We start from the raw sequence: 57671 nt of genomic DNA, 5'->3' as shown, positions 1-57671 counted from the left end.
ATGATGTTCTTTACCCGCCAACGCGGATTAAGGGAGGCATAAGGATCCTGAAAGATCATCTGGGCAGACAGCGGCGCGCCGCTGCGCCCCAGCGCGAAACGGATTTCGCCGCCCGTTGGCGCGTAGAGTCCAGTCACCAACCGCGCGACCGTGGATTTGCCGCAACCGCTTTCGCCGACAATGCTCAGACAGCCGCCGGCAGGCACAGTGAAGCTGATGTCATTGACCGCCTGAAGAAACTGACGCGGCTTGCGCTCCACCACACGATTGAGCCATGGGACGGAAACATCGAACGTCTTGACGAGACCGTCGACGGTCAAAGCTGCGACGGTGCCAGAGGATGTCGTCATGCGGTGCCTCCCGCGTTGAGCCAACAGGCGCTCGCGCCATCACCGGCCGGGATCAGTTCTGGCCGTTCGCTTACACAGCGCGAGCCGGTGGATTTGCAGCGCGGATTGAAGGCGCAGCCTTGCGGAAGCGCGTCAAGCCGAGGCATCGAGCCGTCGATCTGGTTCAGCTTCTTCACCCGCGCACCGAGCGGGGGAATGGAAGCCATCAGCCCCTGCGTATAGGGATGGCGCGGCGCATGCAGCACCTGCTCCACCGGACCGATCTCGATCAGCCGGCCCGCATATAGGACGGCGACGCGGTCCGCCGCCTCGGCGATCACGCCCATATCGTGCGTCACCAGCATCACAGCCGCCTGCTTCTCCTTGCACAGCCGGCGAAGCAGCGAAATGATCTGCGCCTGGATCGAAACGTCGAGCGCCGTGGTCGGCTCGTCGGCGATGATCAGCTTCGGCGAGGCCGCCAGCGCCAGCGCGATCACTACGCGCTGGCGCATGCCGCCGGAAAACTGGTGGGGATAGTGATTGACCCGCTCCTCCGGCGAGGGAATGCCCACGTCGCGCAGGAGCTGCACAGCTCGCGTCCGTGCCTCCGCCCGGCCGAGCGACAGATGCTGCCGGATCGTTTCGGTCAGCTGTGCGCCCACCGTGAAAAGCGGGTTCAGCGAGGTCAGCGGATCCTGGAAGATCGCGCCGATCTCGCGGCCGCGAATGCGCTCCATCGCCCGGTCGTCGAGCGTGTCGATCCGCTGCTTGCCGAGCCAGATTTCGCCGCCGGCGATGCGGCCGGGACGTTCGAGCAACCCCTGAATGGCAAGCCCGGTCATGGATTTGCCCGCACCCGACTCCCCGACGACGCCAAGAACTTCGCCCGCACGGATGGACAGGCTGATATCCGAAAGCGCCGTAACCGTGCCGCGGCGGTTCGGAAATTCCACGTTCAGGTTGCGGACGTCGATAACCGGCTGTTGTGCCTCAAGCATGGCTCTCTCCACCTCGATCGGATAGCTTGGCGGGAAGATTTCCGAAACCGATGGATGGTTCCAACTCCGCTCGGGATATTTGGCAATCAGCCCGTCGTATTGCGCCTGTGCCTGATCGCGTGCCTTTTCCATGTCGAACCCGGCCAATTGCCGATCCAGCATCGAGACGCGGCCATCGACGAAGACCGCGCGCGTCACCTTGCCGGAGCCGCCGGTGACGATCGTCGTGATCGGATCGACGGACGGTGCCATGATGGTGTCATCCAGGCTGAAGACTGCGATATCGGCGCGGGCTCCCGGCGACAGATGGCCGAGATCGGAACGCCCAAGCGCCCGAGCGCCGCCTAGCGTCGCGGCATCGAAGAGATCGGCGGACCGCACCCGATCCGGTGCATGATCGCTGATACGGCAGGTGATGAGCCCCATCAGCAGGTTCATCAGCATGTCCGGCGGCGTCGTATCGGTGCCCATGGCAATGTTGATGCCGCGCTTGCGACAGCTGGAAAAGGAATTGAGAATCGAGCCGCTGCGGGCCGAGACCAGCGGGCAATGCACGATGGAAACACCATTTTCCGCATAGAGCCCGAGGTCTTCCTCAGTAGCATTCGTGGCATGAGGCGCGATCATCCGGTCACTCAACAGATCATGCTTGGCAAGCCAGACAGGCGCCGTCGCGCCATGCAGCGCCCGCACTGTATCGACCTCCATCGTGCCCTGAGCCATGTGCAGGCGGAATTTGCAGCCGAGATCACGCGCAGCAGCATCGGTGCGCTGCAGAAGCGCAAGCGTCGATGTCTCGACCCGGTCCGGCGCCAGCATGCCACGCACGAGATCGCCATGCCGGCCATTCTGCCGCTCGATATAGGCAATGGCGTCATTCAAGCCGCGAAGCCCGCGCTCTTCATCGAAAACGGGCACCATCTTGCCCGGCGCTTCCAGCACCATGCCGCCCGAACGATAGGCGGGGCTGAGATAGACGCGCAGGCCAAGATCGCCGGCCGCATCGGCAGCGGCATCGAATTCGACGTCGGTCTCGCCCCATTCACGATAGAACAGCGATGCGATGGGGGCGGCTGTCGTAATGCCATTCAGCAGGAGCTGACCGAAGGCAAAGCGCTTCTGGAAAGCAAGCTCTTCCTGAGAATACATCTCGTAAGGACCGGCTTCCACATAGCTGCGAGGCCAGACCCGCCCCTTGGCCCAGCCGGGATGGTTGTCGATGCCGAGGATGGTCGTGTCGAGATCAGACAGGGCGTCGAGATCGATCAGTCCAGGGCTGATCAGCGCATTGCCGAAATCGATGCGACGCGCGACTTCGCCGGGGAAATTATGGCCGACGAAGAGAATGGCGCCATTTTCGAACACGACCTGACCGTTGCGGAGCAGCCGGTGGCCACCGTCCCTGTGGCCGACCACCCAGCTTGCGGTGATCAGCGTGCGCCCTTCCGGCCGGCGACCGAGCGGAAGATTATCCGTTTCCTGCACCATTAGGGCACCTCCACCACGGCTTGGCCCTGGCGTGCCGTCACGCGGCCACCCTTGACGACAAGCGGGCGTGGCGCGATGTCGACGACGGCGTGGGCGAGCGTTTCGCCGGCCAGCAGGGTAAAATCGGCGTCGCAGCCGACCTTCAGACCGTAGTTCTCGATGCGCATGACATCGGCGCCGCCCTGCGACACGATATGCAGCACATGCTCCAGATCGCGATCCGAGCGCAATCCGTTCTTCATGCCGATCACCTGCGCGCGATCGAGCATATCCGGGTGGCCCCATGGCCCCCAGGTATCGCGGATGCCGTCACAGCCGCCGCCGACACGCACGCCTGCTTCCTTGAGGCGCATGATGGATGGCACGGCTGCCGAAGGTGCGCCGGTCGTGAGGATTGCCACATCGAGCTTGGCGATCTCGTCAATCAGTTTCCCGACACGGAGATAATCGTTCATGCCCAGCGCGAAAGCGTGGCTGATCGCCACCTTGCCCTGCATGCCGTTAGCCCGGATGCGCTCGAACATCAGCTCCATGGTGAAGGCACCGAGCTCGCCGGCCTCGTGCAGATGAATGTCGATCGGAACGCCGTGCTTGGTGGCAAGGGCGAAGAGGATATCGAGCTGGCCCTTCGGATCGCGATCGATGCCGCAAGGGTCGATGCCGCCGAGTACCTCGCAGCCCTGGCGCAGCGCTTCGTCGAGCAGCTCCACCGTGCCCGGCATGACCATCACGCCGGACTGCGGGAAGGCGACGATCTCGATATCGATGATGCCCTTGAGCTTCTCACGGGTTTCCCACACGCCCTCGACCAGACGCAGACCATGGGTCGGATCGATATCGACATGGCTGCGGATATGCGTGCCGCCATGCGCCGCCAGACCGATGGCGTGGCGCATGGACTGGCGATGCGGATCGATGCCGATCTCCAGACGGTGCTCTCGCTCGAAATCGATACGTTCGCGCAGGATCGCCGCACGGTTGTTGACATGCCACGGCATGCCCCAGGTGGTCTTGTCGAGATGGGTGTGAGCGTCGATCAAACCGGGTGCGGCGATTGCGTTGCCACCATCCTCGACGGCCATGCCCGGCTCGGCTTCAAACCTCCCGAAACCGGCAATCTTTCCGTCGCGGATCAGGATGTCGCAGGTTTCGCCGGCCATGGGCCTGACATTGCGGAGCAGAAAATTGGTCATGATCTACCTCAGTTTGGGATTAAGGGCGTCGCGCAGCCAGTCGCCGAGCAAATTGACGGCCACGACCAGCAGGCAAAGCTGAATGACGGGGAACAGCACGATCCACCAGGCACCCGAAAACAGGAACTGATTGCCGATGCGGATAAGCGTGCCGAGCGAAGGCTGGCTTGGCGGCATGCCGATGCCGAGGAAGGACAGCGTCGCCTCGGTGAGGATCGCCATGCCGAAATTGAGCGTCGCCGCCACCATGATCGGCGTCAGCGTATTGGGCAGAATGTGCTTTGCCATGATGCGCCGTGCGGGCACGCCGATCAGCCTTGCCGCCTGCACATAGTCCTTGCCGGTCTCGACGATCGCCTGCGCACGCACCGTGCGGGCATATTGCACCCAGCTTGAGAGCGCGATGGCGAAGACGAGCACGGCTGAAGCACCGATTTCCCGCAGACTTTCCGGTAGCATCTGCCGCACGACCGTGGACACCAGGATCGCAACGAGAATGGTGGGAATGGACAACATGACATCGCCGATGCGCATCAGCAGATTGTCGATTAAGCCACCGAAAAAGCCGGCGACGAGACCAGCTATCAGGCCGATCACCAACGACAGCACGACGGAGGCAATGCCGATGACGATAGAGATGCGCGTGCCATAAAGGATGGCCGACAGCATGTCGCGACCTTGGGTATCCGTGCCGAGGAGATAGGGCATCTCGCCGCCTTCGTGCCAGATCGGCGGCAATTCCGCCTTCCACATGTCGAGCTGCGCGCCGTCATAGGGGTTCTGCGGCGCGATCAGCGGCGCCAGCAGCGCCGTGAGGATCAGTATGGCGAGAATGGTCGCGCCGATGACCGCCGCCTTGCTATGGGTGAAGGACCACCAGAGGTCGCTGTTGCGAAGGCGCTTGAACAGCGACGGGCGCAAGGGCTTTTCCAGTTGCGACGTTTCCGACAGTTCCATGGTCATCGAGCGGGCTCCTGGCTTCGATCAGCGTGCGGTGCGCAGGCGGGGATCGATCACCGCATAGGCGATGTCCACCAACGTGTTGAGGACAACAAAGATAAAGGAGATGATGCAGAGATAGGCCGCCATGACCGGAATATCGAGGAAGGTGACGGCCTGAATGAAGAGCATGCCCATGCCCGGCCATTGGAACACTGTCTCGGTAATCAGCGCGAAGGCGATCAACGAGCCGACATTCATCGCCGTCATGGTGACCACGGGCATAAGACAGTTGCGCAACGCGTGGCGAAAATAGATCCGCCAGCGCGGAATGCCGCGGGCACGCGCGAACTTGATATAGTCCGAGCGCAGCACTTCCAGCATTTCGGCGCGCACCAGCCGCATGACCAGCGTGATCTGATAGAGCGAAAGTGCGATCGACGGCAGGATAAGTGCGGCCCGGCCCGTCGGCGTCAGAAATCCCGTCGACCACCAGCCGATCTGCACCACGTCGCCGCGCCCGAAGGCGGGCAGCAGGCCCATGCTGACGGAAAAGGCGAGGATGAGCAGAATGCCGACGACGAAGCTCGGCAGTGATACGCCGATGATGGAGAGGAATTGCAGCCCCTCCGTATACCATTTTCCGCGCTTGATCGCCGTCAGCACGCCAAGGGGAATGCCGAGGAGCAGCGAGATCAGCGTCGCGACGAAAACGAGCTCCAGCGTGGCAGGGAAGCGTTCGGCGATCAACGGCAAGACTTTCTGGCCGTTACGATAGGAGACGCCGAAATCCCCCTCCACCGCATTGACGACAAAGCGGATGTACTGCGTCGGCAGGCTGTCATTGAGGCCCAGCCGCTCGCGAAGTGCAGCGCGGTCCGCCTGAGACGTCTGCTCGCCGACCATCAGTTCGACGGGATCGCCGGCAAGCCGGAAGATCAGAAATGCCAGGAGAGCAACAGCAAGCATGACGAGGATCGCATTGCCGAGACGCTTGATGATGAAAACCAGCATGGGAACCTCTAGGCTTCGCTTCGGTCTCCGGCACACCTGCCCGGTCGACCCTCACGGAATTCTCGTTCGGCAATGGGGAAAGATTGGCGGCAGTAAACGTACGCGAACGCATGCCACTTGTAGCGCCATCATTACTGACAGCCACATCGCAACACGAACATGCGCGCCGCGATCTCCTCCCTCACTCCCTTTGGCAGCCATTAACGCAGATATTCTGAAGTTGTCAACGTGATTGTAGACAATATTGACTACCAATGTTGAAGCCATTGCGCATTCGGCGGCCTCAGCGCGCTCCCGGATGGCGAATAACCAAAGACAGCACCCGCAGAACAATCCCGAGCAGCACAGCTCCGGCCGATAGAGAATATCCATGAAAGAAGAGAGCGCCTCACGGGACCGCGAGACGCTCTCTTTTGCTTTGATATAATGACCTGTCAGCTGTCACTCAGCCATCTGCGTCAGCCAGAGGCGCGGCTTGTTGTCGGCGCGGAAATCGATGCTCTTGACCTTCTTCAGCGTCGCCCAGGCGATCGGTTGCTGATGGAGCGGTATGAGCATGGTCTGATCCTTGGCAATCTTCAGTGCCTGCGCTTCGAGAGCGAGGCGCTTGTCATTGTCCGGCTCTTGCGCCGCCTGCGTCACCAGTTTGTCGAGATCGGGATTGGACCAACCGCCATAGTTGGAGACGCCCATGGCGCCATTGCGGGTGGAAAGAACCTGCGACAGCAGCGAATAGGCATCCAGTGTCGGCTCGTTCGCCCAGCTCAGATTGAAGACATCGGTCTTGCCGTTGCTGCGCTTGGATGTCTGGACCGCGCGCGGACCGATATCGATGCTCGGCTGAAAGCCGCTGCGCTTCAGCATGTTGGCAATGCCGGAGCAAATATCCTCTTCATTGATGCTCTCGTCGTTCATGCAGGTATAGGTGAAGGCGAGGTTCTTCTGTCCGGCTTCGTCCAGGAGCTTCTGCGCAAGCTTGGGATCGGCCGGCTGGTAGGTATCGAGGTCCTTCACGTAACCTGAGATTTCCGGGGCGATCAGCGAGCCGGACGGACGAGCCAGACCGCGCATGACCTTCTTGTTGATCAGCTCGCGGTCGATGGAGGCCTCAAACGCCTGACGGACGCGTAAGTCATTGAATGGATTGGATCGACCGTCTTCCAGCTTTTCCTTGCGATTGAAGGCGACGAAGACCGTGCGCAGTTCCGTGCGCTTCTGCACGCTGATATCGGGCGTCGATTCCAGACGGGGCAAATCCTGAATGGGAGCGGAGTCGATGAAGTCGATTTCGCCGGAGAGTAGTGCAGCGACACGCGTGGCGGCCGAGGAGATCGGCACGAACTCGATGCGATCGAGATTGTGCTTCTTCTGATCCCACCAACTGCCATTGGCAACCAGGACCGTCTTGCTGTCAGGCACGCGGCTTTCGAGCTTGAACGGCCCGGTGCCGTTGGTGTGCATGGTCGTGTAGCCTTCGACCTTCGACGCGAAATCGGTGGGCTTCTCGCTGTTATTGTCCTTCAGCCACTTGGCATTGAAGACGAAGATATTGGTGATGTCGTTGAGGAACAGCGAGGTGGGCGCGGAAACCTCGATATCGACGGTGTGGTCGTCGACCTTCTGAATGCCGACATAGAGCGGAATATTGCCGCGCAGCGGCGAGGCCGGGTCCGAAGCGCGCTTGAACGATGCGACGACGTCATCGGCGGTGAAATCCGCGCCATCGTGGAACTTCACGCCTTGGCGCAGGGTGAAGCGCCAGTGCTTGTTGTCGATCAGCTTCCAGTCCGTGGCAAGTGCCGACTCGACCTTGAAGTTCGCGTCATAGCGGACCAGCCCCTCGTAAATATGGTTGAGAAAGGCAAGGTTCGAGGTGGACGGAACCGAATCCGGATCCAGCGAGTAGATATCTGCTCTGCTGCCCCAGCGCAGCGTGGCGGCATCGACCGGCGCGGTCAGTGCGGCCGTAGCCACTGCGGCGAGAATGAGCTTTTTCCAACGAAACATTGTTTCCTCCCTCTGTTATTTGCAGAGCCCAGATTTAAAGGCCCCTCCCCAATTTGGGCCGGAGTATCGGTGTGACATTCGCTATTGTCAATTAAATTGTTGACAATTATCGTATCCAAAAATCATGCCGATCGGCGCCAAGCCAAACGCTTGGGGATATGGGAGGAAGATATGAACGGCCTGCTTCTGCTGCATGGAACCATCGTGACCGTCGACAAAGAGCGCCGGATCATCGAGGATGGCGGCCTGGCGATTTCCGGAGATCGGATTGTCGAGATCGGAACAGCCGCAGAGCTGATATCCAGGCACAGCGAGAAGAGGGTGATCGATTGCCGCGGCAAGATGATCATCCCCGGCCTGATCGACGCCCATGGCCATGCCGGGCATGCGCTGATCCGCAGCATCGCCGCCGACACCAACGCCATGTGGATGCGGGTGGTGACGCCAGCCTATTATCACTACGTCACCCGCGACTTCTGGTATGCGGACGGGCTCGTTTCGGGTCTGGAGCGGCTTCGCGCCGGCGTGACGACGGGAGCAAGTATCATCACCTCGATGCCGCGCAGCGACGACCCTGTTTTCGCCATTAACCACGCGCGCGCCTATAGCGAAATCGGCCTGCGCGAGATCATTTGTGTCGGGCCTTCGGGCCTTCCCTGGCCGCACCCTGTGACCCGTTGGGAAAGTGGCAAGCCGGAGCGGCGCGAGATTGCCTTCGAGCAGATGATCGAAGGTTCGGAAGCGGTGATAGAAACGCTTGATGGCAGCGCGGACGGACGCATCAGCGTATTCCTGACGCCGTTCACCATCGTACCGTCCGTGGAGCCCTCGAACGCATCCACGCCGGATCAGGCCGTCAATCTCACGGACAGCGATCGCATGCAGGCGCGCAGGGTTCGCGAAACCGCCCGCAAATGGGGCGTGCGTATTCATTCCGATGCCTTTGCCGGACAGATCCGCATGGCGTTTCAGGATAAGGAAAACGCCATGCTCGGACCCGACGTTCACCTGCAGCATTGCTGGGGCATTTCGCATGAGGAGATGGACATTCTGGCCGAGACCGGCACCAACGTCACCCACGCACCGCCCGGCCGTGCAACGCCGGTTATGGAGATGATGGCACGGGGCATTCCTCTCGCCATCACCTCGGATGGCGCCGCCCCCAGCCGGCACTTCGACATGTTCCAGACAGCAAGACTGGCCCAGTCCACGCAACATATCCTGCATAATCACGACCGATACCTGCTGCCACCCGGCAAGGTCTTCGAGATGATCACCATCGATGCCGCCAGGGTCATCGGCATGGACCATGAGATCGGATCGCTGGAGGTCGGCAAGAAGGCGGATATTGCCATCATCGACATGCGCAAGCCGCATCTGATGCCCAACTGGATGCCGGTCCACCGCCTCGTCCATCAGGTTCTCGGAAGCGACGTCGACACCGTGATCGTCGATGGCAAAGTGCTGATGGAGGCCGGCAAGGTGCTGACGACGGATGTCGAGGCCGCGCTTGATTTCGGCCAGCAGGAGGCACTTGCCCTTGTCGAGCGGGCCGGTCTGCAGGCCCATATGCACGATCCCGGCTGGGGAAAGCTGCAGCGAACTTTTGCAGAGCCGATACGGCCCCCACAAGCCCCGGACTGCTGAACTGCCTATTCGACAGAGGATCGATCGCTGATCCCTCGGGCTTCAGCGATCGACGGATACCAATGTGGACGCTGGATTTGAGGAAACGAGCCACCTTTCGATAACCTCGACAAGCAGTGTCGGGCATTCCTTGTGCGGCGTGTGCCCGACGCCCGGCAGGATGCGGCATTCCCCACGCGTCCCGGCTATCCGGCGGGGATGCGCAAGCGATCCGAATTCATCGTGCTCGCCATGGATCACAAGCTGTGGGCAACGAATTGCCTGAAGCGCGGCATCGAGGCTCCAATCGGCAAACTCCGGACGCTGCCACGTGTCGATCCAGGCATGGAGCACCCATTCGGCCTTGTCGCCATGATACTTGGCCAGGCGGCTCATGCTCTCGGGCGACTCGAAGTCTTTTTCCGCTGCTCTGATCCCCGCTAGAGTCCGGTCTTCGACAAAGGCCTGAGCGGCTATGGTGATCACGCCCCTGCACTGCCGTAGCAACCGCGCTCCCGCCCAAACCGCCATGCCGCCGCCGACGCTATGCCCGCAGGCGATGAACTCATCGATCGAGAGAGCCTCACAAAGGAGCGGCACATACTGCTCCGCTTCCGTCGCGACGAAATTGTTGCTCAGCACATCCGTCCGGCGGTCGGACCGACCAAAGCCCAGGCGGTCATAGGCGATGACCCGCCGATTGAGGGTTTGGGCCAGCAACTGCGGAAATTGCCGCCAGAGTGCGACGCATCCGAGCGAGTCATGAAACAGGATCAGCGGCGTACCCGACACTGGATCACGCGGCGCCCAGGACTTGGCGAAAAGCCGGCCACCCGGGCTCTCGATCCAGTGTTCGCTCTCGTTGATCTCACTCACGTCAATTCTCCAGGCCTATGCGTCGTCTCCACCCTATATCCAGCAAGGCCGATCGGAACCACCCCGATGGCTATCAGAGAAGCCGGGTATAGGTGGAAAATTCGTAGCCATCATTGCCGAGCAAGCTTGCCCAACGCGACACCTGACTGCATTAGGTAGAAGACTATTTTGAATAGGAAATCCGGACAAATGCTGCGAGCCGGTTTAACGCGTGAACGAGTCCATGAACGCTACGTCCATAGTAACATCAATCACTCCTGAGCTCCTGTTCGGCGCACTCGAGTTGGAACGCACCGATGTCGGCCTCCTTCCGCATCGCCTGCCATTTCGCGCCCGCACCCAATGCGACGATCCTCAACTATTGATGGCGGAGGCGCAGCCGTCCGGTGTTCGGTTAGTGTTCCAGACATCGGCGACGGCAATGGAACTCGAGGTCCTCCCCACCAGGCGAGACTATGTCGGCATGCCCCCTCGCCCAGCCGGCGTGTATGACTTGCGCGTGGATGGCCGACTGGAGAGGCAGGAGAGTGCTTCAGGCGGCAAGGTTCTCAGGATCGATATGGAGAAGGGCTCATCTACGCTTGAGCCAGGCCAGTCGCAAACGCTGCGCTTCTCCGACCTTTCGGAAGGCGTGAAGACCGTGGAAATCTGGCTGCCACACAATGAGGCCACCGAGCTGATCGCTCTACGCTCGGATGCGCCCATCGTCTCGATCGGAGCGTCCGGCAAACAGATCTGGCTTCACCATGGCAGCTCGATCAGCCAGGGCTCGAATGCGGCATCGCCGACCGGCATCTGGCCGGTGGTCGCAGCCGATCAGGCGGGAGTGGAACTTGTCAATCTCGGCTTTGGCGGCAGCGCGTTGCTGGACCCTTTCGTCGCGCGCACGATCCGCGACACGCCGGCGGATGTCATCAGCCTCAAGATCGGCATCAATCTGGTCAATACCGACCTTATGCGGCTGCGTGCATTTGGCCCGGCCATGCATGGATTTCTCGATACGATCAGAGAAGGGCATCCAACGACGCCTCTCTTCGTCGTGTCGCCGATATTGTGCCCGATCCATGAAACGGTGCCGGGACCGAGCCAGGCTGACCTCGTCTCGCTGAGGAGAGGACAATTGCTGTTTCAAGCCGGGGGCAATGCCGAGGAGGTGAGGCAGGGCAAGCTGACGCTCACCCTCATCCGCGACCAACTCCGAACCATCGTCGATCGCCGGTCGAAAGATGACGGCAATATCCACTACGTGGACGGCAGAGAACTGTATGGGGAGACGGACAACGAGCGTCTGCCACTGCCGGACGAACTCCATCCCGACGCCGAAACCCACCGGCTGATGGGTGAACGCTTCGCCGCTCTGGTCTTCAAGGCTGGTTCGATTTAAGGGATTTCCGTCAGTTCGAGCGCTTGAAATAGCGCGCCGGCGTCGTGCCGAAATGAGCCCGGAAAAGCTCGATGAAAGCACTGACCGTTTCGTAGCCCAGATCGAAAGCGACCGTGGTGACGGAGTTTCCGGCCGCCAACATTTCCAGCGATCGCAGCAGCAGGGCGCGCTGACGCCAGGCACTGAATGTAAGGCCCGTTTCCAGAACGAACCGTCGGCTTAACGTGCGCGGCGCGATACCCGCCCATGTCGCCCACTCCGCCATGCTCCGCCGCTCGGCTGGATCATCCGCAATCGCACCCGCGATCTTCTGCAGCCGTGGATCGGTCGGCATCGGCAGACCAAGGGCTTCTTCCGGTAGCGCGGCGATCTCGTCCAATATCACGCCGGCAATGCGCGCCTGCGGCTCAGAAAATGCCCCCTCCTGCCAAGTCGCTGCGCGGGCGACCGCCTCATTCAGCAGGCCCGACAGACGTATGACGCGCGGCGCATCCGGCAAGGCAGCGCATGCCTGCTCCGCCACATACACACTCCAGCCATGAAAGGCGCCGTGCGATCTGAAATCGTGCTCGAGATGCGGTGGAAGCCATACGGCGTTGACAGGCGGGATGAGCCAACGACCATGATCGGTCCCGATGGTGACCACGCCTTGCATGGTGCCGAGCAATTGACCGCGCGCATGGGCGTGCCGGTCCGTTTGCCGCATCTCGGGCTGATGCCGGCTCGTTACCAGGATTACCGGCTCACCGGCAGAGCTGAGCCGATGAGGATCGACAAGAAAATCGCGCATGGCCTCATAGCCGTATTGAATGGCTCCAATACGTTAGCAGCGCAAAAGCGGGTGAGCTAGATCCAAGGTGTTCCCAACCCATACAATTTACGGAGACACCGATGACACCCGAAGACGTGATGACGCAGGATGAAGTTCATGACCTGCTCCAGCGCATGTTTGCCGCCTTCACAAACCCGGCGACGAAGCCGGAGCAATATGCCGAGCTGCTGACGCCGGATTACATTCAACGGGTCGACGGCAAAGAGCTCGCCTATGCCGGCTTTCTCCATCACAGCGAGGCGCTGCAGGTGAGCCTCTCCTCAAGCAGCGTCAGCTTCGAGCATTTCGTGACCGATGGCGTTTCCGCGGCAACGGTTCACATCGCCGAGGCCTTGAAGATCAATGGCGAGCGTATTCGCCTCAAGGTGATTGCCTATTACCAGTTTCGCGACCATCGCATCTGCCTGGTGGATGAACTCACCCACCTGCTTGAAGGGACAACCCAGGACCGGGATCTCGGTTCGCGAATGCCGGATTGAACTGGCCGGCATCCGCCCTGCCTGGATTTTTACGTCTCGCCCGGAGCGGCCGAGATGTTCAGCTAGTAAGAGAAGGTCTCATTCGGCCGGTTGGGTGATGCAGGCTGCATCCGGCGATGCGCGCTTGCCCGAGAGGGTGTTCTGCCCGAGTGCCACGATCACGACGGTCACCAGGCTCGCCAGGACGGATACCCAGAACCCATTTGCCGGGCCAAAATTATCAACCACCAGACCGGAGAGGAAAGCGCCGAGCGCCATGCCGATACCGATGCCGGTCATAACCCAGGTCACGCCTTCGGTCAGCATCGATTCCGGCACGCGGCGCTCGATCAGGCCGAAGGCGGTGATGAAGGTCGGCGAGATCGCCACACCGCTGAGGAAGACGGCGAAGGCGAGCAGGGCAACCGAGCTGCCGGCGACAAGAAGCGGCAAGGACGTCAGGGCAAGCACACCGACGGCAACCAGCAGCTGCCGGTGCAGCGGCACCTTGAGATTGAGCGCGCCGATGATCAGCCCGACGACAAACGAACCGAGGGCATAGACCCCGATCACCAGACTTGCAGCACCCGGTTGACCAAGCTCCTTGGTGATTGCGACAGCGCTCACCTCTGCGGTCGCGAAGGTTGCGCCTACGAAGATCAGAGCCAATGTGATGACCTGAACCGGGCGAAGCCGGATTGCCGAACGCTGGGGACCATCTGAATCAAGCCCGCGCACCCTCGGCTCCGTCGAGCGTTGCAGGAGAAAGACGGTCGTCCCGAGTGCAAGGAAGGCCGTGCTGATCACCATTCCCGCTTCCGGAAACAGCGAGACGGCAAGGCCGACCGAAAGGGAAGCGCCGGCAATATAGACAAGTTCGTCGGCCGCGGATTCGAACGCGAAGGCGGTGTTCAACTCCGGGCGGTCGCGGAAGATTTCCGTCCAGCGGGCACGCACCATCGCCGGAATGCTGGGCATGGCCGCAGACAGAAAAGCCGAGGCAAACAGCGTCCAGACCGGCCAATTCTGATTTGAGGCGATGATGAGAACAACGAATGCGAGCACGGAAACAATGGTTGCCGGTGCGACGACCGCGCGTTGGCCGCGCCGATCGACAAGCCGCGATATCTGCGGGGAAATGAGAGCATTGGTGAGCGCGAAAGTCGCCGAGACGGCACCGGCGAGCCAATATTCACCACGCGTCTGCGAAAGCATCGCGACGATGCCGATGGGGGCCATGGCGATGGGCAGACGAGCGAAAAAGCCGGCTGCCGAAAAACCCTTGGCACCTGGAGCCCGGAAGATTTCACTGTACGGATTGGACATGGGAACGATCCTTGACTGAATGAAGTCGCCATACACATACGCGGCGTATGAGAATGAAGTAATTGCGCACCATGCGAATGTCAACTAATATACGCGACGTATGTGAGTTGACGGAGAAAAAATGCGTAAGCCCCGTAGTGAAATGATTGCAGAGACGCGGGCAAAGCTGCTGGCAGCGGGCCGAAAGGCATTTGGAAGCGTCGGCTATGCCGAAGCCTCCATGGACGATTTCACGGCCGCGGCCGGACTGACGCGAGGCGCGCTCTATCATCATTTCGGCGACAAGAAAGGCCTGCTGCAGGCTGTTGTCGGCGAGATCGATGCGGAAATGACCGCGAGACTCTGTGCCATCTCGTCCCAGGCGCCGTCACGCTGGCAGGGATTTATCGATGAGAATGTCGGATATGTCCAGATGGCGCTCGAGCCAGAACTCCAGCGCATCATGTTCCGCGACGGACCGGCCGTACTCGGTGATCCCTCGGGATGGCCGAGCGCCAATGGCTGCATCACCGCCGTTGCCGAAAGCCTTCGCAACCTTGTCAAGGACGGCATCATCGTCGACATGGACCCGGAAGCCGGCGCCCGCCTTATTAATGCCGCCAGCAGCAGCGCCGCGCAGTGGATCGCCAATTCCGATGATCCGGAGGCAACCTCGAAACGCGCGGTCAAGGCTTTCCGGACCTTTCTCGATGGATTGCGGATCAAAAACGGCTGAGCTTTTTTCCGCTCATCACAGCTAGCGATAAAATTCGGAGGGCGGCTTTCCGAAATGCCGCCGAAACATCGCGGTAAACGCGCTCTGGCTGGCATAGCCGCAATCGAAAGCGATATCGATGACGCGCTCGCCATTGGCCAGCCGGCGCAGTGCGAACAAGAGCCTTGCCTGTTCGCGCCACCGCCCGAAGCTCATGCCCGTTTCCTTGCTGAACAACCGATGGATGGTCTTGGCGGTCACGTTTAGCCGTTCGGACCATTCGCCAACGGTCGAAGTGTCGGAAGGATCTTCGCTCACCGCTTCGCAGATCAGCTTGATGCGCGCGTCCGCCGGCATGGGAAGGTGCACGGGCAGTATGTCTGAAACACGCACCTCGTCTGCGACCAGCCGCATGAGCCGATCGTCGCGGCTGCCTTCCTCATAATCGAGCGGAACATCAACGGCGGCAACGATGAGCTCGCGCAATAGCGGCGAGACCTCGATGACGCAGCTTTTTTCCGGTAAGTGCCGGATCGCCGTTGCATCGATGAAGACCGTGCGGATCTTGACCTCGCCCGACATCCTCACATCATGCTCCAAACCGGCGGCCAACCACAGCGCCCGGCTCGGCGGCACGACCCAGGAACCCTCCGCCGAACGCACGATCATCACACCCTCGATCGCATAGAGAAGCTGGCCGCGCGGGTGGGAATGCCATCCGGTCGAGGATCCGTCCGGATAGTTGATGTCCATCGCAGCCATGGCGCGATGCGTATCGTGAAAATCCAGATGTTTTTGAGTCGGATCGCCTTGCATGTCCCAATCTCTACAATTGTGTTCAGTATAGAGCGATACGGACGAAAGCGGAACCGATAAGCGTCGATATCAACGACAGTTCACGGTTATCGATCATGAAAAACAAACTCGCATTTCTCTATCCCCTCATCGCCATCATCCTGTGGTCCGGCAACGTCATCGTTTCCAGAATGTCCGCACACACGATCGGACCGGAGGCCATCACATTCTACCGGTTGCTGTTTGCGGTGCTTCTGATGAGCACCTTCGTCGCCGCACCCGCATGGCGAAGCCGCGCCGTCATCTGGCCGCATCTCGGCCAGTTCGCCATTCTCGGTTTCCTGGCGATGTGCCTGTTCCAGAGCCTGTCCTATCTGGCAGCAGAGTCCACTACGGCGACGAACATGGCCGTGTTCACGGCGCTGACGCCATTGCTCACGGTTGCCCTGAGCGCCGTCGTGCTGAAGGACACCCCGACTATCGGCATGGTCGGTGGCGGCATCCTGTCGCTTGTCGGGCTCATCTATCTGGTCAGCGCCGGCGATCCCGGCGCACTGGTGCAAAACGGTATCCATCTAGGTGACCCGCTGATGCTCATAGCCGCGATGGTCTATGCACTTTATGGTGTGTTGCTGAAGCGATGGAACCTTCCTGTCGCCGGCTGGCAATCGACCTACATGCAGGCGATCTGCGCCTTGACGATCATGTTTCCGGCATTCCTCGCGACACCCGCACCCATGCGGTCACTCAATGCCGAGACCTTGCCGCTGATCGCCTATGCCGGTGGTCTGGCTTCTGTCGTGCTTCCATTTCTGTGGATCCGTGGCGTCCAAATCCTCGGGCCAAGCCGCTGCGCCGCCTTCATGAACCTGCTGCCGGTCTTCACGGCGCTCGGCGCCATAACCATGCTCGGCGAGCCGGTGCATCTTTATCACGTCATCGGCGGCGGCCTTGCGCTGACGGGCGTGGCCTGCGTGGAGATCTTCCGTCGCCCATTGCGCGGCGCGCCTCCGGTCGTCCCTGAAATCGTCGATTAATGGTGGCGGACTCGGTCGAAACCTATGTGAGCCGCGTCGTGCCGCAGGCATGTCCGAGCCAATCCGAAAATGCCTTTACCTTCTGGCGCGCCTCTGCACGGGCGGGCCAGAGGGCGTAATAGCCATAGCCGCTGTCGATGATGCGCTCGAAGGGGGCGACGAGTTCGCCACTCTCCAGATCCTGCTGCGAAAAGGCGAGATCTCCCATAGTCACGCCATAGCCGCTTGCCGCTGCCGTCATGGCGAAATCCTGGGTATCGAAGACTTGGTGGCGAACCGCCTGGAAGGAATAGGCGCCTTCGGCCTGCAGCCACAACGTCCAGTCGCTGTGACGGGGGTTGGAGTGCAGTAGAACGCAGCTTTGCAGCTTCTCCACAACAGGCGGATCGCCAAGCGCTGGAAGCAGTTGAGGAGAGCACATTGGCGTCAGCCGCTCCTCGAGTAACGGCAAGACATCCATGCCCGGCCAATGGCCGTTGCCGTAGGTGATCAGCATGTCGATATCGCCGACGGAGAAGGTAGGACGTAGAAACCAGGCCGTATCGATATTGATGTTCAGATCCGGATGGTAGCTGTGCAGATCCGGCAGGCGCGGCAGGAACCACTTGCGCGCGAAGGTCGGTGGCATGCGAATGGTCAAGGAGCGTACCGTCGTGCGGGTCGCCTCGAAAGAGGTCTTCAACGAAGCAAGCAAGCTGTCGACGATCGGGATCAGCGCCATTCCGCGCTCTGTCAGTGCGACCTTACGCGTGTGACGCTCGAACAGGCTGCAACCGAAATAATGCTCGAGCTGCTGAACCTGTCTGCTGATCGCACTTTGGCTGAGATTGAGTTCGGCCGCCGCCGCCGTGAAGCTTCCCGTTTCCGCGACCACGGAAAAGGTCTGCAAAGTCTGCAATGGCGGCAGCCTGTTATGATCGAATCTCGGCTCCATTCCCTATCCGGCTTTCTCGCTGCTGTCGGAAACAACAAGCTTTAAAGCATGCGGATCGAATGGCAACCGGACGCGGTTCAGGCGATCGCCCGGCGCATGGCCTCCACGGCCAGCCTGACCTGCCTTGGAGCCGTCCCGCCCCGATGGTCGCGGCTGGCGACCGACCCCTCGACCGTCAGCACTTCGAAGACATCTTCGCGAACCAAGGGCGCAAACGTCTGCATCTCGGCCAGAGAAAGTTCTGAAAGTGTCGGCAACGCCTTATCGCGAGCCGCGCCGACGATGGCGGCGACGGCATGATGCGCATCGCGGAAAGGCAGACCGGCGCGGACGAGATAATCGGCCAGATCGGTCGCGGTCGAATAACCCTGGTTTGCGGCGAGCAGCATCCTGCTGTGCTTGACCGTGATACTCGGGATCATCTGGGCGGTGACGCTGACGGCGCCGCGAACGGTTTCGAGCGTGTCCGTCAATGGCGGCTTGGATTCCTGCTGGTCCTTGTTGAAGGCAAGCGGCTGGCTTTTCATGAGAGCCGCGGAAAACGCGAGGTTGCCGATGACGCGAGCTGCCTTGCCGCGCACAAGCTCGGCCAGATCAGGATTGCGCTTCTGCGGCATGATCGAGGATCCCGTGCAGAACTGATCGCCGACCTCGATGAAATCGAACATCGGCGTGCACCAGAGGATCACCTCTTCGCTGAAACGCGACAGGTGGCCCATGATCAGCGCGCCGGCGCTGCAGACATCCACGACGTAGTCACGGTCCGAAACCGCGTCGAGGGAATTGGCGAACGAGCCGGAAAAGCCGAGCTGTGCCGCGCTATATTCGGGATCGATCGGATAGCCGGTACCAGCCAGGGCGGCCGCACCCAGCGGCGAGACATTGAGACGCTCACGCGCCGCCTTGACGCGATCGAGATCGCGCAGGAACATTTCCGCATAGGCCATGAGATGATGGCCGAAGGTGACGGGCTGGGCCACCTGCAGATGGGTGAAACCGGGCATGATCGTCTCGGCATTCTGCTCGACAAGATCAACGAAGGCGCCGATCAGCACCTTCAGATCGTCAGCGAGCAGATCCAGCTGCTCACGAGCATAGAGACGTATATCGGTTGCCACCTGATCGTTGCGCGATCTGGCCGTATGCAGCTTCTTGCCGGCATCGCCGATCAGCGCGACAAGGCGGTTCTCTACATTCGTGTGAACGTCCTCGAGCTCGGTTTTCCATTCGAATGCGCCGGAGCGCATTTCCTCGGCAATCCGGTCAAGCCCCGTCTGGATCTGCGCATTGTCGTCAGCCGTGATGATACCGGCGCGGGCCAGCATATCTGCATGAACTTTAGAGCCGGCGACGTCATGCAGCGCAATGCGCTTGTCCTGATCCAGGCATTCATGGAAATCCTGAAAATCCCTGGAAACATCCTGCTTGAACAGCGGGGACCATGTGGTGCTCGTCTGGTTTCTCATCTCGATCTTCCCTTTCGAAAGGTAGAAGCCCGTTCCGGGCGCGTCGTCTATTGAAGCAGCTCAAGCAGACCGCGGGCGTCGCTCTGATGTTCCAGGCCGAGAACGAAATCCCTTATGGCGTCGACCTTTGGGGTAGGCAGAACCATGCCGGCAAGGTCGGCATATTTGCCGATGAGCCGCTCGTCGCTCAGCGGGTTCTGCGGTCCGCCCAAAGGGAATTCGACGACCAGACGATCACGCGCGCCATTGGCTGTCACGATGGTAATCGCCGGCTCGTCCTCATCCTTCATTGTCGGATCGATCCGAACGGCGATGCGATCGAGCAAAGGGCCGATCTCCGGTGCCGACCATGCCGCTTCTTCCAGTTCGGCAAGGAAGACCTTACCGTAGCGCAGCCGGGCAGCCAGCGCATAGGGCAGGCTCATCTGTGCCTGCGCGCGGGACTCGACCACCTTGCCGCCGCACATGCCATATTGAAAACGGCTGATATCGACCTCGATCGCAGCAATCTCGCCAGCCGTGAGACCGTGGCGTTGCAGCAGGAGGTCGAGCGCATCGATTGCTGCATGGGTGCCACGGCAGGTCGCGTGCGGCTTGATCGAGCAGCGATTGAGCCGCCAGTTGGCTCCGAAATCCTGAACCAGTGCGGTCGGGTCACCCCGTCCAGCACCAAAGGTCGCAAAAAAGCTTCCCCAGCGGTCGGCTTCGAAGACGCTGTCCGGCCCCTCGAAACCCCTCTTTGCCAGATAGGCGGCCATCAAGCCGCCTTCGGCGGCCCGGCCGGCATGAAGTTTCTTGGCCGAGCTGCCATTGTGAATGAAAGCCCAGGTGCCGCCGGCAAAAGAGCAGGCCGTACCGAGTGCCGAGGCCATCGCTTCGCTATCGAGGTTCAGCATGGCACCGACGGCGGCGGCGGCGCCAAACGCGCCGCAGGTTCCGGTGGAATGCCATCCGAGACCATTGTGCTCCTCATATCCGCCGACTGCTTCCAGCACGCGACGGCCGACCTCGTAACCAAGGAGGACACTGCGCAGCAAATCCGCCCCGCTGAAGGAATGGTCGAGATCACCGAGTGCCGCGAGCGCGGCGGGCAAAACGACGGCACCAGAATGATCGCAGCCGCCGCTGTCGTCCAGTTCGTAGGCATGGGCCGAGACGCCATTGACGAGAGCGGCAGTTCTTGCGTCCGCCGAGACCTGCAACCCCCAAAGTGGCGAACGCCCTGCCGTGCCGCGAAGGCGGAGCATTTCCAGCATCGCTCCGGTTTCTCCCGACGCCGATCCAGCGATGGCTGCGCCGAGCGTATCGAGGATATGGAGTTTCGCCTTGTGGATCGTCTGGCTCGGGAAAGCATCGAAGCGCGTTGCACAGACGTGCTCGGCGAGGGTCCGGGTCAGATTATCGCTCACCGGCCTGCTCCTCGCTGAAATAGGCTTCGTAGACGTTGATCGGATGCTCGGCCGGCGCGACGATGCTCTTGTCACCATGCCAACGGGCAACCTCGGCCGCCGTCGCCAGCCAGACATCATCGAAGCTGCTGATGTGGCGGAGCAATTCCTCGACTAGAGCGATCCGCCCGGGTGTTCCCGTCCATTCGGGCCGAAGCTGCAGCACGTAACAGAGCCCGTATTTCCGATAGGCGTCGAATTCGGCGATCCAATTGGCGAGCACCGCCTCATAGGAGGGGATACGGCTCTGCCCCTTGGGAAAGGCCGGTGTGAAGTTGAACTGGAAATAAGGCCGGTCTTCGAGCTCGATATGGACAGGGATTTCCACCAGCGACGACGAATGGCTGTAAGGCATGTCGTCACCGTTTAGCGATGCCGACCAGGAATAGCCTGCTTCCAGCAACAACCGGTCGAAATGGCGCGGCCAATTGCCCGCCGGCAGCCGGAAGCCGGAGACGTCTTTCGATGCAATCGAGTTCAGTCTATCGCGGCTACGCTTGAGGAGCTCGATAGCAGCGGATGCCTCAAGGGCATCGTAGCGTTCGAAGGCCCAGCCGTGGCTTTCGATCTCGTGATGTTCGGCGACGACATCGCGAAGAAGCTGCCCGTGTTTCTCCGCGACGATGCCGGGTACGAACCAGCTTGTCGATATGCCAGCGGCGGCAAATGTCTTGCAAAGGCGTTCGACGCCGCGCGTGGCACCATATTGCCAAACGGAAAAGCTCTTGCTGCGCGCTGCCAGATCAGGCGCCTGCGCAACCGCATCGAGCCCGTCGTCGAAGATCACCGAGACGATGGCGGCACATCGCTTGCCCTGCGGCCAGAAGGTTTCGGAAGCCATGTTGCTCATGCCGCAATCTCCGGATTTTGTGCGATCCACCATTTCGCGATCTCGGCGCAATGCGTCGCCCAGACGCTATCGCCATGCGCGGTGATAGCTCGGAAAAGACCTTCCAGAATTGCCAGCCGGCCGGGCTTGGCGCAGACCTTGGGATGCAGGATCGTCGTCCAGCAGAGCCCCTCGCGGTGATAGCCCTCGAATTCGGCACACCAGTTTCGTTGAACGTCGGCATAGCCCGAGATGCGGTCGAGACCGATGGGGAAATCCGGCTCCTCGCTGTAGGCAAGGGCCGTATAGTCGTCGATATCCCAACGCCCGGGGATTTCGACAAGGCCACGCCCTTGAGGCGTCTTGTGGAAATAGGGCCGGTCGTCGCCGCGCATCGAACTCGAATAGATCACGCCGAATTCGTGCAGCAGTTCGGCCGTTTCCTCGCTCCAATCGCCAGAAGGCGTGCGGAAGCCAACCGGCGTCACGCCCAGCCGCGTGCGGAAGATGTCGCGGGAGCGCGCCATGATATCGAGCTGCTGCTGCCGGCTGCAGTCGATGAAGACCTCATGATAATGGCCGTGATAGGCAATCTCGTGCCCGTCTTTCAGGATGCGTTCGCAAGGCAACGGCCAATGCTCGACCACCCAGGTCGGCACGAAGAACGTCGCCTTGAGCCCGTATTCGCCGAGCAGATCCAGTAGCCGCGGCAGAGCGCGCCATGGTCCATAGGCGCCTTGTGTGAAGTAGCGCGGATTGGACAATAGCGAACCGTCGAGCATCGCGTCGCCGGTAGGACCATCGACATCGAAGGCGAGCGCCACCGCCGACTGCCGGCCTTCCGGCCAGAAGCGAGGCGCCGACGACGAGATGGGTGCGGTCTTGGCAGTCATGGGACTTTGCATGCGCTTTCAGCTGTATTTGCGACGCAAGCATCCATCCCGAGACGCGGTAACGCCCCGGCCGGTAGCTGCATTGATGGTAAAGGGAAGCGCCGCTATCGCTGCGGCGCTTCTTCTGTGTCTTACTTGACGCCGTTCACCACGGCCTTCGGCACGGCATTGTGGACAAGGCCCCACTTCTTGAGGATCTCGTCATAGGTCCCGTCCTTGATGACGGCGTCGAAGGCTCCGGCGACTGCATCGCGGAGTGCGGTATTGTCCTTCTTGAAGGCAATGCCGAAAGTATCGTTGCTGAGCAGCGGCTCGCCGACCAGCTTGTAGGTGTCGGGCTCAAGGCGCATCTGGTAGGCGATCGTCTCGATACCCTGGACGACCGCGTCATAGCGACCCTGCTTCATGCCGAGGCGGGCAGCGTTCGAATCCGCAGTGCCCTCGAACTTGATGGCCGGCTTGCCCTTGGCTTCGCAATTGGCAGCACTCCAGGCTTTGACGTTATCACCGAAGGAGGTGCTGCGGCTTCCCGCAACCGTCTTGCCGCACAGATCGGCGGGCTGCTTGTAGGTCTCAGCATTGGCGTTGACGGTAAAGAGGATCGGACCGCTGGTGATATAGTCGACGAAGTCCATGCTCGCCTGACGCTTCACGTTGTCGCTCATGCCGGAAATGATCATGTCGGCACGGCCGGTCTGAAGGCCGCTCTGCAGTTCCTGGAAGGCCGAGGTCACGAAGACGGTCGTCAGATTGAGCTTCTTTGCGATGGCATTCGCCAGATCGACGTCGAAACCGTCGATCGTGCCGGTATCCGGGTTAACGAACTCCATCGGCGGATAGATCGGGTTGGTCATGATGCGCAGCTCGCCATCCTTGAGCAGATTCAGGCTCGAATCCGCGGAGGCGGCGGTTGCAGCGAGGGATAACAGGGCTACTGAGGCGGCAAGACGAATGAGTTTCATAAAATGTTCCTCTGATGATTTTGCTTCAGGGTTCTTGTTGTTAAAGCACCGCAGAAATGAAGTTCTTCACTCTGGGATTCCGGGGGGTTTCAAGGATCTCGCTTGGCGTTCCGGTCTCAACGATCATGCCGGCATCCATGAAGACGACACGATCGGCCACCTCTCGGCAGAAGCCGATCTCATGCGTGACGACGATCATCGTCGTCCCTGATGCTGCGAGTTCCTTCATGACGCCCAGGACCTCGCCGACCAGTTCGGGATCCAGGGCGGATGTCGGCTCGTCGAACAGCATCGCCTTTGGCTTCATCGCCAATGCCCTTGCAATGGCGATGCGCTGCTGCTGGCCGCCGGAAAGCTCGCCAGGATAGGAGCCTGCCTTGTCCGCCAGGCCGACGCGTTCGAGAAGAACGCGCGCTTCGGCAATGCAGTCCCGCTTCGGCCGTCCCTGAACGCCGACAGGGCCCTCGATGATATTCTGCAGCACCGTGCGATGCGGAAAGAGATGGAATTTCTGGAAGACCATGCCGACGGCCTGCCGTTGGCGGGCAATTTCGCGGTCGGCGAGCGGAAACAGCCGGTTGCCGTCGCGGCGATAGCCGGCGATTTCACCATCGACCAGGACATAGCCGGCATCGATCTGTTCAAGCTGATTGATGCAGCGCAGGAAGGTGCTCTTGCCCGAACCCGATGGCCCGATGACGCAGACCACTTCACCCTTCTTGATCTCGAACTCGATGTCTTTCAGGACATGAAACGTGCCAAAGTATTTCTGCAGGCCGTGTGCCGTGATGATCGCGTCCATCAGCCTGCCTCCCCGACCAGGGTCTGGTTCGTGGCCTGCTGGGCGGAAGCATCACGCCTGCCCCAGCCCTTCGAGAAGTGCCGCTCTATATAGATCTGTCCAATACTCAGAACGGTAACGACAACCATGTACCAGATGGCCGCGACGATCAGCAGCTCGATGACGCGCGAGTTGACATAGTAGATGTCCTCGACGTTTTTCAGCACCTCGGAATATTGGATGACGCTTGCAAGCGAGGTCAGCTTGACCATGCCGATGGTCTCGTTGCCGATGGGCGGCACGATGACGCGCATGGCCTGCGGCAGCACGATCTTGAGCGTTGCCCGCAGTTTCGTCATGCCGATTGATTGCGCCGCTTCCATCTGCCCCTTGTCGATCGACAGAAGACCGGCACGAACGACCTCGGCTGTATAGGCGCCCTGCTGGATTCCGAGGCCGAGAAGTGCGGCGACGAACGGGGTCATGACCTCGACAGTGCGGATCGACCAGAGCCCGGGAATACCGATCGTCGGGAAAATCAGGGCGAGATTGAACCACAGCAAGAGCTGGAGCAGCGCCGGCGTGCCGCGAAACAGCCAGACGTAACCGACCGAAATACTGCGCAGAACCGGATTGTCGGACATGCGCATGATGGCCGCCACAACACCGAGGACGATGCCGACCAGCATGGCGCAGATGGTCATGATGATGGTGTTGGCAACACCTTGCAGTACTGCTCTGGTAAAGAGGTTGTCTGAGACATAGCTCCAGGCAATATCTCCCTTCCAGAAGGCTCTCGCCAACAGAAGCAACAGGATGATGCAGACCGCCGCCATGATCTTTGTGCCGATTTTTCGTTGCGGCACGATCACAAGCGCATTCACGTCGAGTGGCGCTGAGTTGCTCAAATTCTGGTTCCCTGAGCTCGTTTGTGAGCTTCAATCTTGTAGTGGAAGAAGCTTACGTTGGTTTCGAAATCATCCACAAACGAGATTTGAACATGCGATTTATGCTCTTTACGCATAAATGAGACAGGGAAGCTGTGGTTTTTGGCGGTGGCTGAGCAAGCTGGATCGCGGCCCATATGCGCGTTGCCGCTGAACACCCCGAATAGAACGGCCGGTAGGCGGCTTGTGCTGTCCGCTGACCGTTAGATCTTCCGGACCTTGCGGCTACCGGTCTTTGCGCCCGCCGGAGCGGCAACGGATGCGCGCTTTACAAGCGAGCATTCGAGCTTGGTAACCGGGTATCGCCGCTCCCGGGGCAGCACCGCGGTTTCCAGATGCTCGATCGCCCATTGCCCCATGGCCATATGCGGCAGAACCGAGGTCGTCAAAGGCGGCACGAGATGGCGGCATATGTCTTCGTCGTCATAACCCATGACCGACATGTCCTGCGGAATATGAAGCCCGGCCTCCTTGAGCGCCTCGTAGCAACCGATGGCGGTGCGGTCATTCTGGCAGAAGATGGCTGTCGGACGCTCGGCAAGGGCAAGCAATTTCATCGTCGCGGAATAGCCGGCGCTGGCCGACCAGTCGCCTTCTATGACCAGCTCAGGATCGAAGGGGATATCGGCGGTCGCCAAGGCCCGGCGATAGCCGGTCAGCCGATCCTGCGCCGCCTGCATCCACGGCTCGCCGGTAATGGTCGCAATCCGGTGGTGGCCATGAGAGATCAAATGCCGGGTCGCCGTCTGACCTCCGGCTATCTCGCTCGGAACGACAGCTGGAAAGGCGTAGTCGGAAGTGTAGCAATTGAGGAGAACGATCGGAATATTGAGATCGTAGAGATAATCCGGCACCTCGACTTCGCGGGTGAAGATCGTCATGTAGATGAGTGCCGAGATCCCGCTATTGCTGAGCGCCTTTATGGTCCTCGGCTCCATGATCGGATCACTCATGGTCTGCGCAACGAGGAGAACATTTCCCGCGTTCCAGGAGGCTTGTCGCGCACCTTCGATGGCAACGACTGCCTCGGGGCTGGTCGCCAGTTGGTCGACGGCAAAGCCGATAACGCCATCCAGCTTGGCGGGGGACAGAAGCGCCGGCGGCATTGACAGCACCGGTGCGGCATAGCCGAGCTGGCGAGCCGCCTCGATAACCCTCTCGCGTGTTTGCTGCGACAGGCGCATGCCAGGAGTGTTGTTCAACACAAAGGATACGGCACTCTGCGAGCAGCCGGCTGCCTTGGCAATATCGGTCATCGTCACCCTGTTGCCCGGACGGCGGCCGTTTCGCTTCGATGCCCTGTTGTCTTCGGCCGTCATATTGCCGTTTGCGGCCGGTATTTTGCTCATAATAACGTCTCGTCTCCCTGAAGCGAAGCCGACCAGATCCCCACGGCCACCTTCGCGCGCTAATATTTATTATCATCATTGGACCGATCTCGGCAACAGGCTCAGATGGAAATGCGACCGCACACACAATTCTTTTCGGCATAACGCTCGATAACTGCTGCAGATATCGATCTCGCCGCTGTCGTGGCGCCGTAGGAGCACTAATTTGTATTACTAATTCTATTTACTAATCGAAATTAGTCGTATACCGTCGCGCTTGTGGTCGGACGCCCTTATCTCGCTTGCCGAGAGACCCTAGGAGGGGGTGAAGGACGGTCCGCCGCGAATTGAAACTGGATCCCGACAGCGGGTCTATGGGAGGATTGTCATGAAGTACCTTACACGGGGCGCGGCTACCATCGCGGCAGGGCTATTGCTGAGCTATGCAACGGCGTCCTACGCCGCCGACAAGCCGACGCTGGCATTTGTGGTCAACGGCGCATCCGACTTCTGGAAGGCTGCCGAAGCTGGCGTCAAGAAGGCCCAAGCGGAGCTGCCGGACTTCAATCTGGAACTGAAATATCCTGAGCAGTCTTCGGTCGCGATCCAGCAGCGCCTGATGGAAGACCTTGTGTCAGCCGGCGTCAAAGGCATCATGGTTTCCGCTGTCGACCCCAAGACGTCGACGGACGGCCTGAACAAGATCGGCTCCCAGACCGCACTGTTTACCACCGATAGCGATGCGCCGGACACGAACCGCGTCGCCTATATCGGCTCCTCGAACGTCGATGCCGGCAAGCAGGCCGCCGAGATCGCCAAGAAAGCCATGCCAAACGGGGGCAAATGCATCGGCTTTGTGGGTCTTCTCGGTGCCGACAATGCCAAGGAGCGCATCCAGGGCATGAAGGATGGCATCGCCGGCACGAAGATCGACCTGGTCGACGTTCGTGGCGACGATATCGACCAGACCCGCGCCAAGAAGAATGTCGAGGACGCACTCGTTGCCAGCCCTGACGTCACCTGCATGGTCGGCTTCTATTCCTACAACACGCCGCGCATCTACGAAGCGCTTCGCGAAGCAGGCAAGCTTGGCCAGATCACCGTCGTCGGCTTCGATGACGATCCGATCACGCTTGGCGGCGTCAAGGAAGGCACGATTGCCGGCACCGTGGTACAGCAGCCCTATCTCTGGGCCTACCAGGGCATGAAGCTGATGGCTGCTTACCTCAAGGGCGACAAATCGGGCATTCCCGACAAAAAGCTGATCATCATCCCCACGAAGATCATCGGCAAGGATGACGTGGATGCCTATGCCGCGAACCTGAAGTCGATGGCCGGCAACTAAAAGTCATTCTGCGGCAGCGCCGGCTTCGAGGGCCGGCGCTGCTGTACCGTGATTGCGCACGACGCACCGGCTTTTCGAGCCTCATCGTACGGGTCCCATATTCGTCATGAACCAGCAATCGGATGCATTGGTATCGATGGAAGCCACCACGCCGTTTCTCAGCCTTTCAGGAATTGGCAAGACCTATCCCGGTGTCGTGGCGCTCGATAATTTCTCGATGGATGTCAATCCCGGCGAGGTGATCGGCCTTGTCGGCGAGAATGGCGCCGGCAAATCGACACTCATGAAAATCCTCGGAGGCGTGGTCAAACCCGACCGCGGCGCCATTCGGCTTGATGGAGCCGAGCACGAGGCATTCACCGTCGAGAGCAGCATTGCTTCCGGTATCGCCTTCGTCCATCAGGAGCTCAATCTCTTCGACAATCTCGACGTTGCCGCAAATATCTTCCTCGGGCGCGAGCCTCTGCGCGGCGGCCTTATGAAGCTTGTCGACCGGGATCGGCTGCGGACGATGGTCGCGCCGCTTCTGAAACGCGTCGGCGCGAATTTTTCGCCGGATACGCCTGTATCGTCGCTATCCCTGGCGCAACAGCAGATGGTCGAGATCGCCAAGGCACTGTCGATCAACGCCCGCCTCGTCATTCTCGATGAGCCGACGTCCAGCCTGCCGCTCGCCGAGACCGAAAAGCTCCTGACCGTCATTTCCTCGCTCAGGGCGGATGGCATCAGCGTCATCTTCATTTCGCATCGCCTGCATGAGGTCGAGCGTGTTGCCGATCGCGTTCTCGTCCTGCGCGATGGAACGCTCGCAGGCACTTTGCCGAAAGATTCGATCGACCATGACCGCATGGTAAAATTGATGATCGGCCGCGCTTTGACGGCACGCGATGCGGAGCCGGCCCGCCCGCCGGGCGATGTCGCGCTGAAAGTCTCCGCCATCCGCACCGCTGCCCATCCGACCCGCCCGGTCGATCTCGACATCCGATATGGTGAGATATTGGGGCTCGCCGGCCTCGTCGGCGCGGGACGCACCGAGCTCGCACGCGTTCTTTTCGGGATCGACAGGAGTTATGGGGGTGGCATCACCACGCTCGATGGCCGAGACATAAAGATCACGTCCGCCAGGGAAGCGGTCGCCAACGGCATCTTCCTGGTCCCTGAAGATCGCAAGCTCAGCGGCATCCTGCTGGACCTGCCGATCTCGCAGAATATTTCCCTGCCCAATCTGCCTGCATTTGCGCGTCGCTTCATGGTGTCGACAGGTCAGGAGAACGCCGTCGCCGAAACCCAGCGCAGGCAGCTCAGCATCAAGGCACCCTCGATTTCGACACGCACGGGAACGCTTTCGGGCGGAAACCAACAGAAGGTCGTTCTGGCCAAATGGCTGTCGATGCGCCCGAAGGTCCTGATCTTCGACGAGCCGACCCGAGGCATCGATATCGGTGCCAAGAATGAAATCTACAGCCTGATGCGTAAACTTGCGGATGCGGGCGTCGCGATCCTGATGATCTCGAGCGACATGGAGGAGGTCATCGGCGTCTCCGACCGTATCGCCGTCATGCATGAGGGCCAGATCGCCGGCATTCTCGACAAGGATCAGTTCAGCCAGGAAAACGTGCTTTTGCTGGCCGTTGGTAAAACAGTACACTAACGGCTGCGGCCAATAGGAATTGAAATCGATGAGTAAGAAAGACCTGGGCCTGCTCCTGTTGATCATCGTCGTCGGCATCGTCGTGACGATCATCAATCCGCGCTTCCTGCTGCCGATCAACCTGGCGAATACCTCCAATCTGATCGGCCTTTTCGGCATCCTGTCGATCGGGCAGGCCTTCGTCATCATAACGGGCGGCATCGAGCTTTCGGTCGGCTCGCTGGTCGCCCTGCTCGGCGTATTGTTCATCGATTTCATTGCCGTGCAGAACATGCCCTGGGCCGTCGCATTGCCGCTTATCCTCGTCCTCGGCGGCCTTCTGGGCGGTATCCATGGCTGGCTCATTACGCGGCTTAATCTTCAGCCCTTCGTCGTCACGCTTTGCGGCCTGCTGATCTATCGCGGCGCGGCGCGTTTCTACACGGCCGACGGTACGGCAGGCTTCGCCTTCGGCCAGAATTTTCCCTCCCTGGAATTCCTGACCGCCGGCCGCTTTTACGGCGTACCCACAACCTTCATAGCGCTCGTGATCATCGCCGCTATCATGTGGGTCGTCCTGCATCGCTCGGTCTATGGGCGTTATCTCTATGCCATCGGCAAGAATGAGGAAGCCGCAAAGTATTCCGGCATTCGCACCTCGAAGATGGTGATGATTTCCTATGTCATATGCGGCGTACTGACGGCTCTGTCAGCGATCTATTTCGCGATGTATACGCGCTCGATCTCGCCGGCGAGCCATGGGCAGTTTTATGAACTCTATGCCATCGCAGCAGCGGTGCTCGGCGGCTTCTCTCTGCGCGGCGGCGAAGGCTCCCTGATCGGCGTGGTACTCGGCACAATCCTGCTGCAGGAATTGCAGAACCTCGTCAATCTGCTCGGCATCCCCTCTTCACTCAACTTCGCCGTCATGGGCGGGGTGATCCTGATCGGCGTGCTGATCGACCAGCAATGGAGCGCCATTCGCGCGCAACGAAGCCTGGTGTCGGCCGCCCGTCAGGCAGACGTTCGGCAGCCCGCCGAATAGGCCTCACTATGGCGTCCATGCCTGGGCGCCATCACCAAACTTATGAGGCAGGAAACCGCCGGCGCGATCAGATGATTGCGAGCTTCTTGACCCAGGCTTCGACCTCGTCGCCGCTGCTCATATCGGCTTGCACCAGCCCATCGATCATGAAGGTCGGGGAAACGTGAATGCCGTTCTGCCGGGCATATTTGCAATGCCACTTTATCTCGCGGTCGAGATCGGGGATCGAGAACGCTTCCTTCAGCTGAATACCGCTATAATTTTCCAGGCGCTCGATCAGCTGGTTCGGCGTCACATCCATGTTGGGTCCACCGGCATGGCGTGCAAACTCGAATTCCTCGCGATGCGCCGCGATGGCAGCCATCACCTTCTTCGCCGCCTCTTTGCCGCCCGCAAGCGTCGAGGCCGCAAGGATGCAGCGCACCAGGACGCCGGAATACATATGCCATGGCTGCGACTGCAGGCGGATCTTGATGGTGACCCTGTCTTCGCCAGCCTGCTCCAGAAGGGCGTCGAGCTTGTTGAACGTCTTGACCGAATATGGGCAAGTCGGCTCCAGAAAGACTTCGAAAACGCGGGGGCCATGGCCCCAAGTAAGCGGATCTGCGCGCCAGGTCACATCGGTCATGCTGTTTCCTTATCTCTCTGTCGGGGGAATCATCCATAGCATCGCATAGCCGGCCGGGAATGATCCAGCGGCCAGAGGGTGCAATATTCTCCCAGTTCAGCGTGCTGTTGCGGCTCGGCTTGCGCTGGATGCTACCGGCCCGAATGCGTCAGCAGCGTTAGGCCCCTCAACCGGTGGCCGCGCCCGGTTCATCTAAATTGGAACATTGCCTATGGCACCGCGTTAGCTTGATGAGGCTGCAGGTTGTGCCAAGCGGACGCGATGGCGCCGAAGAATATGGAGATTTTTCCGCTTTCTCTCCATAGCCAACGAAATGGCAGACGAGCTTCCTACCCATCCGACCTGTGGCCTCTTCGATCCTCACGCGTAAGGGAGATGAAGATGGATGACCCCATGAAACTATATCGTCTGGTGCCGACGGCCGCAGACAATGACCCCAATTGGCTTGGCGGAAAATCGCATGGCGAAGTTCTCGTGGCCGCCCGAACTGCCGGCGACGCCCGCATCGTCGCGGCTGAAAGAGAGCTGGATTTTATGGAGATCGATGCCGTGCCGGCAGAAGACAAGACGACCAAAATGGCAAGCGTCTTTCGCAACGAGAAACTCTACACCGTCATCGAGGTGGATAATGGCAAGCAATATCACCAACGCGGCGTCATCGCCGGCACGATCAGCGTCGACACGATCATTTCGACACAGGTTTGATGGACCGCATCAAAGGGTGCGATGGAGCCTGCCCAAATTCCGCGTTGTGCCGCTGATCGTCGTCATCGCCGCCGCCATTTCATCGAGCGCGGCATTTGCGCAGCCGGCGGTGGACAATGATCGCTGCAAGGCTGCCAATTCTGGTCAGCAGGCCCAAACCGAACAGCCCACGCCCGCACCCGACAACAACTCCAGCGACAGGCTGAAGGATTGCGCCGGCGTCCTGAAGCCGCCCGTTGTCGGCGATAGCGAGCTGGAAAAGCCGGCGCCGAAGGTCGGTCGGACACCGATCATCAGGCCGGGCGACAGCCAGAACGGCCAGCGAAACGATCAGCAGCCCGACAAATAATAGTCGGATATCGCCGCCATCCGGGCGGATTACAAAGACGCCGGCGGCCCGGCGCCGTTAAATCGTCAATGCACCGGAGTCGTCTCTGGCTCAGCGTCGGGCACATCCTGCTTGCGGTGGTCGGCAGCCAGTAGCATGTAGACCGCAGGCACCACGAAGAGCGTAAACAGCGTGCCGATAGCCAGACCGGTGGCGATCACCAGACCCATGTTGAAGCGGGAAGCCGCACCAGCCCCGGTCGCCAGGATCAGCGGTATCACGCCCAGAACCATGGCGCCTGTCGTCATCAGGATCGGACGCAGTCGGATGCCGCAAGCACCCTCGATCGCCTCGCGCTTGGATTTCCCCTGAGCCTGCAGCGTATTCGCCACCTCGACGATGAGGATGCCGTGCTTGCTGATCAGCCCCATGAGCGTCACCAACCCGACCTGCGTATAGATATTCATCGTCGCGCCGCCGATGCCAAGACTGATGAAGGCGAGCGCGCCAGCGATCGACATCGGCACCGAGACGAGAATGATGAACGGATCTCGGAAACTGTTGAACTGAGCCGACAGCGCCAAAAAGACGATGATCAGCGCGAGAGCGAAGGTGGTGGCCATGCCGCTCGATTCCTGCACGAACTGGCGCGACTGGCCGCCATAATCCACCGAGTAGCCTTGCGGCAATGTACGCGCCGCGATCGACTTGAGTGTGTTCAACGCATCGCCGACGGCGACGCCTGGAGCCGGCACGCCAGAGATCGTAGCGGAGTTCAACTGCTGGAAGTGCGCGACCGAGCGCGGGGTCGCCTGCAGTTTCGCGGTCGCAATGGCCGAAAGCGGGATCTTCGAGCCGTTCACGTTTGCGATCGGATAATTCATGATCTGATCGATCGTCTGACGTGAGCGTTGTTCCACCTGCGGAATGACCTGGTAGGAGCGATTATCGATACTGAAGTAATTGACGTAACCGCCGCCCAGCATGGAGGAGAGCGCCGCACCGACGGTGTTCATATTCAGCCCAAGCGCCGATGCCTTGCTGCGGTCGATCTCGATCGAATATTGCGGATTGTCGACGTAGAGGTCCTTCGTCAGGAAGATAAATTCACCGGACTTCTGCGCTTCCTGCAGGAAGGTGCTGGATACTTCATTGAGCTGCTCGAAGCCGCTGGTGCTGCCGATGGCGAACTGCACGGGCAGGCCGCTGGCGCCCGGTAGCGGCGGTATCTGGAAGACCACGGCCTGTCCGCCGGCGATCTTCGCCAGGTCGGCCTGTACCAGTGGCTGCAGTTGGTCCGCTGTTCTGGTGCGCTGGTCCCAAGGCTTCAGCACCATGCCCTCGAACGAGGTACCAGGCACTTCGACCTGCAGGGTCTTGTCGGTTTCAGGGAAGCTGCGGAAAATCTTGGTGACCTGGTCCGAGCTGAGGAGCTTCTGTTGAAGCGTCGCGTTGGGCGCGTTGGTCACCTGTGCCGCCAGAAATCCCTGGTCTTCATTCGGCGCCAGCTCGTTCTTGGCGCTTGTATAGAGGAAATAGATGCTGCCGAGGACGATCGCGGCGAATACCAGCGCCACCGGTATCGTGTTCAAGCTGCCGTGCAGCATGCGCACATAGGGCCGATGTATCTCAGAGAAGCGGCGATCGATGAAGTCCGAGATGCGCTCTTCCCAGCCGCTACGGTCGGTCAGATGCGGCTTCAGGATGCGCGAGCACATCATCGGCGTCAGCGTCAGCGCGATGATCATCGAGACGGTCACGGCGCCGACCAGCGTAAAGGCGAATTCCGTGAAGAGGGCACCCGTCAGGCCGCCCTGGAAGCCGATCGGCACGTAGACGGCGATCAGCACGACGGTCATGGCCAGGATCGGTCCCACCAATTCATGCGCCGCATCCAGCGCCGCGCGCATCGGCGTGGCGCCTTCCTCGATATGACGGTTGACGTTCTCCACCACAATGATGGCGTCGTCGACCACAAGGCCGATTGCCAGCACCAGAGCAAGCAAGGTCAGAAGATTGATGGAGAAGCCGAAGATCAGCATCATCGCAAAGGTGCCGACCAGCGACAGCGGTATGGCGACGATGGGAATGGCGACAGAACGCGGCGAACCGAGGAATGCGAACACCACGAAAATGACGATGACCAGGGCCTCGAGCAGGCTCTTCACGACCTCATTGATCGAGGTCGTGACGAAGACGCTGGAGTCATAGACGATGTAACCCTCAAGCCCCTGCGGAAGTTGCTCCTGGATGCTCGGAAACACCGCACGCACGCCTGCGATCACATCGAGAAGGTTGGCCGTCGGCGCGATCTGGATGCCCATGAACACGCCGTCCTGTCCATCGAACCCGATCTGGACATCGGGGTTCTGAGACCCGAGCGCGACGGTGGCGACATCCTTCAGGCGAACGATCGACGTACCGATCTGCCTGACCACCATCTCCTTGAATTCATCGACCGAATGCAGGTCGGTCCGTGCGGTGAGCACCGTCTGCGTCATCTGGCCGCGCGTCGTGCCGATGCCGGAAATATAGTTGTTGGCAGCAAGTGCGGTTCCCACATCGCCGGCCGTAAGCCCATAGGCGGCGAGCTTGTCCGGCTGCAGCCACGCTCTCAACGCAAAGGTTCGCGCGCCGAGGATTTCGGCGGTCTGAACGCCGTTGACCGCCTGCAATTTGGGCTGAACGACACGCGTCAGATAGTCGGTGATCTGGTTGCTGGCCAGGACATCGCTGCGGAAGCCGATATACATCGCATCGATGGACTGGCCGATAGAGACCGACAAGATCGGCTGCTGCGTGCCTGTCGGCAACTGATTGAGAACAGACGATATCTTGGCGCTGATTTCCGTCAATGCCGAGTCGGCGCTATAATTGAGGCGTAGGTTGACGGTGATGGTCGACGTGCCGCTGGTGCTCGTCGAGGTCATATAATCGATGCCATTGGACTGAGCGATGGCGTTTTCGAGCGGTGTCGTGATGAAGCCGGCGATCACGTCCGGTGCGGCGCCCGGATAGGTGGTCGTTACCGTAACGACGGCATTCTGGGTCTGCGGATATTGGCGCACGGTCAGCGAGCGGAACGACTGGTAGCCGATCACGATAATCAACGCGCTCACCACCAGGGCGAGAACGGGGCGCCGGATGAAGATGTCGGTGATATTCATCGTCACGCCTCAGTTCGGATTTGCGGGATTGGCATTCGGGTCGTTCGACGGCTGTACGTCGTTGTTGATGATGACGGGCGAGCCGTTGTTCAGTTTGAGCTGGCCGGAAGTCACCACGACATCACCCGCATTCACGCCCTTGGTCACCGCGATCTGATCACCGCGTGCCTGGCCTGTGCTGACGAACTTCTGATTGGCGACAAGCTGCGGCTTTCCATCCGGCCCCTTGCCCTTGTCGGTCACGATATAGACGACATTGCCATAGGGATTGATGGTGACGGCGGTCTGCGGCAAGGAGATATAGTTTTGCGGCGCGCCGACCACGACAGATATATTGCCGAACATCCCGGGCAGAAGCTTGCGATCGTGATTGTCGAAGGTCGCTCGAATGGTGATGTTGCGGCTCTGGCTGTCGACCAGCGGGCTGATTGCGGTGATCTTGCCATCAAAGGTCTGGGTGCCATAGGCATCGACCGTTGCCGTTACCGGCTGCCCGACCTTCAGCTGCGACAGGGCCTGCTGCGGCATTGAGAAGTCAAACTGGATCGGGTCGAGCGACTGCAAGGTCACGACTGCCGTACCAGCTGCCAGATATTGACCAAGGCTGACAAGCCTGATGCCGAGATGCCCATCAAAGGGTGCGCGGATCGAATATTGATCGATCAACGCCTGTTGCGACGCAGCTTGCGCCTGCGCGGATTTCAAGTTGGCGAGATCGCTGTCGACCTGGCTTTGCGCAATCGTGTTGGCCTTGATCAGTTTCGAATCACGGTCATAGGCGATTTGCGCGTTTGCGGCCGACGCCTGGTATTGCTGCAAGGTTGCAATCTGCTGATCGGCGAGCAACTGCACGATCAGATCGCCCTTCTTGACGTCCTGACCATCCTCGAAACCAATCTTCTGGACGATACCCTGGACCTGCGCCGAAAGATTGGCACCCTCGACGGCGTTGAAGCTGCCGATGGATTGCAGCGTCGTCTGCCATGGGCTCGTTGCCGCCGTAATCGTCGAAACGGTCTGCGGCGGTGACTTTAGGTTAGCCAGATAAGCCGCAATCATGCGGTTCTTGAATGCCTGAAAGCCGAAGATCCCGCCCAGGATCAGGCCTATGACGATCAGCATGATCACCATGCGTTTTATCATGTTAGCAGACTCTATTTTTCAGGGATGGGTCGGTACGAGATTTGATGGCATCGGCTCCGGCACGTCTCACGGAAAACGCCTTTCCGTCGGCATGCTCACCACTGTGTCATTGCCGGCATTCAGGCCCGGCAAGACAGTTGATAGCGATGCGGATTGATTGTGCCCATGTCGGCCGTCCTCAAACAAAGCGGACCAGTCAAACGTCATTGGCAGGCCTTTGATTTGATTGAGCACAAGCTCCCCCGAGCATATTCACGATAACTGATTTATCATACCCAGACCATACCAAAGATGTCCTAAATTACGGCAATATGGTGTCCAAAAGATTACCCCTCCGCTTTACATCCCTTGCTGGCAAGGCGTGTAGCCCTGCCACAATCTGCCTGAGTGGAATGCTCATGTCACAACATCGCCACATGCTCACCGGCGCGGATACGCCGCCCGACAGACCGACATCACGGTATCGCGCAGCCAGCGATGGGCTGGATCGGCATCCACACGCGGATGCCATATTGCCGAGACCTTGAACTCCGGCATGGGCAGAGGAAGCTCGAAAGTCTGAAGCCCAGCCGTGGCGGCATGGCCATCGGCCACGCCATTGCCAAAACAAGAGCGCGGTACGCGCGCGACCAGATCCGATTGCCGGGCGATCCGCATGGCGTCCGGATATCCCGGTACGACGACCATTATCGCGCGGCGAAGACCGAGCTGTTCCAGGGCGTCATCGATCGGTTTGACGAAATTGCCTTCCTGCGACGCGGCGACATGCTTGCAGGCCGCATATCTCTCGGGCGTGATTGCTGCTCCCGTCAGAAGCGGATGACCGATCCGGGCGACGCCGACAAGCTTGTCGTAGAACAGAAGCTGGGTGCGGATCTCGGGTGCGGAAGTTCCAAGCACCCCGATCTCCAGATCGATCAGGCCTTCGCGAAGCGGAAGTGCATCCTTGTCGGGTTTATAGGCGAACCGGAGGCAGACATTGGGTGCCGCGCGTGAAACCGCGGCGACCACTGGACCGGAGAGGAATTCCAGGAACGCCTCGTTGACCCGGATGGTAAAAGTCCGCTCCAACGCGACCAGGTCTACCTCGGTAATTTGCGGCCGCAGAACCGCCCGCACATCCCGTGCAAGCTCACGAACGTGATCGCGCAGCTCCGTGGCACGCGGCGTCGGCACAAGCCCGCGTCCGGCCCGAACAAGCAGCGGATCACCAGTCGCTGCGCGAAGCCGGGTGAGCGTCCGGCTCATCGCCGAAGTGCTCAGGCCAAGCCGGCGGGCGGCGCCCGTCACGCTGCCTTCGGCAAGCAGCACGTCCAGCGCAACAAGAAGGTTCAGGTCCACATCCGTATCGCTCATGACGAGAACCTATCGCACCTTTTCCATATGACATAGCGCCTGATGCAACTATATTTTGATTTTGATGCGTCTGGCGCCCATCGGTCGATTGCCCATATCTACCGTGAAGCCAACGAAAGAGACCGACCCATGTCTACAAGCACTTCATATACCCCTCCTGGCACAATCCTGCTGATTGGCGCATCTCGCGGTCTCGGCCTTGCGATGGCGAGCGAATTCCTGAAAAGAGGATGGAATGTCGTCGGTACGGTGCGGGCAGGCAGAGGCCGCACCAAGCTGCATGATCTCGCTGACGAATTCCAGGGCAGGGTCGAAATCGAGACCCTGGACATTTGCGAACCGGATCAGGTCACGGCCTTGCGCAAGCGACTGTCGGGACGTGCATTCGACATGCTGTTCGTCAACGCCGGCGTCACGAACAATCCGGCCGAAACGGTCGGCGAAGTGACGACGGACGAATTCATCCGGGTGATGGTCACGAATGCGCTAAGCCCGATGCGGGTTCTCGAGAGCCTGGAACAATATGTTCCCGCGACGGGCTTGATCGGCGTGATGTCGTCCGGACAGGGCAGCATCGCCAATAACAATGCCGGCCAACGCGAGGTCTATCGTGGCAGCAAGGCGGCGTTGAACATGTTCATGCGCAGCTTCGCGGCTCGTCATGCCGAGACATCGCGTGCCATGGCGATTATGGCGCCCGGCTGGGTCCGCACTGAGATGGGCGGCCCGGATGCAAAGCTCACCATAGAAGAGAGCATTCCGAGCTTGGTAGATGTCCTCCTTGCCAAGCAGGGAAGACCGGGGCTGGAATATCTCGATTATCTTGGCCGCACGGTGCCCTGGTGAAATTGTCTCGCCAAACCAACCTGCGGCGAGCGCGGCTCTAATCCCTCTAGTTCGGGCGCCCGATATGCTGAGCCATATCGAGCATCCGGTTCGAGAAGCCCCATTCGTTATCGTACCAGCCGAATACTCTCAGAAGACCGCCAGCACCAAGCGACGTCTCCGGTCCGCTCAGAACGAGAGACTCCTGGCGGCCACGCAGATCCGACGAGACCAGCGGCTTCTCGATCCAGCCCAATATCGGCGACGCCTCCGCAGCTTGCTTCAACGTCGCACGCATGGTGGCGAGGTCCGATACATGCCGAACTGCGACCGTGAGGTCGATTGCCGAGACACTGGCCGTCGGCACCCGGAGAGCCCGCGCCTCGATCAAGCCTGCGAGATGCGGAAGGACTTCGCCGACGATCGCATGGGCACTCGTGGTCGTCGGTACCATGGAAAGTGCGGCGGCACGGCTGCGGGCTAGATCGGAACGCGGTTGATCTATGGTCGGTTGGCTCGCCGTGTAGCAATGAATGGTGGTCATCTGGCCACCGATGATGCCGAATTCCTGGTCGACAATGCGCAAAAGCGGTGCCAGCGCATTTGTCGTGCAGGATGCGTTTGAAATCACGCTCTGTCCGCTAAAGGCCTCTTCATTGGCGCCCAGCACCAGCGTGACATCGGCAGCAGCCGACGGGCCGGAAATCAGCACTCTCTTTGCCCCGGCTTCAATACCGCGCAGAGCCACCGCACGGGAATTGGCATGCCCGGTGCATTCCAGAAGGACGTCGACGCCCTGAAGGTCGAGCTTGCTGATGTCGGCAGCATGGTGAAACGGTATCGACACCCCACCGACCACGAGGGTCTGCTCGCGAAAAGAGACAGGCTCAGGCCATGGGCCGTAGACGCTGTCATATTCGAAGAGATAGGCGCATGTCTCCAGAGCTGCAATGTCGTTGATCAGGACCACTTCCATGTCACGACGATCGCGCAGGAGAATACGCAGGACCGAACGCCCGATCCTGCCAAACCCGTTAATTGCAATCCTCAACGGCCGGTTCGACATTCGACTTAAACCCTTGCTCGACAATGCCGGAGGCCTGCAGTGTCGCGGTTGAATTGGCTATCGATGCTCGTGGCACGGCGTATGCCGATGCCACTCTCCTCCCCATCCTCCTCCCTTTAGATCCGCCGGCGTTAGAAGTCGACCTCGATTGCCACGCCTTTCGCCAAAGCGAGTTCGACGGCAGCCGAAGCAACGGCAAGATCCTGCAATCCGACCCCGGTGCCGTCGAAGAGGGTGATCTGCTCCGCGGAGGTGCGCCCGGGATGCGTGCCGTTGATGATGGCGCCGATCTCGATAATGGCCTCTTCCCGGATCAGCCCTCTTTCGATCGCATGCTGGGACTCGCCGATGGTGACGGCCTGCGCCACTTCGTCGGTGAAAACCGTTGCCTTGGCCAGGATTTCGGCTTCGACCTCCTGCTTGCCCTTCGTATCGGTCCCCATGCAGGCGAGATGCGTGCCGGCGCGAACCTGCGACACCTTGAGCATGGGCGCAAAGGAGGAGGTGATTGAGATGATCACATCCGCTTCGGCTCCCAGCCGATCAAGATCGACTGCCTCGAAGGGAAGGCCCTCCTCCTTGGCAACCTCCTCCAGACGGCTCAGCATGTCGGGATGCAGGTTCCAGCCGACGATCTTTTCGAATTGGCGCTGCGCAAGGGCTGCGCGCAATTGAAACGTCGCCTGGTGACCGGCACCGATCATGCCAAGGACCTTCGCGTCTTTACGGGCGAGATATTTGATCGAAATGGCGGAGGCCGCTGCCGTCCGCAGCGCCGTCAGCAGATTGCCGCCGACGACGGCCCGGCATTTGCCGCTATCGGGATCGAACAGGAACACGGTGGACTGATGGTTGGTGAGACCTCTCTGGACATTGTTCGGCCAGAACCCGCCGGCCTTGAGACCGAGTGCCAGACCTTTACGATCGAACCCTGACTTGAAGCCGTATAGGGCATCGGCATGCCCGATCGCCTCACGGACGACAGGGAAATTGTAGGCCGATCTATCCGCCATCGAGGCAAAGACGCCTTCGACCGCCTTGAAGCAATCGGCCGGCGTTACCAATCCGGCAATTTCACTCTCAGGAACGATGATCATTCTGGCTTCCGCTTGAATTTCAGGAAGGGGGCCGGAGGCCCCCCGTTTCGTCAGTAGGCCTTACCGCGGGCGGATACGGGCCAGAGCGTTTCGACCTTGCCGTTGCGAACCCCGACATACCAATCATGAACATTGCAAGTGGGATCGCAATGACCAGGGACCAGACGTAGCTTCTCGTTGATCTTGAGAACGCCGTTCGGGTCTTCGATAACCCCATGCTCGTCCGAGCATTTGATGTATTTCACGTCGTCGCGACCGTAGATGAAGGGCAATCCGGAGTCGACTGATTGTGCCTTGAGGCCGGCATCGCAGATCGCCTTGTCCGCCTTTGCGTGGCTCATGATGCTGGTCAGGATGAACAGCGCATTTTCCCATTCTCCCTGGTCGATCCGCTTGCCGTCCTGATCGTGGATACGACCGTAATCCGCATCCATGAACGCGTAGCTGCCGCATTGCAGCTCATTGTAGACGCCCGAATTGCTCTCGAAATAGTAGCTGCCCGTGCCGCCGCCACTGACCAATTCGGGATCGAGACCTTCGGCTTTGAGCGCTTCGACGGCGTCCTTGACCTGGGCGATGGCCGCATCGAGCTTGGCCTTGCGGTCTTCATATTTGTCGATGTGCTGCATGGCGCCCTGATAGGCCTGGATGCCAGAGAACTTGAGGCCGGGTGCCGCGTGGATGGCATTGGCGAGCTCGACGACGGCCGAACTCGTCGTGACGCCGCACCGTCCAGCACCGCAATCGATCTCGATGAAGCATTCCAACGTCGTGCCGTATTTCTGTGCCGCCCTGGAGAGCTCTTCGACATTGGCGAGATCGTCGACGCAGACGATGATCCGCGCGCCATGCTGCGGCAGAAGCGCCAAGCGATCGATCTTGGCCGGGTCGCGTACCTGGTTGGAGACCAGCACATCCTTGATACCGCCGCGAACGAAGACTTCCGCTTCGGACACCTTCTGGCAGCAGACGCCGACCGCACCGCCCAGCTCCTGCTGGAGCCTCAGAACATCGACTGACTTGTGCATCTTGCCATGCGCCCGGTGGCGCATGTTATGGGCCTTTGCATAATCACCCATCTTGCGGATGTTGCGCTCGAGCGCGTCGAGATCCAGGATCAGGCAGGGCGTCTGGATATCATCGACGCTCATTCCGGGAAGAGCCGGTACGTCGTAGCCGACTTCCATGCCGGCAAATTTCGGTTCCATATTCATTGCTTCTGCTCCCTATTGCCAAGGCAATTTATCGAGATCGACATTGCCGCCGGTGATGATGATGCCGACACGTTTTCCGGCAAAGATCTGCTTGTTCTTCAGGATGGTCGCCAGAGGCACGGCGCTGGATGGTTCCATGACGATCTTCATCCGCTTCCAGATGAGCTTCATCGCATCGACGATCTCTTCCTCTGAAGCCGTCAGAATGTCCGTGACGTGGTTTCTGACGAAATGCCAGGTCAGGTCCTTGAGCGGCACCTTGAGGCCATCGGCCACGGTGTTCGGCGCGTCGTCCGCGATGATATGGCCGGCCTTGAAGCTGCGATATGCATCGTCGGCCTGCCCAGGTTCGGCCGCATAAACCCGGATGTGGGGTGCGAGGTTCGACAAAGTGAGGCAGGTTCCCGAAACCATACCGCCGCCGCCGATCGGGGCGATGACGGCATCAAGCCCGTCCACCTGTTCGATCAGCTCTTTCGAGCACGTCGCCTGACCAGCGATAACACGCGGATCATTGTAGGGATGCACGAACTCCGCACCGGTCTCGGCGACGACTTCGGCGAAAACGGCTTCACGCGATGAGGTCGAGGGTTCGCACTCGACGACCTTGCCACCATAATCCCGAACAGCATCCTTCTTTGCCTGTGGCGCTGTGCGCGGCATGACGACGGTGCAGGGAATCCCCCGACGGCCGGCCGCATAGGAAAGGCAGGTCCCATGATTGCCGGAGGAGTGCGTGGCAACACCCCTCGCAGCCTGCTCGTCACTGAGACCAAAAACGGCATTCGACGCGCCGCGTGCCTTGAAGGCTCCCGCTTTCTGGAAGTTCTCGCATTTGAAGAACAGCTCGGCTCCCACAAGCGAATTGATGAAGCTGGAGGTCAGAACCGGTGTGCGATGGATATGACGCCTGATCCGCTCTTCTGCGGCGATCATGTCGGCGAGTGTCGGGATGTACATGGGTCTGGCTCTCCTCAGGCCGCAGCCTGGATTTTCGAAGCGCGGCCGTTGCGATAATGCTCCTGCGCCGCCGCGACACCCGAGCCGAGCTTGATGTTGAGGCCGAGATCGACCATGACCATCTCGGCTGTTGCAATGCCGGAAAGGGCCATGACATCTGTCAGGCTGCCGAGATGCCCGATACGGAAGACCTTGCCGGCAACTTCGCCGAGGCCAACCCCAAAGGCGACATCATATGTCTTGGCGGCGTGGGCGACGATCGATGTGGCATCGAAGCCCTCAGGCGTCCGGATCGCGCTGACCGTGTCCGAGTAGAGATCTTCGCTCCTGGCGCAAAGCTCCAGCCCCCATGCGCGTACGGCAGCGCGAATGCCCGAAGCAATGCGGCGATGGCGGGCGAAGACATTCTCCATGCCTTCCGCTAGCAGCAGTTCCGTCGACAGCTTGAGCCCGTTCAGGAGGCCAACGGCCGGCGTGTAGGGATAGGCATTGTTTGAATAGCTCCGCGCCATGTCTCGAATATCGAAGAATGTCCGCGGAAGCCTGGCCGTTTCGACCGCCGCCAGCGCCTTCGGCGAAAAGGCAGTGATTGCGAGGCCTGCCGGCAGCATGAAGCCCTTCTGCGAGCCTGTGATGGCGATATCGACAGACCATTCGTCCATGCGGAAATCCATCGACGCGATGGAGCTGACGCCATCAACGAACAACAGAGCGGGATGCTCGGCGGCATCGATCGCGCGGCGAACGGCGGCGATATCGGATTTGACGCCGGTTGCCGTCTCGTTATGGGTGACGAGAACCGCCTTGATCTCATGCGCGGTATCGGCCGCAAGGATTTCCTCATAGCGATCAGCGGGAGCGCCGGCGCCCCAGGCGGCTTCGACAATATCAACCTTCAGCCCGTGCCGCTGGCACATATCGATCCAGCGCTGGCTGAACATGCCATGGCGGGCGGCAAGAACGCGGTCGCCGGGGCTGAGCGTATTGGTGACCGCCGTTTCCCAGCCGCCGGTTCCCGTGGACGGAAATACGTAGACGGCGGCCGCTTCGGTTTTCAGGATCTTCTTCACGCCAGCAAGCGCCGGGCGCAGGATCTCTCCGAACAAGGGCGAGCGGTGATCGAGCGTCGGCATGTCCGTGGCCTTGCGAAGGATCTCAGGCATGTTCGTCGGGCCCGGAATGAAGACTGGGTTCTGCATGTACATTTGGGCGGCCTCCTGTTGTTGAAGAATGGATAGCACGCCGGAAATCGGAGATAAATTTTTTTGAAATCATTTTTCAAAACTGAGATTTATACGGTAATACCATTAATAATCAAAGACTTAATATTTTTTCATTGTACAAATGTATTTTTCAAGCCAGAATTTTTCATCAATTGAATCCTGCAGGAGACGACGGCTAATGCCCGCTGAACCACGCCGAAGAGGCCGCCCCAAGGCCTTCAACGGCCCGCAAACACAAAACACGATCCAGGCACTCGATCGGGCACTGGATGTCCTTGACGCTCTCGCCACACCGGAGGGCAAGACGCTGTCCGAGCTGGCAAGCCAGCTCGATCAATCGACGGCGACCATGCACCGCGTACTGGCGACGCTGGAGCGCCGCGAGTTCGTCGAGATCAGCCCCGATCGGCAGATCTGGCATATCGGCCCCGAGGCCTATCGGCTTGGTGCCGCTTTTCTCCGCCGCTCCAACGTCGTCGAGCGGAGCCGCCCGATCATGCGCGAGCTCATGCTTGAAACGGGGGAGACATCCAATCTCGGCATCGAGAAGGATGGCAACGTCCTGTTCGTCAGCCAGGTGGAAACCCATGAGTCCATCCGCGCCTTCTTCCCGCCGGGCACATTGTCGCCCCTGCACGCCTCCGGCATCGGCAAGGCTCTTCTCAGTACCTATGACGATGAGCGGCTTTCGAGCCTCTTCAAGAAGAAGGAATTCGAACGTTTCACGGACAATACCGTGCATTCTTTCGAACAGCTGCGCGAGGAGCTGTTGAAGACGCAGGAGAGAGGTTACTCATTCGACGATGAGGAGCGAACCAAGGGGATGCGATGCGTCGCGGCGCCGATCCTGAATGTGCACGGCGAAGCCGTGGCCGGCATTTCCGTTTCCGGCCCCATCCATCGGCTTCCGGATGGCGATATCGACAAGATCGGCGAGCGCGTGAGGAGTGCTGCGAGAATGGTGTCGCGGCGCCTTGGAGCGCCTTAGGATCGGGGTTCAGGACGGAGCGGCCGGCGCGACATCAAGGCCCGGGACCGCAGAGGCGGCTCGCAGAACGCCGTGAAATCCGACCCAGAGCGCGATCGATCCGAACGCAAAACTGCCGAGGATCATGAACATCGCGCTATAGCCGATTTCCTGCGCCAGCCAGCCGCCAATGGCCGGGCTTAGGGATGCGCCGACACCCTGCACTGTCATGACGACACCCTGGCCGACATTGATCCGGCCCGTTCCATTCAGGATACGCGCGACCAGTGCGGGAACGGCGACACTCTGCAGGCCGGCACCGATACCATCGAGAATCTGCACGGGATAGACGCCCCAGGACGTGATGAGATGAGCCGCGACAAAGCCGCGAACGGGCAGCGCAATGAAGGATATCAGCAGCACCAGCCACTGCCCTCTCTTCTCCGCGACATGCATGGCGATGAGCGATGTGATGATCATGGTGGCCTGCGCGACGACGATGGTCAGGGCGACGAAGCCTGCGGGATCGCCCTGCTTGGCCGCGACGACCGCCAGCCCGAAGAGCGGCAGCATCGCGCCATTGCCCAGATGGAACAATGCCAGCGCGCCGGCCAGGAGAAGCAGCGGTTTGGAATCGGCGAGCACGCCGAAGCCGCTTGCCTTGCGCTGTTCGACAGAACCGGTTTTCCCTTGAGGATCCGTGACGACATGAACCGCGCCTCGCGCTTCATCGTCGTCGATCGCCTCACGCGGGATCATCAGCACGGAAATGATCGAGAACACGCCGAAGACGGCCGCAAGCCAGAAGACCGCCGTCAATCCATATGCCCAGCCAAGCCATCCGGACAGGCCGGCGCCGACCAGATTGCCGGCATGATTGAGCGCCTGATTATAGCCATTCTGGCGATTGAAGCCTGCCTGCCGGACGATGCCGAGCGTGATGCCGTTGAGCGCCGGGCCGATTGCAGCACCCGCGATGGCGGTCGCGACCTGCGACAACGCCACGACCCAGAAGGTTTGCGACGTGAGAATGATCATCGAGGCAAGCACGGTGCAGATGCCGAGAACGATCACGCAGGTTCGCTTGCGTTTGGTCTCGTCGATAAAGGCCCCGGCTGGCGCCGTCATGATCATGCCGGCAATGCCGCCGATCGTCATGACGGAACCGATCGGCCCGCTTTGCCAGCCATGTGCGATCAGGAAGACGCCGAGAAATGGACCGATGCCCGCCTGGACGTCGGCCATGAAAAAATTCAGGAACCCAAGCGGAACGAGGGCCCGGCGTTGCCGGTCAATCGAGAATAAGCGCGACAATCGGCAACCATCCGGTTCTGGAAATCGTCCAACGGAAAGCCCCAGACTGGAAAAGGTTCCCTCGCCTTGCGAGGGAACCGAATGGCAAGGCCGGAAACGGCATGATGCTCCCGCTCAAGCAGGGTTCAGCGGCTTCCTGTGGTGATGGCGCGAGGCCTGTCAGTCCGAGATGATCGCAACCGCGCGGGTCCATCCGGCCGATGCGTTCTCGATCTTCACAGGGAAGCAGCTGAGGATGAAGCCGGTCGAGGGAAGCGCCTCGAGATTGTGCAGCTTTTCGATGTGGCAATAGCCTGTGTGGCGGCCCGCCTTGTGCCCTTCCCAGATGAGAGAGGCATCGCCGGTTTCCGTATATTTTTTCGCCGTGTGCACAAAGGGCGCATCCCAGCTCCAGCCATCCGTACCGGTGACGCGCACGCCCTGATCTGTCAGGTACATGGTCGCCTCATAGCCCATGCCGCAGCCGCTCGCGACATAATCTGGCTGGCCGAATTTGGCTCCGGCCGATGTGTTGACCACAACGATTTCAAGCGGGCTCAGCTTATGGCCGATGCGCTTCAGTTCGGCTTCGACATCGGCAGCCGTTGCGACATAGCCGTCGGGGAAATGACGGAAGTCGAGCTTGACGCCGGGCTGGTAGCACCATTCCAACGGAACCTGATCGATGCGCCAGGCCGGCTCGCCATGGTTCATCGTCGGGTGATAGTGCCAGGGGGCATCGAGATGCGTTCCATTGTGGGTGGAGAGCGCAACATGCTCCACCGCCCAACCGGCGCTATCGGGCAAGTCTTCCGCCTTCAGGCCGGGAAAGAAGGACAGGATCTGGTTTAGGCTCTGGCTATGATCGATATAGGTGATCGCCGGAATCTGGATCGGCGGATCGGCCGGGATATCGTTGGCGATCGGGACCGACAGATCGATGATACGTTGGGTCATGGGTTATCTTCTCCGCTTGATATGGCCAGCCGCTAGGAAGCTCGGCGCGAAACCTTGTTCCTGAGAATGCCGATCTTTTCGAATTCGAGCTCGACGACATCGCCGTCTCGCAGAAAGATGCCGGTTTCAAGGCCACAGCCATTGCCTATCGTACCGGAGCCGATGAATTCGCCGGCGTGAACGGTCTCGCCCTGCGACATATGCGAGAGGATCGCTTCGAAGCTGAACAGCATACCCGATGTCGTGCTCTCGCAGCGCAGTTCGCCGTTCACACGCACCGAGGCCTTGAGCGAATAGGGATCGGTGAGTTCGTCCTTGGTGACGATCCAGGGGCCGAGCACATTGGCACCATCGAAGCTTTTCCCCTTGGCTGGCCCAAGCCAACCGGGCATCTCCTTGGCCTGCTGGTCGCGAGCGGAGAAATCGTTGAAGATCGTATAGCCGAAGATATGGTCGCGGGCATTCTCGACGCTGATGTCCTTGCCGCTCTTGCCGACGACGACGCCATATTCCAGCTCGTAATCCATGACCCTGGAATAATCGGGCCAGACGATCGTGTCTTCCGGGCCTGAAACAATCATCCGATTGGTGATGTAGTAGATCGGCAGCTGCTTGTAGACGTCGGCAAGCGGCGGCAGCGGCTCGGCGTCCAGAACAGCGATCGCCTGCTTGTCATCCCCCAGAGCCAGGCGGCGCATACCGCGCGACGATTGGCGAATATGGGTCTCATAGCTCATGCCATCACGCATCTGCGTGGGCTGCGGTAGCGGAGCCAACAAGCGGACATCGGCAATCGCGACAGAGAGCGTGACGTCGCCGGCCTGTTTTTCAAACAGCTCGGATGCCTCGGCCAGCGCGGCATCGCCACCCTCGATCAATGCGAGCATGGATGTGAAGCGATGCAATCCGCCGGCGCCGGCTTTAGTTGCGGCGGCATGCAGGTCGAACAAACGACCATCGCCGGCATACACAATTCCAATCCTGATATCGCCAGCGGCGGCTCGATAGGTCGCAAGCTTCATCGGCTCTTTCTCCTCCAAATTCTATACATGACTTGAGATCATATATATTTTGTGCTTTTATCGATATCTGAAACCGACCCGATTGGGAAGCGGATTTCTTAGGGAGGAGAAACCATGAACTCGATTTCGAAGGCCGCGCTCGCCGCAGGCCTTGCCTTTGTCGCTTGGTCAGGAACTGCGGCCGCCGATCAGAAAATCAATATCGGCTGCACTGCGACCACCGACTGCGCATCTGCCGCAGTCGCGCTCGAACAAGGCATCTTCAAGAAGCACGGTCTCGATGTCTCGATGACCCTGATCGGCCTCAATTCCAATATTCCGGCAGCCCTGCTTTCGGACTCCGTACAGATCGGCGGCCCAACGCCGACCGTGTTCCTGCAGGCCGTCGATGGCGGGCTTGACCTTGTCGGCGTGTCGGGCGCCAGCTCGACGGCGCAATCGACCTACGACACCGTCGGCGTGCTGGTCGGCCCCAATAGCGGCATAGCCAAGCCGGCCGATTTTGTCGGCAAGAAGGTGGGAGCACCGGGCATCGGCGCATTTCTGCAGGTGCTGTTCTCCAAATGGCTGATCGATAATGGCGTCGATCCGAAGCAGGTCAATTTCGTCGAGGTTACCTTTCCGACCATGGGTGACACGCTGAAATCAGGCGCCGTCGATGCCGTCGTGACGGCCGAGCCGATGATGTCGCGCATCATCGAATCGAAGGTCGGCACCAATGCGGGATACTTCCTGAAAGCCGTACCCGACGGGCGCCCGGCCATCCTTTATGCCGCAACGCGCGAATGGGCCGATGCCAATCCGCAGTCGGTCGCGGCATTCCGAGCTGCCATCGGCGAAGCCGCCAAGATCGTCAACGACGATCCGGATGCGGGGCGTAAGGCTATCGCCGATTTCACCAAGATCCCGCCGACTGTGCTGTCGAAGATGAAGCTGTCTTTCTCCGATCCAACGCTCGATCAGGAACAGCTCGACTGGTGGGCCGCCACCATGGCACAGCAACATATGCTGCAGGGAAAGCCGGATACGGCTACACTGATCGAGAAATAATCAGGGAGTGATGGGTGACCAAGTTGTTCGGAACCGTGGCGGAGCTGGCAAGCTCCGAGACCCTCAGCGAAAGAGCTGCGGCCGTCTTGGAGCACGATATTCTTGCCGGCGTTTGGCAGCCGGGAGATCGGCTTGGCATCCAGGCCCTGTCCGAGCGATATGAGATCGGCGCAACCCCCTTGCGGGAAGGACTTTCGCGTCTGGTGTCGCGCGGTCTCGTTTCGGCCGTCGGGCAGAGAGGGTTTCGCGTCGCAAGCGTTTCCGAAGCCGACCTCGCCGACATCACCCAGGTGCGCATCCTCGTCGAAACCGAAGCGCTTCGCCGCTCGATCCGCGACGGCCATGACGAATGGGAAGCCGGCATCCTCTCCTCTCTGCACCGCCTTGTCCGGTCGGTCGAGCGAGACCCGGAAACCATGCGGGAGGGATCTTCGGAATTCGACCATCTGCACAAGGCGTTTCATCGCTCGCTGCTGGAAGCCTGCGGCTCCGAGCGCCTGCTGCGCCTTCACGACGATCTCTACTATCAGGCCTACCGCTACAGGCGCACGATGATGAGCCGCATCGACCACCATCAAGGCTTCATCCAGCAGCATAGGCTTCTGGCCGACATCGTCCTTTCGAGAGATGCCGATCGGGCAGAAGCCGAACTTTCCGCTCACCTCCATCAGACCCTGGATATTGTCTACCACGGCCCCACCCCCTTGGCCGGGAAATGAAGAACATGGACGCCGTGATATCAAGCAGCGCAGTAATCGACTTCGATAGAATTGGTCTTGCCTATGGCGACCGGGCGATCATCTCGGATCTCTCCCTGACGATCCGCCGCGGTGAGATCGTCTGTGTCATCGGTCCATCCGGCTGTGGCAAGACCACCGCCCTGCGCATGGCGGGCGGGCTGGTGCGCCCGAATGGCGGAACGGTGCGCTTCATGGGCCAGCCGCTCACGGCGCCCAGACGCGACGTGGCGATCGTTTTCCAGGACTATGGAAAGGCCTTGCTGCCCTGGCGCACGGCCGCGTCCAACGTGTCACTTGCACTGGAGGCAGCAGGCACGCCGCGCGCCGAGCGCACGGACCGCTCCCATGCCCTGCTTGCCAAGGTGGGGCTAGCCGGACATGAACATAAATATCCGACCGAAATGTCCGGCGGCATGCAGCAGCGCATCCAGATCGCGCGCTGTCTGGCACAGGAACCCTCGGTCCTGCTGATGGACGAGCCCTTCGGCGCGCTCGACGCGATGACGCGCCAGGGCCTGCAGGACGAGATGCTGGCGCTTGTTGCCGAAACCGGCACGACGGTCCTGTTCGTCACGCATGATCTGGAAGAAGCCGTCTACCTTGGAGACAGGGTCATCGGATTGCTGCCGAGGCCCGGCCGTATCGGCATCGAATTGAACGTCAATCTGCCCCGCCCGCGCAACCAGCTCGAAACACGCGAAATGCCGGAATTCCTGCGGCTACGCCGTGCGCTGTTCGACTTCATCGAAAGAGCCGAACAATGAAAGCCGGATGGTGGAGAGGGCTTGTCGTCCCGGCAATATTGATCCTGCTTGCCGAAGTCGCCATGCGTGTCGAAGGATCGACCTCGTTGTCGCTGGCTGCACCAAGCGATATCGCCCTTGCCCTCTTCCGCAGCATTGCCGACACATCCTTGCTGACGGCGACGCGTGATACCCTGATCTCCGCCGGAGCCGGGCTCGTGCTCGGCGGGTTGATCGGCCTGATGCTCGGCATACTTTTTGGCCTCGCCAGTGTGGTCGACCGGCTCATGGAAGTCAGCGTCGAACTGATCAGGCCGATCCCATCGGTGGCGATATTGCCGATTGCGATGCTGGTATTCGGTTTCGGGTTCCGCATGGAAATTGCGATCGTTGCCTTCTCCTGCATCTGGCCGATGATGATCCTCGTGCGCTCCGCCATGGCGGGTATCGAGCCGCGTCTGTTGGAAGTGGCCCGGGCGCTTCGCCTTTCGCCATGGCGACGCCTGTGCACGATCGTGCTGCCGGCCGCCCTGCCGCGCATCATCGTCGCTTTCCGTCTTGCCGCGGCGATGGCGTTGGTCGTGGCGGTGACCGTCGAGATCGCGATCAATCCTCTCGGGCTCGGCTATGGCATTCTGGTTGCCCAGCAGGGCCTGCAGCCGGCTACCATGCTCGCCTATCTGGTCTGGACCGGATTGCTCGGCTGGGCCGTCAATGCCTTGCTATCCATAGCGCAGCACCGCTTTCTAGGACGGGCGGCCACGATCGGGGTGACGACATGAGATGGGGATCGCGCCTGCTCTTTCTCGCCGGCAGCCTGGCCGTGGCGATTTTCCTCGTCTGGCTCTGGCAGCTTGCCGCGGATCATCGGTTGGTCAATCCCGTCTTCCTTCCCGGCCCCGATCGCGCCTGGAAAGCCCTGATGACCGGCTTCAGCCAGGGAGACCTCGGTACCAAACTCCTCGCCACCATCGAACGCATGTTCTGGGGTTGGCTGATCGCCTCACTTGCTGGCGTTGTATTGGGCGCAGTCATCGGCAGTTCGCCCGCGCTGCGCGCCTATCTCGCCCCGATGCTTGAGTTCCTGCGTCCTCTCCCGGCTTCGGCCACGATCCCTGTAGCCATTGCGATCTTCGGACTCTCGGACGGAATGGTGCTTGTCGTCATTGCCTTTGGCGCCATGTGGCCCGTTTTGCTGGCGACGATTCACGGTTTTTCGGCGGTGGAGCCGCGCCTTTACGAGGTGATGCGGGCGCTCGGCTTTTCGCGCGCAAAGGTCATCTGGAAGGTCGCGCTGCCTTCGGCGTCACCCGATATCCTCTCAGGCATGCGGCTCGGCCTTACCGTCGCGCTGATCCTGTCGATCGTCTGCGAGATGATTGCCGGGCGCAACGGGCTGGGCAACTGGATCCTTCTTTCAGCACGTTCTTTCAGGGCACCTGATCTCTATGCGGGCGTCATCCTTCTCGGAGCCCTCGGCTACGCAACCTCTGCCGTGATCGCGGCCTTCGAACGACGGCTTCTGGTCTGGCGATCAAAGGCGCGATGACCTCCGACGCGAAATTGGCAAACCGACGCCTGGATGTCCACTTTGTGTGCAGAAGACGGCCTTAAGCCCTTTGCCGGCTAACTTGATCAACAACAGTTGAATGGCATTGACCACAGCCAATGCGTCATATCAGCATCGTCGCAAGCAGCACTTGCCGAAGCAGCTTTGTCGGAGCAGATTGCAGCGACAATGGAGATGGACACATGACACAGGACGATACTTCGGGCTCCAACGCGGGGGGTATCGCCCCTCGCTGGACATCCAGCGCGAAGAGCGGCGTCGGCACGGCACTCTCGCCTGCCTGCCGCATATGGTTTACGCTCAGCCACGGCATTCTCAACGAAGTCTATTTTCCGCGTGTCGACTGCGCCTGCACGCGCGACCTCGGCCTGATCGTCACCGGTCCGGACGGCTATTTTTCCGAGGAAAAACGCGATACCGAAAGTGTGGTCACGACAGTCGAAGACGGCGTTCCGGCCTATCGGCTCGTCAACACGGCGCTCGACGGGCGCTACCGCATCATCAAGCGCATCATCGTCGATCCCGTGCGCAACAGCCTGCTTCAGCAAATATCGTTCGAAGCCCTGCAAGGGTCGGTTCACGACTATCGGCTCTTCGTGCTGGCCGCCCCGCATCTGGTCAATGCCGGCGCCGGCAATACCGGCTGGGTCGGCGATTACAAGGGCACGCCGATGCTCTTTGCAACAGGCAAGGGCGGCACCTCGCTGGCGCTAGCCGTCAGTGGCGGCTGGCGGACGGCATCGGCCGGCTATGTCGGCATTTCCGATGGATGGCGACAATTGCAGGATACCGGAGAACTCGATCCGCGCGTCACCCATGCCGCCAACGGCAATGTGGCGCTGACGGGCGAAATCGATCTTTCGGCTGGCAGCGATACCGTTCTCATCTCGCTCGGCTTCGGAAACCGCGCCGAGGAAGCCGGCTACAACGCACTTGCCAGCCTGCAGGCCGGCTACAAGGATGCAGAGCGCACATATGTCGCCGACTGGCGGAGATGGCAGAGCACATTGCTGGCGCTGGATGAGCCGAGAGCGCCACCGCCCGAAGTCAATCGCTACCGGATCTCCACGGCTGTTCTTGCCACGCATCGCCCCCTCTCCTTCGAAGGGCCTGCCGTTGCCTCGCTCTCCATCCCCTGGGGTTTTGCCAAGGGCGATGAGGATCTCGGGGGCTACCACCTGGTCTGGCCGCGCGATCTCGTCGAGACGGCCGGCGGCTTCCTTGCGGCTGGCGCCCCGCAGGATGCACTGCGCATCCTTGCCTACCTTCGGGTGATCCAGGAGGCTGACGGCCACTGGCCGCAGAACGCCTGGCTCGATGGCGAACCCTACTGGACCGGCATTCAGATGGACGAATGCGCCTTCCCGATCCTGCTTGCCGACGCTCTGCGCCGCGAGGGAGCGCTCACCGGCGATGCGCTGCTCTCCTATGTTTCGATGGTCGAGAGAGCCGCGCGCTACGTGGTCGTCAACGGCCCGGTGACGGGGGAGGACCGCTGGGAAGAGGATGGCGGTTTCTCGCCCTTCACGCTTGCTGTGGAAATCGCCGCGTTGCTGGCAGCTGCCGATATTCTGGAGATTGCCGGCCAGGATCACAATGCCGACTATCTGCGCCAGACCGCGGACGCCTGGAACGACCAGGTCGAGCGCTGGACCTATGTCCCTGCCGATGCCACGGGCATCGATCTTGGCGTCAAAGGCTACTACGTTCGCATCGCTCCACCCGAGATCGCCGACGGCGCCTCGCCTGCCGATGGCTTCGTGCCGATCAAGAACCGCCCGCCCGGAGAATCCTATCTGCCGACCGCCCGCGTCGTCAGTCCGGATGCCCTGGCGCTCGTTCGTTTCGGCCTGCGTTCCGCCAATGATCCGCGCATCGTCGACACCGTTAAGGTAATCGATGCGCAGCTCAAATGCGATCTGCCGCAAGGTCCGCTCTGGTATCGCTATACCGGAGATGGCTATGGCGAGCATGCCGATGGCGGCGCGTTCGATGGCACCGGCATCGGCCGCCCATGGCCGTTGCTTGCCGGCGAACGAGCCCACTACGAGCTTGCGGCCGGCAGGCCGAAAGCGGCCATCGCCTTGCTCAGCGCTCTTGAGGGATCAGCCGGGCCGGGGGGGCTATTGCCGGAACAGGTTTGGGATCAGCCCGATATTCCCGAAAAAGGCCTTGTGTTCGGCGAGCCCTCCGGCAGCGCGATGCCGCTTGTCTGGGCGCATGCAGAGCACATCAAGCTGCTGCGGTCACTCAGAGACAATGCTGTTTTCGACATGCCGCCACAAGGTGTCGAACGCTATGTGAAAAACAAGACCACCGCACCCTTCGTGCTCTGGCGCTTCAACAACAAGACTGCGCAGGTTTCCGTCGGCAAGCGCCTCAGGATCGAGGTGATGGCCAAGGCCGTGGTGCGCTGGAGCTCGGATGGCTGGGCAACGGAAAGCGATATCACGACGCACCAAAACGGCTTCGGCATCGACGTCGCCGAGCTTGCAACCGAACGGCTGCCGGCAGGCACTGTGATCGTCTTTACCTTCTATTGGCCTGACACCGACCATTGGGAGGGAGAGGACTTCTCCGTCGTCGTGGCGGATGGCGACAAGTAAACGTCAGTCGACAACAAACGCACCGAAAGAGAGGCGCATCATGGTCGCAAAACCAAAATCCATCAAACCAAAAACGTCCGCCGCCCCGAAGGATCTCGTCGTGCTGGCGATCGATCTTGGCGGTTCGCATGTCAAAATGCTTCTAAGCACGGGCAGCGAACGGCGCGCAGCCGTTTCCGGTGCGACGATGTCGGCGAAGAAGATGGTCGAAACGGTCAAGGAGCTTACCGCCGACTGGCAATACGACGTGATCGGCATGGGATATCCGGGGCCGGTGGTGGACAACAAACCGGCGGTGGAGCCGCACAATCTCGGTCCCGGCTGGAAAGACTTCGATTTCTCGGCCGCTTTCGGCAAGCCTGTCCGGCTCGTCAACGACGCCGTCATGCAGGCAATCGGCAGCTATAAGGGCGGCAATATGCTGTTTATCGGGCTCGGCACCGGGCTCGGTTCGGCAATGGTCGTCAACAATGTCTGCCTGCCCATGGAACTCGCGCACCTGCCCTACAAGAAGGACGACACATTCGAGGATTTCGTCGGCGAGCGCGGCCTTGAGAAATACGGCAAGAAGAAATGGCGCAAGTCTGTCGAGAAGGTCGTCAACCGGTTGCAGGCGGCATTGCTACCGCATGAGACCGTCATTGGCGGCGGCAATGTCGAAAAGCTCGAAACATTGCCTGAAGGCTGCCGCGCCGGCGACAACGAGAATGCTTTTCTCGGCGGCTTTCGCCTCTGGAAAGACGAAAGCCTGAAGTTCTAGATCCCGCCAGTCCACTGCCAGCGGCGTGACATCACCGTGTCACGCCCCCTTCCAGACCAGCTTCGCATTCGTCAGTTCGCGGGCGCCAAGGCCGCCGAGTTCGCGACCGAAGCCGGAGCCCTTGACGCCGCCGAAAGGTGCGCGTGGGTCAGAGCGGACAAAATCGTTGATGAACACGGCACCGGCCTCGATGCTTGCTGCAACACGTTCGGCACGCTCGGGATTGCCGCTCCAGACGGTGGCGCCGAGGCCATATTCCGTGTCATTGGCAAGAGCGATGGCTTCCTCTTCGTTCTTGAAGGTGAAGAGCATCGCGACCGGCCCGAAGAATTCCTCACGGGCAACGGCGGCATCGTGTGGCAGCCCTGCAAGCACGGTCGCTTCATAGAAATTGCCCGGCCCCTCGATCGGCTTGCCGCCGGCAAGCACCTTGGCACCGGCGCCGACCGCATCCGTCACCTGGCGATGCACGGTATCGCGAATATCCTTGCGTGCCAGAGGTCCGAGCTTGGTTTCCGATTTCATCGGATCGCCGACCGGGATTTTCTTCACGGCCTCGACAAAGGCGGCGGTGAAGCGCTCGGCAATCGACTCCTCGACGAAAAGGCGCTTGGCGGCAATGCAGCTCTGGGCATTGTTGGAATAGCGCGAGACGACTGCCATCTGCACGGCCTTGTCGAAATCGGCATCGGCGAAGACGATGAACGGATCGGAGCCACCGAGCTCCAGCACAGCCTTCTTGCCAAGAGCGCCGGCCTGCTCTGCCACCGAACGGCCGGCCTGGGTGCTACCGGTGACCGTGACAGCAGCAATGCGTGGATCGCTGATGACCTTCGGCGCACGACGGCGGTCGATGACAAGGTTTGTATAGAGGCCAGCGGGCGCGCCGGCATCGAGAATCAGCTTCTCGATCGCCGCGGCTGAACCCTGCACGCTTTCGGCATGCTTGACGATGACGGTATTGCCGACCAAAGCGGCCGGAATGAAGAAGCGCAGCACCTGCCAGAATGGCAGGTTCCACGGCATGACGCCGAAGATCGGGCCGATCGACTGATAGATGATCTTGCCCGGCGTACCCGGGATGGCTTCATCGGCGATATAGGCCGGGCCGTCGCTGGCGAAATGCCGCGCGCCGAAGGCCGATTTCTTCACCTCGCCGATCGCTTCAGCGAGTGGCTTGCCCATCTCCGAGACGATCAGGGCGCCGTATTCCTCGGCGCGGCTTTCCAGCAGATCGGCAAGGCGGATCAAGAAGGCGCTGCGCTCGGTGATCGGCGTCTTCGACCAGCTCTTCCACGTATCGTGGGATTGCTGCAGCAGCCGCTCGACCTCGGAATCGCTATGCTCCTCATAGGTGCCGATGAGTTCGCCCGTCGTTGGATTGTAGGATTGAAAGCTCATTCTCGTTCTCCTCCGGACATTGTCTAATTGCTGACTTCAATAGATGGGGCGGAAACGACGCGATATCAGGGGTCTCGCCCGAAACCGGTCGTTTCCGAATAGATTTCTATTTCCCCTAAGCCAAATCTCTATCGCGCATTGAGTTTCGGCACATCGACCCATCGACGTTCTTGCCAGCTCTGTTGGGCGAGTTCTGCAAGCTGCACGCCCTTGGCGCCCTCGCGCAGGCTGAACTTCCACGGC

52 protein-coding genes and 1 pseudogene (1 of these 53 running past the window's edge) are annotated in these 57671 nt (G+C 60.4%); 20 read left to right on the top strand and 33 right to left on the bottom strand.

The window, feature by feature from the left end; genetic code table 11:
- From A6U86_RS29580 to A6U86_RS29555, 7 genes and pseudogenes are all read right to left on the bottom strand, one after another.
- Positions 1 to 350: the beginning of an ABC transporter ATP-binding protein gene (locus A6U86_RS29580; protein ID WP_068399116.1), read on the bottom strand. It extends 628 nt beyond the left edge of the window; the window shows 350 of its 978 coding nt (coding positions 1-350); it begins with the start codon at positions 348 to 350; its stop codon lies beyond the left edge, outside the window.
- A complete protein-coding gene (locus A6U86_RS35020; RefSeq protein ID WP_083197047.1) occupies positions 347 to 1330 on the bottom strand; it encodes an ABC transporter ATP-binding protein in 984 nt (327 codons plus the stop codon). The genes A6U86_RS29580 and A6U86_RS35020 overlap by 4 nt, the downstream gene beginning before the upstream one ends.
- Positions 1331 to 1342: 12 nt before the next feature.
- Positions 1343 to 2818 (bottom strand): annotated as a pseudogene (locus A6U86_RS29575) (amidohydrolase family protein); the annotation flags it as partial.
- Positions 2818 to 4011 carry an amidohydrolase family protein gene (locus A6U86_RS29570; RefSeq protein WP_068399112.1) on the bottom strand — a complete coding sequence of 398 codons (1194 nt, stop codon included), beginning with the start codon at positions 4009 to 4011 and terminating at the stop codon, positions 2818 to 2820. The gene A6U86_RS29570 and the pseudogene A6U86_RS29575, both read right to left, overlap by 1 nt.
- A gap of 3 nt (positions 4012 to 4014) precedes the next feature.
- The gene (locus tag A6U86_RS29565) at positions 4015 to 4974 is read right to left on the bottom strand and encodes an ABC transporter permease (protein WP_068399106.1); all 960 of its coding nucleotides are present in this window, start codon (positions 4972 to 4974) and stop codon (positions 4015 to 4017) included.
- Between the two features lie 21 nt (positions 4975 to 4995).
- On the bottom strand, positions 4996 to 5964 hold the full coding sequence (locus A6U86_RS29560; protein ID WP_068399104.1) for an ABC transporter permease: 969 nt from the start codon (positions 5962 to 5964) through the stop codon (positions 4996 to 4998).
- Positions 5965 to 6405: 441 nt separating this feature from the next.
- Positions 6406 to 7971: an ABC transporter substrate-binding protein gene (locus tag A6U86_RS29555; RefSeq protein ID WP_068399103.1), complete on the bottom strand. Its 1566-nt coding sequence runs from the start codon at positions 7969 to 7971 to the stop codon at positions 6406 to 6408.
- Positions 7972 to 8142: 171 nt separating this feature from the next.
- Here A6U86_RS29555 and A6U86_RS29550 point away from each other — a divergent pair, with 171 nt between their 5' ends.
- Entirely contained in the window at positions 8143 to 9618 is a 1476-nt protein-coding gene (locus A6U86_RS29550; RefSeq protein ID WP_068399622.1) for an amidohydrolase family protein, read from the top strand.
- Between the two features lie 42 nt (positions 9619 to 9660).
- Here A6U86_RS29550 and A6U86_RS29545 read toward each other — a convergent pair whose 3' ends face one another.
- On the bottom strand, positions 9661 to 10473 hold the full coding sequence (locus tag A6U86_RS29545; protein ID WP_068399102.1) for an alpha/beta fold hydrolase: 813 nt from the start codon (positions 10471 to 10473) through the stop codon (positions 9661 to 9663).
- A 223-nt stretch (positions 10474 to 10696) separates the two neighbouring features.
- On the opposite strand from A6U86_RS29545, the gene A6U86_RS29540 reads away from it, so the two are divergent.
- Positions 10697 to 11857, top strand: coding sequence for an SGNH/GDSL hydrolase family protein (locus tag A6U86_RS29540; RefSeq protein ID WP_068399619.1), 1161 nt, complete (start codon positions 10697 to 10699; stop codon positions 11855 to 11857).
- A 10-nt stretch (positions 11858 to 11867) separates the two neighbouring features.
- Here A6U86_RS29540 and A6U86_RS29535 read toward each other — a convergent pair whose 3' ends face one another.
- The gene (locus A6U86_RS29535) at positions 11868 to 12647 is read right to left on the bottom strand and encodes a helix-turn-helix domain-containing protein (RefSeq protein WP_068399100.1); all 780 of its coding nucleotides are present in this window, start codon (positions 12645 to 12647) and stop codon (positions 11868 to 11870) included.
- Positions 12648 to 12748: 101 nt separating this feature from the next.
- Between A6U86_RS29535 and A6U86_RS29530 the strand changes: the two genes are divergently transcribed.
- The gene (locus A6U86_RS29530; protein ID WP_083197024.1) at positions 12749 to 13168 is read left to right on the top strand and encodes a nuclear transport factor 2 family protein; all 420 of its coding nucleotides are present in this window, start codon (positions 12749 to 12751) and stop codon (positions 13166 to 13168) included.
- Positions 13169 to 13246: 78 nt separating this feature from the next.
- Here A6U86_RS29530 and A6U86_RS29525 read toward each other — a convergent pair whose 3' ends face one another.
- Complete coding sequence (locus A6U86_RS29525; RefSeq protein WP_068399099.1) at positions 13247 to 14473, bottom strand: MFS transporter; 1227 nt, start codon at positions 14471 to 14473, stop codon at positions 13247 to 13249.
- A gap of 121 nt (positions 14474 to 14594) precedes the next feature.
- Here A6U86_RS29525 and A6U86_RS29520 point away from each other — a divergent pair, with 121 nt between their 5' ends.
- Positions 14595 to 15188: a TetR/AcrR family transcriptional regulator gene (locus A6U86_RS29520; protein WP_068399096.1), complete on the top strand. Its 594-nt coding sequence runs from the start codon at positions 14595 to 14597 to the stop codon at positions 15186 to 15188.
- Between the two features lie 21 nt (positions 15189 to 15209).
- Here A6U86_RS29520 and A6U86_RS29515 read toward each other — a convergent pair whose 3' ends face one another.
- A complete protein-coding gene (locus A6U86_RS29515; protein WP_068399094.1) occupies positions 15210 to 15983 on the bottom strand; it encodes a helix-turn-helix domain-containing protein in 774 nt (257 codons plus the stop codon).
- Between the two features lie 95 nt (positions 15984 to 16078).
- Here A6U86_RS29515 and A6U86_RS29510 point away from each other — a divergent pair, with 95 nt between their 5' ends.
- Positions 16079 to 16999 carry a DMT family transporter gene (locus A6U86_RS29510; protein ID WP_068399091.1) on the top strand — a complete coding sequence of 307 codons (921 nt, stop codon included), beginning with the start codon at positions 16079 to 16081 and terminating at the stop codon, positions 16997 to 16999.
- A gap of 22 nt (positions 17000 to 17021) precedes the next feature.
- Here the strand turns inward: A6U86_RS29510 and A6U86_RS29505 are convergent, their stop codons facing one another.
- From A6U86_RS29505 to A6U86_RS29465, 9 genes are all read right to left on the bottom strand, one after another.
- Positions 17022 to 17933 (bottom strand): LysR substrate-binding domain-containing protein, encoded by a 912-nt coding sequence (locus A6U86_RS29505; RefSeq protein WP_068399087.1) that lies wholly within the window; start codon positions 17931 to 17933, stop codon positions 17022 to 17024.
- Positions 17934 to 18010: 77 nt separating this feature from the next.
- Positions 18011 to 19399 (bottom strand): argininosuccinate lyase, encoded by a 1389-nt coding sequence (gene argH / locus A6U86_RS29500; protein ID WP_068399084.1) that lies wholly within the window; start codon positions 19397 to 19399, stop codon positions 18011 to 18013.
- Between the two features lie 47 nt (positions 19400 to 19446).
- On the bottom strand, positions 19447 to 20808 hold the full coding sequence (locus tag A6U86_RS29495) for an MmgE/PrpD family protein (RefSeq protein WP_068399083.1): 1362 nt from the start codon (positions 20806 to 20808) through the stop codon (positions 19447 to 19449).
- Positions 20798 to 21697 (bottom strand): polysaccharide deacetylase family protein, encoded by a 900-nt coding sequence (locus A6U86_RS29490; RefSeq protein ID WP_083197023.1) that lies wholly within the window; start codon positions 21695 to 21697, stop codon positions 20798 to 20800. Before A6U86_RS29490 ends, A6U86_RS29495 begins: the two co-directional genes overlap by 11 nt.
- A complete protein-coding gene (locus A6U86_RS29485; protein ID WP_068399614.1) occupies positions 21694 to 22569 on the bottom strand; it encodes a polysaccharide deacetylase in 876 nt (291 codons plus the stop codon). The genes A6U86_RS29490 and A6U86_RS29485 overlap by 4 nt, the downstream gene beginning before the upstream one ends.
- 131 nt (positions 22570 to 22700) lie before the next feature.
- Positions 22701 to 23531, bottom strand: a complete 831-nt coding sequence (locus A6U86_RS29480; protein ID WP_068399082.1) for an ABC transporter substrate-binding protein — start codon at positions 23529 to 23531, stop codon at positions 22701 to 22703.
- Positions 23532 to 23571: 40 nt separating this feature from the next.
- Entirely contained in the window at positions 23572 to 24333 is a 762-nt protein-coding gene (locus tag A6U86_RS29475) for an amino acid ABC transporter ATP-binding protein (RefSeq protein ID WP_068399081.1), read from the bottom strand.
- The gene (locus A6U86_RS29470) at positions 24333 to 25220 is read right to left on the bottom strand and encodes an amino acid ABC transporter permease (RefSeq protein WP_141683844.1); all 888 of its coding nucleotides are present in this window, start codon (positions 25218 to 25220) and stop codon (positions 24333 to 24335) included. The genes A6U86_RS29475 and A6U86_RS29470 overlap by 1 nt, the downstream gene beginning before the upstream one ends.
- A 242-nt stretch (positions 25221 to 25462) precedes the next feature.
- The gene (locus tag A6U86_RS29465; protein ID WP_068399608.1) at positions 25463 to 26578 is read right to left on the bottom strand and encodes a LacI family DNA-binding transcriptional regulator; all 1116 of its coding nucleotides are present in this window, start codon (positions 26576 to 26578) and stop codon (positions 25463 to 25465) included.
- Between the two features lie 397 nt (positions 26579 to 26975).
- Between A6U86_RS29465 and A6U86_RS29460 the strand changes: the two genes are divergently transcribed.
- From A6U86_RS29460 to A6U86_RS29450, 3 genes are all read left to right on the top strand, one after another.
- The gene (locus A6U86_RS29460; RefSeq protein WP_068399077.1) at positions 26976 to 27932 is read left to right on the top strand and encodes a sugar-binding protein; all 957 of its coding nucleotides are present in this window, start codon (positions 26976 to 26978) and stop codon (positions 27930 to 27932) included.
- A 106-nt stretch (positions 27933 to 28038) separates the two neighbouring features.
- Positions 28039 to 29583 carry a sugar ABC transporter ATP-binding protein gene (locus A6U86_RS29455; RefSeq protein ID WP_068399075.1) on the top strand — a complete coding sequence of 515 codons (1545 nt, stop codon included), beginning with the start codon at positions 28039 to 28041 and terminating at the stop codon, positions 29581 to 29583.
- A 28-nt stretch (positions 29584 to 29611) separates the two neighbouring features.
- Positions 29612 to 30607: an ABC transporter permease gene (locus tag A6U86_RS29450; RefSeq protein ID WP_068399071.1), complete on the top strand. Its 996-nt coding sequence runs from the start codon at positions 29612 to 29614 to the stop codon at positions 30605 to 30607.
- A 67-nt stretch (positions 30608 to 30674) separates the two neighbouring features.
- Here A6U86_RS29450 and A6U86_RS29445 read toward each other — a convergent pair whose 3' ends face one another.
- Positions 30675 to 31235, bottom strand: a complete 561-nt coding sequence (locus A6U86_RS29445; protein WP_068399068.1) for a thioredoxin domain-containing protein — start codon at positions 31233 to 31235, stop codon at positions 30675 to 30677.
- A gap of 393 nt (positions 31236 to 31628) precedes the next feature.
- On the opposite strand from A6U86_RS29445, the gene A6U86_RS29440 reads away from it, so the two are divergent.
- Together A6U86_RS29440 and A6U86_RS29435 are read left to right on the top strand one after the other, a co-directional pair.
- Positions 31629 to 31940, top strand: a complete 312-nt coding sequence (locus A6U86_RS29440) for a hypothetical protein (protein WP_244510130.1) — start codon at positions 31629 to 31631, stop codon at positions 31938 to 31940.
- Between the two features lie 16 nt (positions 31941 to 31956).
- The gene (locus A6U86_RS29435) at positions 31957 to 32289 is read left to right on the top strand and encodes a hypothetical protein (protein ID WP_068399065.1); all 333 of its coding nucleotides are present in this window, start codon (positions 31957 to 31959) and stop codon (positions 32287 to 32289) included.
- A 65-nt stretch (positions 32290 to 32354) separates the two neighbouring features.
- Here A6U86_RS29435 and A6U86_RS29430 read toward each other — a convergent pair whose 3' ends face one another.
- Positions 32355 to 35435 carry an efflux RND transporter permease subunit gene (locus tag A6U86_RS29430; RefSeq protein WP_068399064.1) on the bottom strand — a complete coding sequence of 1027 codons (3081 nt, stop codon included), beginning with the start codon at positions 35433 to 35435 and terminating at the stop codon, positions 32355 to 32357.
- 9 nt (positions 35436 to 35444) lie between these two features.
- Positions 35445 to 36578 carry an efflux RND transporter periplasmic adaptor subunit gene (locus A6U86_RS29425; protein WP_068399063.1) on the bottom strand — a complete coding sequence of 378 codons (1134 nt, stop codon included), beginning with the start codon at positions 36576 to 36578 and terminating at the stop codon, positions 35445 to 35447.
- Here A6U86_RS29425 and A6U86_RS35745 point away from each other — a divergent pair.
- Positions 36544 to 36735, top strand: coding sequence for a hypothetical protein (locus tag A6U86_RS35745; protein WP_174073341.1), 192 nt, complete (start codon positions 36544 to 36546; stop codon positions 36733 to 36735). The two genes, A6U86_RS29425 and A6U86_RS35745, sit on opposite strands and share 35 nt — an antisense overlap.
- A gap of 263 nt (positions 36736 to 36998) precedes the next feature.
- On the opposite strand, the gene A6U86_RS29420 is transcribed toward A6U86_RS35745, so the two are convergent.
- Entirely contained in the window at positions 36999 to 37934 is a 936-nt protein-coding gene (locus tag A6U86_RS29420) for a LysR family transcriptional regulator (protein ID WP_068399062.1), read from the bottom strand.
- A 129-nt stretch (positions 37935 to 38063) separates the two neighbouring features.
- Here A6U86_RS29420 and A6U86_RS29415 point away from each other — a divergent pair, with 129 nt between their 5' ends.
- Positions 38064 to 38780: an SDR family NAD(P)-dependent oxidoreductase gene (locus A6U86_RS29415; RefSeq protein WP_068399060.1), complete on the top strand. Its 717-nt coding sequence runs from the start codon at positions 38064 to 38066 to the stop codon at positions 38778 to 38780.
- Positions 38781 to 38826: 46 nt separating this feature from the next.
- Here A6U86_RS29415 and A6U86_RS29410 read toward each other — a convergent pair whose 3' ends face one another.
- The 5 genes from A6U86_RS29410 to bhcA all read right to left on the bottom strand — a co-directional run bounded on the left by A6U86_RS29410 (position 38827) and on the right by bhcA (position 44301).
- On the bottom strand, positions 38827 to 39810 hold the full coding sequence (locus A6U86_RS29410; RefSeq protein ID WP_244510129.1) for a type I glyceraldehyde-3-phosphate dehydrogenase: 984 nt from the start codon (positions 39808 to 39810) through the stop codon (positions 38827 to 38829).
- Positions 39811 to 39956: 146 nt separating this feature from the next.
- Positions 39957 to 40922, bottom strand: coding sequence for an iminosuccinate reductase BhcD (gene bhcD / locus A6U86_RS29405; RefSeq protein ID WP_068399055.1), 966 nt, complete (start codon positions 40920 to 40922; stop codon positions 39957 to 39959).
- Positions 40923 to 40972: 50 nt separating this feature from the next.
- Complete coding sequence (bhcC, locus tag A6U86_RS29400) at positions 40973 to 42136, bottom strand: 3-hydroxy-D-aspartate aldolase BhcC (protein ID WP_068399053.1); 1164 nt, start codon at positions 42134 to 42136, stop codon at positions 40973 to 40975.
- A 12-nt stretch (positions 42137 to 42148) separates the two neighbouring features.
- The gene (gene bhcB, locus A6U86_RS29395; RefSeq protein WP_068399051.1) at positions 42149 to 43096 is read right to left on the bottom strand and encodes a beta-hydroxyaspartate dehydratase BhcB; all 948 of its coding nucleotides are present in this window, start codon (positions 43094 to 43096) and stop codon (positions 42149 to 42151) included.
- A gap of 14 nt (positions 43097 to 43110) precedes the next feature.
- Entirely contained in the window at positions 43111 to 44301 is a 1191-nt protein-coding gene (bhcA, locus tag A6U86_RS29390; RefSeq protein ID WP_068399046.1) for an L-aspartate--glyoxylate aminotransferase BhcA, read from the bottom strand.
- Positions 44302 to 44497: 196 nt separating this feature from the next.
- Between bhcA and bhcR the strand changes: the two genes are divergently transcribed.
- Entirely contained in the window at positions 44498 to 45307 is an 810-nt protein-coding gene (gene bhcR, locus A6U86_RS29385; protein ID WP_068399043.1) for an HTH-type transcriptional regulator BhcR, read from the top strand.
- Between the two features lie 9 nt (positions 45308 to 45316).
- Here bhcR and A6U86_RS29380 read toward each other — a convergent pair whose 3' ends face one another.
- The 3 genes from A6U86_RS29380 to A6U86_RS29370 form a co-directional block, all read right to left on the bottom strand.
- Positions 45317 to 46582: an MFS transporter gene (locus tag A6U86_RS29380; protein WP_275507345.1), complete on the bottom strand. Its 1266-nt coding sequence runs from the start codon at positions 46580 to 46582 to the stop codon at positions 45317 to 45319.
- Between the two features lie 177 nt (positions 46583 to 46759).
- A complete protein-coding gene (locus A6U86_RS29375) occupies positions 46760 to 47536 on the bottom strand; it encodes a cyclase family protein (protein WP_068399037.1) in 777 nt (258 codons plus the stop codon).
- Positions 47537 to 47568: 32 nt separating this feature from the next.
- Positions 47569 to 48558 (bottom strand): fumarylacetoacetate hydrolase family protein, encoded by a 990-nt coding sequence (locus A6U86_RS29370; protein ID WP_068399035.1) that lies wholly within the window; start codon positions 48556 to 48558, stop codon positions 47569 to 47571.
- A 114-nt stretch (positions 48559 to 48672) separates the two neighbouring features.
- Here A6U86_RS29370 and A6U86_RS29365 point away from each other — a divergent pair, with 114 nt between their 5' ends.
- The 7 genes from A6U86_RS29365 (at position 48673) to A6U86_RS29335 (ending at position 56027) form a co-directional block, all read left to right on the top strand.
- Positions 48673 to 49608, top strand: a complete 936-nt coding sequence (locus tag A6U86_RS29365; RefSeq protein WP_068399033.1) for an ABC transporter substrate-binding protein — start codon at positions 48673 to 48675, stop codon at positions 49606 to 49608.
- A gap of 14 nt (positions 49609 to 49622) precedes the next feature.
- Positions 49623 to 50327 carry a GntR family transcriptional regulator gene (locus A6U86_RS29360; protein WP_068399030.1) on the top strand — a complete coding sequence of 235 codons (705 nt, stop codon included), beginning with the start codon at positions 49623 to 49625 and terminating at the stop codon, positions 50325 to 50327.
- A gap of 5 nt (positions 50328 to 50332) precedes the next feature.
- Entirely contained in the window at positions 50333 to 51112 is a 780-nt protein-coding gene (locus tag A6U86_RS29355; protein WP_244510128.1) for an ABC transporter ATP-binding protein, read from the top strand.
- The gene (locus A6U86_RS29350; protein WP_068399025.1) at positions 51109 to 51873 is read left to right on the top strand and encodes an ABC transporter permease; all 765 of its coding nucleotides are present in this window, start codon (positions 51109 to 51111) and stop codon (positions 51871 to 51873) included. Before A6U86_RS29355 ends, A6U86_RS29350 begins: the two co-directional genes overlap by 4 nt.
- Positions 51870 to 52640: an ABC transporter permease gene (locus tag A6U86_RS29345; RefSeq protein WP_068399023.1), complete on the top strand. Its 771-nt coding sequence runs from the start codon at positions 51870 to 51872 to the stop codon at positions 52638 to 52640. Before A6U86_RS29350 ends, A6U86_RS29345 begins: the two co-directional genes overlap by 4 nt.
- Positions 52641 to 52843: 203 nt before the next feature.
- On the top strand, positions 52844 to 55267 hold the full coding sequence (locus A6U86_RS29340; protein WP_068399019.1) for a glucan 1,4-alpha-glucosidase: 2424 nt from the start codon (positions 52844 to 52846) through the stop codon (positions 55265 to 55267).
- A gap of 40 nt (positions 55268 to 55307) precedes the next feature.
- On the top strand, positions 55308 to 56027 hold the full coding sequence (locus tag A6U86_RS29335) for an ROK family protein (protein ID WP_068399015.1): 720 nt from the start codon (positions 55308 to 55310) through the stop codon (positions 56025 to 56027).
- Between the two features lie 39 nt (positions 56028 to 56066).
- Here the strand turns inward: A6U86_RS29335 and A6U86_RS29330 are convergent, their stop codons facing one another.
- Positions 56067 to 57428, bottom strand: a complete 1362-nt coding sequence (locus tag A6U86_RS29330) for an NAD-dependent succinate-semialdehyde dehydrogenase (RefSeq protein ID WP_068399012.1) — start codon at positions 57426 to 57428, stop codon at positions 56067 to 56069.
- Positions 57429 to 57671: the final 243 nt, after the last annotated feature.

The organism is Rhizobium sp. AC27/96 (assembly GCF_001692325.1).
GTDB lineage: Bacteria > Pseudomonadota > Alphaproteobacteria > Rhizobiales > Rhizobiaceae > Rhizobium.
Note: the sequence above shows the minus strand (reverse complement) of the source record. Positions and strands in the feature narration are given on the sequence as shown.

Coding starts and splice junctions, on each gene's coding strand:
- A6U86_RS35020 (WP_083197047.1), bottom strand. CDS start 1,330: ATGCTTGAGGCACAACAGCCGGTTATCGACGTCCGCAACCTGAACGTG.
- A6U86_RS29570 (WP_068399112.1), bottom strand. CDS start 4,011: ATGACCAATTTTCTGCTCCGCAATGTCAGGCCCATGGCCGGCGAAACC.
- A6U86_RS29565 (WP_068399106.1), bottom strand. CDS start 4,974: ATGACCATGGAACTGTCGGAAACGTCGCAACTGGAAAAGCCCTTGCGC.
- A6U86_RS29560 (WP_068399104.1), bottom strand. CDS start 5,964: ATGCTGGTTTTCATCATCAAGCGTCTCGGCAATGCGATCCTCGTCATG.
- A6U86_RS29555 (WP_068399103.1), bottom strand. CDS start 7,971: ATGTTTCGTTGGAAAAAGCTCATTCTCGCCGCAGTGGCTACGGCCGCA.
- A6U86_RS29550 (WP_068399622.1), top strand. CDS start 8,143: ATGAACGGCCTGCTTCTGCTGCATGGAACCATCGTGACCGTCGACAAA.
- A6U86_RS29540 (WP_068399619.1), top strand. CDS start 10,697: ATGAACGCTACGTCCATAGTAACATCAATCACTCCTGAGCTCCTGTTC.
- A6U86_RS29535 (WP_068399100.1), bottom strand. CDS start 12,647: ATGCGCGATTTTCTTGTCGATCCTCATCGGCTCAGCTCTGCCGGTGAG.
- A6U86_RS29530 (WP_083197024.1), top strand. CDS start 12,749: ATGACACCCGAAGACGTGATGACGCAGGATGAAGTTCATGACCTGCTC.
- A6U86_RS29525 (WP_068399099.1), bottom strand. CDS start 14,473: ATGTCCAATCCGTACAGTGAAATCTTCCGGGCTCCAGGTGCCAAGGGT.
- A6U86_RS29520 (WP_068399096.1), top strand. CDS start 14,595: ATGCGTAAGCCCCGTAGTGAAATGATTGCAGAGACGCGGGCAAAGCTG.
- A6U86_RS29515 (WP_068399094.1), bottom strand. CDS start 15,983: ATGCAAGGCGATCCGACTCAAAAACATCTGGATTTTCACGATACGCAT.
- A6U86_RS29510 (WP_068399091.1), top strand. CDS start 16,079: ATGAAAAACAAACTCGCATTTCTCTATCCCCTCATCGCCATCATCCTG.
- A6U86_RS29505 (WP_068399087.1), bottom strand. CDS start 17,933: ATGGAGCCGAGATTCGATCATAACAGGCTGCCGCCATTGCAGACTTTG.
- argH (WP_068399084.1), bottom strand. CDS start 19,399: ATGAGAAACCAGACGAGCACCACATGGTCCCCGCTGTTCAAGCAGGAT.
- A6U86_RS29490 (WP_083197023.1), bottom strand. CDS start 21,697: ATGAGCAACATGGCTTCCGAAACCTTCTGGCCGCAGGGCAAGCGATGT.
- A6U86_RS29485 (WP_068399614.1), bottom strand. CDS start 22,569: ATGACTGCCAAGACCGCACCCATCTCGTCGTCGGCGCCTCGCTTCTGG.
- A6U86_RS29480 (WP_068399082.1), bottom strand. CDS start 23,531: ATGAAACTCATTCGTCTTGCCGCCTCAGTAGCCCTGTTATCCCTCGCT.
- A6U86_RS29475 (WP_068399081.1), bottom strand. CDS start 24,333: ATGGACGCGATCATCACGGCACACGGCCTGCAGAAATACTTTGGCACG.
- A6U86_RS29465 (WP_068399608.1), bottom strand. CDS start 26,578: ATGACGGCCGAAGACAACAGGGCATCGAAGCGAAACGGCCGCCGTCCG.
- A6U86_RS29460 (WP_068399077.1), top strand. CDS start 26,976: ATGAAGTACCTTACACGGGGCGCGGCTACCATCGCGGCAGGGCTATTG.
- A6U86_RS29455 (WP_068399075.1), top strand. CDS start 28,039: ATGAACCAGCAATCGGATGCATTGGTATCGATGGAAGCCACCACGCCG.
- A6U86_RS29450 (WP_068399071.1), top strand. CDS start 29,612: ATGAGTAAGAAAGACCTGGGCCTGCTCCTGTTGATCATCGTCGTCGGC.
- A6U86_RS29445 (WP_068399068.1), bottom strand. CDS start 31,235: ATGACCGATGTGACCTGGCGCGCAGATCCGCTTACTTGGGGCCATGGC.
- A6U86_RS29440 (WP_244510130.1), top strand. CDS start 31,629: ATGAAACTATATCGTCTGGTGCCGACGGCCGCAGACAATGACCCCAAT.
- A6U86_RS29430 (WP_068399064.1), bottom strand. CDS start 35,435: ATGAATATCACCGACATCTTCATCCGGCGCCCCGTTCTCGCCCTGGTG.
- A6U86_RS35745 (WP_174073341.1), top strand. CDS start 36,544: ATGACGATCAGCATGATCACCATGCGTTTTATCATGTTAGCAGACTCT.
- A6U86_RS29425 (WP_068399063.1), bottom strand. CDS start 36,578: ATGATAAAACGCATGGTGATCATGCTGATCGTCATAGGCCTGATCCTG.
- A6U86_RS29420 (WP_068399062.1), bottom strand. CDS start 37,934: ATGAGCGATACGGATGTGGACCTGAACCTTCTTGTTGCGCTGGACGTG.
- A6U86_RS29415 (WP_068399060.1), top strand. CDS start 38,064: ATGTCTACAAGCACTTCATATACCCCTCCTGGCACAATCCTGCTGATT.
- bhcD (WP_068399055.1), bottom strand. CDS start 40,922: ATGATCATCGTTCCTGAGAGTGAAATTGCCGGATTGGTAACGCCGGCC.
- bhcC (WP_068399053.1), bottom strand. CDS start 42,136: ATGAATATGGAACCGAAATTTGCCGGCATGGAAGTCGGCTACGACGTA.
- bhcB (WP_068399051.1), bottom strand. CDS start 43,096: ATGTACATCCCGACACTCGCCGACATGATCGCCGCAGAAGAGCGGATC.
- bhcA (WP_068399046.1), bottom strand. CDS start 44,301: ATGTACATGCAGAACCCAGTCTTCATTCCGGGCCCGACGAACATGCCT.
- bhcR (WP_068399043.1), top strand. CDS start 44,498: ATGCCCGCTGAACCACGCCGAAGAGGCCGCCCCAAGGCCTTCAACGGC.
- A6U86_RS29375 (WP_068399037.1), bottom strand. CDS start 47,536: ATGACCCAACGTATCATCGATCTGTCGGTCCCGATCGCCAACGATATC.
- A6U86_RS29370 (WP_068399035.1), bottom strand. CDS start 48,558: ATGAAGCTTGCGACCTATCGAGCCGCCGCTGGCGATATCAGGATTGGA.
- A6U86_RS29365 (WP_068399033.1), top strand. CDS start 48,673: ATGAACTCGATTTCGAAGGCCGCGCTCGCCGCAGGCCTTGCCTTTGTC.
- A6U86_RS29355 (WP_244510128.1), top strand. CDS start 50,333: ATGGACGCCGTGATATCAAGCAGCGCAGTAATCGACTTCGATAGAATT.
- A6U86_RS29350 (WP_068399025.1), top strand. CDS start 51,109: ATGAAAGCCGGATGGTGGAGAGGGCTTGTCGTCCCGGCAATATTGATC.
- A6U86_RS29345 (WP_068399023.1), top strand. CDS start 51,870: ATGAGATGGGGATCGCGCCTGCTCTTTCTCGCCGGCAGCCTGGCCGTG.
- A6U86_RS29340 (WP_068399019.1), top strand. CDS start 52,844: ATGACACAGGACGATACTTCGGGCTCCAACGCGGGGGGTATCGCCCCT.
- A6U86_RS29335 (WP_068399015.1), top strand. CDS start 55,308: ATGGTCGCAAAACCAAAATCCATCAAACCAAAAACGTCCGCCGCCCCG.
- A6U86_RS29330 (WP_068399012.1), bottom strand. CDS start 57,428: ATGAGCTTTCAATCCTACAATCCAACGACGGGCGAACTCATCGGCACC.